At 43.5% G+C, this 57,671-nt stretch carries 45 protein-coding genes (2 of these 45 cut by a window edge); 18 read left to right on the top strand and 27 right to left on the bottom strand.

Annotated features, from left to right (window positions below; genetic code table 11):
* Together der and PQ469_RS31115 are read left to right on the top strand one after the other, a co-directional pair.
* Positions 1 to 566, top strand: partial view of a ribosome biogenesis GTPase Der gene (gene der / locus PQ469_RS31120; protein ID WP_147054794.1) — the end only. Its footprint begins 736 nt before the window's first position; 566 of the gene's 1,302 nt are visible here — the last part of the coding sequence; the start codon falls outside the window, past its left edge; it ends in the stop codon at positions 564 to 566.
* Positions 567 to 813: 247 nt separating this feature from the next.
* Positions 814 to 1,476, top strand: coding sequence for a hypothetical protein (locus PQ469_RS31115; protein WP_274211120.1), 663 nt, complete (start codon positions 814 to 816; stop codon positions 1,474 to 1,476).
* Between the two features lie 224 nt (positions 1,477 to 1,700).
* On the opposite strand, the gene PQ469_RS31110 is transcribed toward PQ469_RS31115, so the two are convergent.
* On the bottom strand, positions 1,701 to 3,284 hold the full coding sequence (locus tag PQ469_RS31110) for a S41 family peptidase (RefSeq protein WP_274211119.1): 1,584 nt from the start codon (positions 3,282 to 3,284) through the stop codon (positions 1,701 to 1,703).
* 101 nt (positions 3,285 to 3,385) lie between these two features.
* Between PQ469_RS31110 and murQ the strand changes: the two genes are divergently transcribed.
* On the top strand, positions 3,386 to 4,195 hold the full coding sequence (gene murQ / locus PQ469_RS31105; protein WP_274211118.1) for an N-acetylmuramic acid 6-phosphate etherase: 810 nt from the start codon (positions 3,386 to 3,388) through the stop codon (positions 4,193 to 4,195).
* A gap of 104 nt (positions 4,196 to 4,299) precedes the next feature.
* On the top strand, positions 4,300 to 4,866 hold the full coding sequence (locus PQ469_RS31100) for a hypothetical protein (protein ID WP_090652114.1): 567 nt from the start codon (positions 4,300 to 4,302) through the stop codon (positions 4,864 to 4,866).
* 212 nt (positions 4,867 to 5,078) lie between these two features.
* Here PQ469_RS31100 and PQ469_RS31095 read toward each other — a convergent pair whose 3' ends face one another.
* Positions 5,079 to 6,404 (bottom strand): D-alanyl-D-alanine carboxypeptidase/D-alanyl-D-alanine-endopeptidase, encoded by a 1,326-nt coding sequence (locus PQ469_RS31095; protein ID WP_274211117.1) that lies wholly within the window; start codon positions 6,402 to 6,404, stop codon positions 5,079 to 5,081.
* Between the two features lie 59 nt (positions 6,405 to 6,463).
* Between PQ469_RS31095 and PQ469_RS31090 the strand changes: the two genes are divergently transcribed.
* Both PQ469_RS31090 and PQ469_RS31085 read left to right on the top strand, forming a co-directional pair.
* Positions 6,464 to 7,711: an aspartyl protease family protein gene (locus tag PQ469_RS31090; RefSeq protein ID WP_274211116.1), complete on the top strand. Its 1,248-nt coding sequence runs from the start codon at positions 6,464 to 6,466 to the stop codon at positions 7,709 to 7,711.
* Between the two features lie 83 nt (positions 7,712 to 7,794).
* On the top strand, positions 7,795 to 10,437 hold the full coding sequence (locus PQ469_RS31085) for a zinc-dependent metalloprotease (protein WP_274211115.1): 2,643 nt from the start codon (positions 7,795 to 7,797) through the stop codon (positions 10,435 to 10,437).
* A 141-nt stretch (positions 10,438 to 10,578) separates the two neighbouring features.
* Here the strand turns inward: PQ469_RS31085 and PQ469_RS31080 are convergent, their stop codons facing one another.
* Positions 10,579 to 10,851, bottom strand: a complete 273-nt coding sequence (locus PQ469_RS31080; protein ID WP_274211114.1) for a hypothetical protein — start codon at positions 10,849 to 10,851, stop codon at positions 10,579 to 10,581.
* A gap of 205 nt (positions 10,852 to 11,056) precedes the next feature.
* Here PQ469_RS31080 and PQ469_RS31075 point away from each other — a divergent pair, with 205 nt between their 5' ends.
* Together PQ469_RS31075 and PQ469_RS31070 are read left to right on the top strand one after the other, a co-directional pair.
* Complete coding sequence (locus PQ469_RS31075; protein ID WP_090652110.1) at positions 11,057 to 11,962, top strand: collagen-like domain-containing protein; 906 nt, start codon at positions 11,057 to 11,059, stop codon at positions 11,960 to 11,962.
* A gap of 215 nt (positions 11,963 to 12,177) precedes the next feature.
* A complete protein-coding gene (locus tag PQ469_RS31070) occupies positions 12,178 to 15,120 on the top strand; it encodes a TonB-dependent receptor (protein ID WP_274211113.1) in 2,943 nt (980 codons plus the stop codon).
* Positions 15,121 to 15,197: 77 nt separating this feature from the next.
* Here the strand turns inward: PQ469_RS31070 and PQ469_RS31065 are convergent, their stop codons facing one another.
* On the bottom strand, positions 15,198 to 15,569 hold the full coding sequence (locus PQ469_RS31065; RefSeq protein WP_090652108.1) for a response regulator: 372 nt from the start codon (positions 15,567 to 15,569) through the stop codon (positions 15,198 to 15,200).
* Between the two features lie 306 nt (positions 15,570 to 15,875).
* Between PQ469_RS31065 and PQ469_RS31060 the strand changes: the two genes are divergently transcribed.
* Positions 15,876 to 17,288 carry a glycoside hydrolase family 30 protein gene (locus tag PQ469_RS31060; RefSeq protein WP_274211112.1) on the top strand — a complete coding sequence of 471 codons (1,413 nt, stop codon included), beginning with the start codon at positions 15,876 to 15,878 and terminating at the stop codon, positions 17,286 to 17,288.
* Positions 17,289 to 17,400: 112 nt separating this feature from the next.
* The gene (locus PQ469_RS31055) at positions 17,401 to 19,179 is read left to right on the top strand and encodes a cellulase family glycosylhydrolase (protein ID WP_274211111.1); all 1,779 of its coding nucleotides are present in this window, start codon (positions 17,401 to 17,403) and stop codon (positions 19,177 to 19,179) included.
* Between the two features lie 144 nt (positions 19,180 to 19,323).
* Here the strand turns inward: PQ469_RS31055 and PQ469_RS31050 are convergent, their stop codons facing one another.
* Positions 19,324 to 20,112, bottom strand: coding sequence for a hypothetical protein (locus tag PQ469_RS31050; RefSeq protein ID WP_090652106.1), 789 nt, complete (start codon positions 20,110 to 20,112; stop codon positions 19,324 to 19,326).
* Between the two features lie 35 nt (positions 20,113 to 20,147).
* Positions 20,148 to 20,888: a hypothetical protein gene (locus tag PQ469_RS31045; RefSeq protein ID WP_274211110.1), complete on the bottom strand. Its 741-nt coding sequence runs from the start codon at positions 20,886 to 20,888 to the stop codon at positions 20,148 to 20,150.
* Between the two features lie 408 nt (positions 20,889 to 21,296).
* On the opposite strand from PQ469_RS31045, the gene PQ469_RS31040 reads away from it, so the two are divergent.
* Positions 21,297 to 21,515, top strand: coding sequence for a hypothetical protein (locus tag PQ469_RS31040; protein ID WP_274211109.1), 219 nt, complete (start codon positions 21,297 to 21,299; stop codon positions 21,513 to 21,515).
* A gap of 139 nt (positions 21,516 to 21,654) precedes the next feature.
* The gene (locus PQ469_RS31035; protein WP_274211108.1) at positions 21,655 to 23,328 is read left to right on the top strand and encodes a tetratricopeptide repeat-containing sensor histidine kinase; all 1,674 of its coding nucleotides are present in this window, start codon (positions 21,655 to 21,657) and stop codon (positions 23,326 to 23,328) included.
* A gap of 110 nt (positions 23,329 to 23,438) precedes the next feature.
* Here PQ469_RS31035 and hemH read toward each other — a convergent pair whose 3' ends face one another.
* The 3 genes from hemH to PQ469_RS31020 form a co-directional block, all read right to left on the bottom strand.
* Complete coding sequence (gene hemH, locus PQ469_RS31030; protein WP_274211107.1) at positions 23,439 to 24,470, bottom strand: ferrochelatase; 1,032 nt, start codon at positions 24,468 to 24,470, stop codon at positions 23,439 to 23,441.
* A 265-nt stretch (positions 24,471 to 24,735) separates the two neighbouring features.
* The gene (locus tag PQ469_RS31025; protein ID WP_274211106.1) at positions 24,736 to 25,434 is read right to left on the bottom strand and encodes a fatty acid desaturase; all 699 of its coding nucleotides are present in this window, start codon (positions 25,432 to 25,434) and stop codon (positions 24,736 to 24,738) included.
* Positions 25,435 to 25,464: 30 nt separating this feature from the next.
* Positions 25,465 to 26,316 (bottom strand): 4-hydroxy-3-methylbut-2-enyl diphosphate reductase, encoded by an 852-nt coding sequence (locus PQ469_RS31020; protein WP_274211105.1) that lies wholly within the window; start codon positions 26,314 to 26,316, stop codon positions 25,465 to 25,467.
* Between the two features lie 166 nt (positions 26,317 to 26,482).
* Here PQ469_RS31020 and PQ469_RS31015 point away from each other — a divergent pair, with 166 nt between their 5' ends.
* Together PQ469_RS31015 and PQ469_RS31010 are read left to right on the top strand one after the other, a co-directional pair.
* The gene (locus PQ469_RS31015; RefSeq protein ID WP_274211104.1) at positions 26,483 to 27,622 is read left to right on the top strand and encodes an acyl-CoA dehydrogenase; all 1,140 of its coding nucleotides are present in this window, start codon (positions 26,483 to 26,485) and stop codon (positions 27,620 to 27,622) included.
* A gap of 58 nt (positions 27,623 to 27,680) precedes the next feature.
* Positions 27,681 to 28,940, top strand: coding sequence for a peroxiredoxin family protein (locus PQ469_RS31010; RefSeq protein WP_274211103.1), 1,260 nt, complete (start codon positions 27,681 to 27,683; stop codon positions 28,938 to 28,940).
* 200 nt (positions 28,941 to 29,140) lie between these two features.
* On the opposite strand, the gene PQ469_RS31005 is transcribed toward PQ469_RS31010, so the two are convergent.
* The 16 genes from PQ469_RS31005 to PQ469_RS30930 all read right to left on the bottom strand — a co-directional run bounded on the left by PQ469_RS31005 (position 29,141) and on the right by PQ469_RS30930 (position 51,231).
* Positions 29,141 to 29,896 (bottom strand): ABC transporter ATP-binding protein, encoded by a 756-nt coding sequence (locus PQ469_RS31005; protein WP_274211102.1) that lies wholly within the window; start codon positions 29,894 to 29,896, stop codon positions 29,141 to 29,143.
* 2 nt (positions 29,897 to 29,898) lie between these two features.
* The gene (locus tag PQ469_RS31000) at positions 29,899 to 31,374 is read right to left on the bottom strand and encodes a DUF5687 family protein (RefSeq protein ID WP_274211101.1); all 1,476 of its coding nucleotides are present in this window, start codon (positions 31,372 to 31,374) and stop codon (positions 29,899 to 29,901) included.
* Between the two features lie 93 nt (positions 31,375 to 31,467).
* Positions 31,468 to 32,748: a replication-associated recombination protein A gene (locus PQ469_RS30995; RefSeq protein WP_274211100.1), complete on the bottom strand. Its 1,281-nt coding sequence runs from the start codon at positions 32,746 to 32,748 to the stop codon at positions 31,468 to 31,470.
* A 341-nt stretch (positions 32,749 to 33,089) separates the two neighbouring features.
* Entirely contained in the window at positions 33,090 to 33,956 is an 867-nt protein-coding gene (tatC, locus tag PQ469_RS30990; protein ID WP_090652094.1) for a twin-arginine translocase subunit TatC, read from the bottom strand.
* Between the two features lie 75 nt (positions 33,957 to 34,031).
* On the bottom strand, positions 34,032 to 35,366 hold the full coding sequence (accC, locus tag PQ469_RS30985; RefSeq protein WP_274211099.1) for an acetyl-CoA carboxylase biotin carboxylase subunit: 1,335 nt from the start codon (positions 35,364 to 35,366) through the stop codon (positions 34,032 to 34,034).
* A gap of 141 nt (positions 35,367 to 35,507) precedes the next feature.
* Positions 35,508 to 35,981 carry an acetyl-CoA carboxylase biotin carboxyl carrier protein gene (gene accB, locus PQ469_RS30980; RefSeq protein ID WP_274211098.1) on the bottom strand — a complete coding sequence of 158 codons (474 nt, stop codon included), beginning with the start codon at positions 35,979 to 35,981 and terminating at the stop codon, positions 35,508 to 35,510.
* A gap of 288 nt (positions 35,982 to 36,269) precedes the next feature.
* Positions 36,270 to 37,259, bottom strand: coding sequence for a beta-ketoacyl-ACP synthase III (locus PQ469_RS30975; protein WP_090652245.1), 990 nt, complete (start codon positions 37,257 to 37,259; stop codon positions 36,270 to 36,272).
* Between the two features lie 10 nt (positions 37,260 to 37,269).
* Positions 37,270 to 38,208 carry a phosphate acyltransferase PlsX gene (gene plsX / locus PQ469_RS30970; RefSeq protein WP_274211097.1) on the bottom strand — a complete coding sequence of 313 codons (939 nt, stop codon included), beginning with the start codon at positions 38,206 to 38,208 and terminating at the stop codon, positions 37,270 to 37,272.
* A 15-nt stretch (positions 38,209 to 38,223) separates the two neighbouring features.
* Positions 38,224 to 38,415: a 50S ribosomal protein L32 gene (rpmF, locus tag PQ469_RS30965; RefSeq protein ID WP_090652090.1), complete on the bottom strand. Its 192-nt coding sequence runs from the start codon at positions 38,413 to 38,415 to the stop codon at positions 38,224 to 38,226.
* A 15-nt stretch (positions 38,416 to 38,430) separates the two neighbouring features.
* Positions 38,431 to 38,955, bottom strand: coding sequence for a YceD family protein (locus tag PQ469_RS30960; protein ID WP_274211096.1), 525 nt, complete (start codon positions 38,953 to 38,955; stop codon positions 38,431 to 38,433).
* 581 nt (positions 38,956 to 39,536) lie between these two features.
* Entirely contained in the window at positions 39,537 to 40,895 is a 1,359-nt protein-coding gene (locus tag PQ469_RS30955; RefSeq protein WP_274211095.1) for a glucoamylase family protein, read from the bottom strand.
* A gap of 21 nt (positions 40,896 to 40,916) precedes the next feature.
* A complete protein-coding gene (locus PQ469_RS30950; RefSeq protein ID WP_274211094.1) occupies positions 40,917 to 42,590 on the bottom strand; it encodes a glucoamylase family protein in 1,674 nt (557 codons plus the stop codon).
* A gap of 70 nt (positions 42,591 to 42,660) precedes the next feature.
* Positions 42,661 to 43,536, bottom strand: coding sequence for a LamG-like jellyroll fold domain-containing protein (locus PQ469_RS30945; protein WP_274211093.1), 876 nt, complete (start codon positions 43,534 to 43,536; stop codon positions 42,661 to 42,663).
* Between the two features lie 18 nt (positions 43,537 to 43,554).
* Positions 43,555 to 45,039: a RagB/SusD family nutrient uptake outer membrane protein gene (locus PQ469_RS30940; RefSeq protein ID WP_274211092.1), complete on the bottom strand. Its 1,485-nt coding sequence runs from the start codon at positions 45,037 to 45,039 to the stop codon at positions 43,555 to 43,557.
* An 11-nt stretch (positions 45,040 to 45,050) separates the two neighbouring features.
* Entirely contained in the window at positions 45,051 to 48,077 is a 3,027-nt protein-coding gene (locus tag PQ469_RS30935) for a SusC/RagA family TonB-linked outer membrane protein (protein ID WP_274211091.1), read from the bottom strand.
* Between the two features lie 259 nt (positions 48,078 to 48,336).
* Positions 48,337 to 51,231 (bottom strand): ligand-binding sensor domain-containing protein, encoded by a 2,895-nt coding sequence (locus PQ469_RS30930; protein WP_274211090.1) that lies wholly within the window; start codon positions 51,229 to 51,231, stop codon positions 48,337 to 48,339.
* A 185-nt stretch (positions 51,232 to 51,416) separates the two neighbouring features.
* Here PQ469_RS30930 and PQ469_RS30925 point away from each other — a divergent pair, with 185 nt between their 5' ends.
* Entirely contained in the window at positions 51,417 to 52,319 is a 903-nt protein-coding gene (locus tag PQ469_RS30925; protein WP_274211089.1) for an RpnC/YadD family protein, read from the top strand.
* Between the two features lie 57 nt (positions 52,320 to 52,376).
* On the opposite strand, the gene trhO is transcribed toward PQ469_RS30925, so the two are convergent.
* Positions 52,377 to 53,336 carry an oxygen-dependent tRNA uridine(34) hydroxylase TrhO gene (gene trhO / locus PQ469_RS30920; RefSeq protein ID WP_274211088.1) on the bottom strand — a complete coding sequence of 320 codons (960 nt, stop codon included), beginning with the start codon at positions 53,334 to 53,336 and terminating at the stop codon, positions 52,377 to 52,379.
* Positions 53,337 to 53,537: 201 nt separating this feature from the next.
* Complete coding sequence (locus tag PQ469_RS30915) at positions 53,538 to 56,018, bottom strand: DUF5686 family protein (protein ID WP_274211087.1); 2,481 nt, start codon at positions 56,016 to 56,018, stop codon at positions 53,538 to 53,540.
* Positions 56,019 to 56,150: 132 nt separating this feature from the next.
* Here PQ469_RS30915 and kbl point away from each other — a divergent pair, with 132 nt between their 5' ends.
* The 3 genes in view from kbl to PQ469_RS30900 are tightly spaced (at most 42 nt apart) and all read left to right on the top strand, a layout consistent with a single transcriptional unit that may run on beyond the window.
* A complete protein-coding gene (kbl, locus tag PQ469_RS30910; protein WP_274211086.1) occupies positions 56,151 to 57,341 on the top strand; it encodes a glycine C-acetyltransferase in 1,191 nt (396 codons plus the stop codon).
* A 42-nt stretch (positions 57,342 to 57,383) separates the two neighbouring features.
* Positions 57,384 to 57,668 carry a DUF6364 family protein gene (locus PQ469_RS30905; RefSeq protein WP_274211085.1) on the top strand — a complete coding sequence of 95 codons (285 nt, stop codon included), beginning with the start codon at positions 57,384 to 57,386 and terminating at the stop codon, positions 57,666 to 57,668.
* A protein-coding gene (locus PQ469_RS30900) for a type II toxin-antitoxin system VapC family toxin (protein ID WP_274211084.1) crosses the window boundary here: on the top strand, positions 57,658 to 57,671 show its start. It continues 403 nt past the right edge of the window; only the first 14 of its 417 coding nucleotides appear in the window; it begins with the start codon at positions 57,658 to 57,660; the stop codon falls past the right edge of the window. The genes PQ469_RS30905 and PQ469_RS30900 overlap by 11 nt, the downstream gene beginning before the upstream one ends.

The raw sequence follows: 57,671 nt of genomic DNA, 5'->3' as shown, positions 1-57,671 counted from the left end.
TAATGCGTACTATAAAGGCTTTGGAAGAAGCCGACGTAATTATTTTGATGATTGATGCAGTTGAAGGCATCGAATCACAGGACATAAACATCTTCCACCTGGCCGAAAAGAATAAAAAAGGCATCATGGTTGTGGTGAATAAGTGGGATTTAATCGAAAAAAATAACAAAACCGTTAAGGTTTTTGAAGAGATGATCCGCGAGAAGATTGCACCGTTTACGGATGTACCTATCGTATTTACATCCGTTACCGAAAAACAACGGGTGTTAAAGGTAATTGATGTTGCCAACCAGGTTTACCAAAACCGCGCCCGCAAAATAGCTACCTCCAAACTGAACGAGGTAATGCTGCCCATTATCGAAAACTATCCGCCGCCATCCATCAAAGGCAAATACGTAAAAATTAAATACATCACCCAAATTGCAGGCTCATCGCCCATGTTCGCCTTCTTCTGTAACTTGCCGCAGTATGTTAAAGAGCCTTACTATCGCTTTATTGAAAACAAACTAAGGGAAAACTTTGATTTCAGCGGAGCGCCGGTACAGGTGTGGTTCAGGCAGAAATAAAACTCAGATATGCAGATATACAGATGATTTTTTGATTGCATGATTGAGAAGGTTGCGACCTTTTCAGTTCATGTGCACATCCGAAATTTGCACATCTGCACATGATTGAGAAGGTTGCGACCTTGCAGTTCATATGCACATCTGAAATTTGCACATCTGCGCATTCTCTTTTCGGCACATCAAAAAATCTAAAATATTGTATCATTTGAGGTTCTGCATGCGTAATATAGCTAAACCTTAAGCTGTTATGTTTGCTAAAAAATTATCCTGCATTGTCTTGGTGGCTTTGGTCCTTGGCTCATCCTGTAAAAAATCGCCCTTAGTTGCCGTTCAGGACGATAATGGCTGTATCAGCCGCATAAAGCGCGATTACTCCGATCCTAACAAAGCCGAGCTTGCAGCAGCGCTAAAGCTTTTGCAGGATAACCACATTGCTACAGCAAACCAGGTTGTAGGTGGCGCAACATTAAACGATACCATTACTACCAATGGCCCGGTGCATGTTATGCAGCATGTATTTAACCAGCTTTATGCCAATAACCAGCCTATATTGTTTGCCCAGGTAATTTACCACTTTAACAACGGGATTTATCAATCAACAAGCGGATACCTGTATAATTCGGTGACGCTTGATACGGTGCCGCATACCAGGCTCTCGCAATTGCGTTATGTGTTTATGCAGGAGGCAAAAAATGATGGGTATGCTGTTACAAACAAAATCACCTCATCGTGCCTGGTTGCCGAGTTTGGTTATCTTGATATTAGTCCCGATTCGCACGGGCAGTTGGTTAAAGCATGGCGGGTCACTCCGCCAAATCAGTCATACCCCCTGGCTATGATACGCGACGATAACGGCCACCTGATTTATTATACCAATGGGATAATGACATTAAATAAGGCATCGCATTGATGAGCAGATTTCAGATGTGCAGATGATTGGTTTGTAAAACATGGAAAGCCATAATGAAAAAGGGGATAACGATTTGCCAATCAAACCATCATCCCCTTTCTTTTTTTCATCTGCACATTTGGAATCTGAAATCTGCACATCTGAAACGATTTGCCAATCAAACCATCATCCCCTTTCTTTTTTTCATCTGCACATTTGGAATCTGAAATCTGCACATCTGAAACCTACTGTTCCAACGCCTTTTTATAAGCCACATCATTGGTGTTCATCACTTCCTGGAAAGCGTTATCGCCCCATTTAAGTCGGGCTGCGCTTGCTTTTAGGATGTTTTTGATATAATCTTTTGATTGCAGCAATTCGCGCGAATCCATTTCCTTTAGGGTTTGAGATGAGTATAGGATAAAACCACGAAAATCATCATCACTGATGTTATAATGTTTTATAAAGTCTTCGCCATTGGCATACTTGCCCAGTAAGGGTTGCATTTTATCAATCACATAAGCCGAAAATAGCTGTTGTTCGCCAAGGTTTTGCACAACTTGTGTGTTTTGGGTAGTATCAGCAGGTACAAAAACGTCGGGCATAATGCCGCCGCCGCTGTAAACTTTGCGGCCACCTGTGGTGTGGTATGATGATCCTTTAAAAACGGAATCACTGCGGTTGCTTTGTTCAGAAAACAATTCGCCTTTTTGCATGCGCTGGGCCAGCTCATTGCGGTAACTGCTAATGCCGCCTTTATATGATTTTTGGATTGATCTGCCGGATGGGGTATAATACCTTGCCACCGTTAAATTAATAGCCGAGCCATCGCCAAACGGAAACTGCTGTTGCACCAACCCCTTGCCAAAAGATCGGCGGCCAACAATGGTAGCCCTATCCAAATCCTGTAATGCGCCGGCCAATATTTCACTTGCCGATGCCGAATATTCATCTATCAATACGGTTACTTTACCTTGTTGAAAAGTGCCCGAATCCGTGGCAAAATAATCAGTGCGGGGCTCATGGATGCCTTTGGTGTATACAATTAGTTTCCCCTTGCCCAAAAATTCGTCGGCCATTGATGTAGCTGCGCTTAGATACCCGCCGCCATTGCCCCGAAGATCAAGTACCAGTTTATTCATGCCATCAACCTTTAGCCGGTTAAGTGCCGTCCTGAAATCAACATCAGTAGTAGCAGCAAACTTGCTTATTTTGATGTAGCCTGTATTGGCCGTGGCCATGTAAGCCGCGTTTATGCTGCTGATATCAACCCGGCCGCGTTTCATGACAAATGCTTTGGTGCCTTTGCCATTAGGGTTTATCACATCCATCACAATGGTGGCATCTTTTTCGCCCCGGAAAATATCATTCACTTTATCGGCCGTTAGTTTTGTGCCCGAGAACTTTTTATGATCAACATTAACAACTTTACTCCCCACAGGTAAGCCCGCTTTATCGGCAGGCCCTCCGGCATATACCTGGGTAATTACCAGTGTATCGCGTAGTAACACGTATTCAATGCCGATGCCGTTGAAGCCCCCCTCTAAGCGTTCGTTGATGTTTTGCGCCTGTTGCGGCGGCAGGTATAGGGAATGTGGGTCGAGGTTTTGCAGCAACTCGTTAATTGATGCGCCTTCAATGCTGTCAACATTTACGCTATCCACATAATTTTCACCAACCAGGGTTAGCACTTTAGATAGTTTATCATCCCCAGAAAACGAAAAGCCAAGGTTACGGTCGCCATTATTCCTACTAATGTATAATCCAATAGTAATGCCCACCAGCAACAGGATCAGCGTCCTGAAAATTACACCCGCAGTCTTTTTCATATTCAGCAAACAAAGTTAATCAATGCGTTGCCAATAATTTTTATCGGCAGCCTTGCATTTGATGTTTTTTAACGAATTTTGTTATAAATTATTAAAAATTAATGGAACGTACCACCGAAAGGGAATCGCATTATAAAAACCTGGAGCTACAATCGGTCAGGGAAATCCTTGAAAACATAAACCGGGAAGACCAGACGGTACCTCTTGCGGTGGCCAAAGCATTGCCCCAGATTGAGGCGCTGGCCACCATAACCGCCGAAAAGATGAAGTATGGCGGCCGCCTTTTTTACATTGGTGCCGGTACCAGTGGCCGCCTTGGTGTGGTTGATGCGTCAGAGTGCCCGCCAACATTTGGTGTTCCGTTTGACATGGTAGTAGGGTTGATAGCCGGCGGCGATGGAGCAATTCGTAAGGCCGTTGAATTTGCAGAAGACAACACCGAACTTGCCTGGCACAACCTGTTGGAGTATAATGTGACAGAAAAAGATGTAGTGGTAGGTATTGCCGCATCGGGCACTACACCCTATGTAATTGGCGCCCTTAAAGCGGCCAACAGCCATAATATGGTTACCGGCTGTATAGTTTGCAATAGCGGCAGTCCGGTTGCGGCCGTTGCACAATACCCCGTTGAAGTAGTTACCGGCCCCGAGTTTTTAACCGGATCGACCCGAATGAAGGCAGGCACCGCCCAAAAACTGGTTTTAAATATGCTAAGCACCAGTGTAATGATTCAGCTGGGTAAGGTAAAAGGGAATAAAATGGTTGATATGCAATTAAGTAACGATAAGCTGATTGACCGTGGCACCCACATGGTAATGGACGAAACCGGCCTTACCGAAAGCGAAGCCGCCACCCTGTTAAAAAAATACGGCAGTGTAAGAGCTGCTGTTGATAATTATAAAACTGCTTGATGTGCAGATATGCAGATTTCAGATGTGCAAATGATGTTATTAACTTTAACATCTGCACATCTGAAATTTGAAATCTGCACATTTGAAATTTGCACATCTGAACAATGCACGAGATAGAACCATATTACCGCTGGAGGGATGATTACATAGCAGCCGAAGACGAATATTCGCCTTTTTATGCTACGGAGTATAGTGAGTTTGAGTTTGATAAGCAGGTATACAACTATCTGCTGCATCCGCAATGGGATTCGTTCGGCTCCAACACGTTATACATGAAGGTGCTGTATGCCGATTATGAAAAAGGCTATACCATTATTGAGTTTATAGGCGAGTGGAATGATGCCATTAACAACGATATCATGATGCTGAAACGCGAGATACTGGAGTTGATGATTGATAACGGTATCAATCATTTTATACTGATAGGCGAAAATATTCTCAACTTCCACTCTTCAGATGACTGTTATTACGAAGAGTGGTTTCAGGATGTTGAAGACGGATGGATAGCCGGCGTCAACTTCCGCGAGCATGTGATTGACGAATTTAAGCGTAATAATATTGATTACTACATCAACTTTGGTGGCCAGTTAGATGATCTGGGCTGGCGCAGCCTTAAGCCCATCCAGGTGTTTAAAAAAGTAGAAGAACAGATGGTGAGGAGGCTGAATTAGCCCCCTGTAAATCTCCCCAATGCTATTAAGTCAAGGAATTAAGGCCAATTTAATATCGAACACTGAATATCCAATTTCGAATAATGAATGAAAAACTTCGGTGTTGGATATTCGAACTTCAGTGTTCGATATTATTTTTTCACTTCTGTATCTCTTAACTTAATAGCATTGTAAGTCTCCCCTACCGGGAAGGATTTAGAGGGGGCTGCCGCTCAATACGTTTCATGTATCCATGTCATCACCCTCACCATTTCGCCCCTGATATCTTTAGCGGGCCGGGTAAAATTGTTATTCATGAAAGCGAAGGCCAGGTGCTTGCCCTTACGAGTTACCAGGTAACCGCTTTGATTATGATTATTGGATAACGATCCGGTTTTAGCCCAAACAAAAGCCTTCCCGTTATCTGTTTTATAGGCATTTTTAATGGTACCGGTTAGTCCCCCCGCAGGCATCAGGCTGTGCAGCAGTGTATCACTTTTAACTTCGCCGGCAATTTTGCATAGTAATTTTACCATGCTGCGCGGGGTAAACAGATTGTAACGCGACAGGCCCGATCCGTCTACCCATTGCGGCTCATCAGGTAAATCATTTAAAAAGTGCTTTTTCGAGTAATTGATTACCGAATCGGCGTTCAGCATATTAAACTTTACCGCCGAACAAACCAGCAGCAATTGTTCGGCAATAAAGTTATCGCTTGGCTGCAGCATCCGGCGATATACAGAATCGGCGTTGGTATTATAAATGGTTTTGGCCGCGCTGCCGATGGGCAGGTACGTTAGGTAAACAGGTTTTTTTAAGGTATCTTCTAACAATTCCTTTGTAAGCATATCGCTTGTTTTCCATGGTACCAGTTGGTTGAATTTTTTAGGAACGTCTGTTTGCGGGTATGCAAACCGGTTAGTTAACAGGTCGCGTTGTACTTTAAATCCGGCAGGCTTAAAATCGGGGTCGCGGGTTAAAAATCTTTTAAAGTACTGCGGCTTTACCTGCAGGTTGCCATCGGCATCGCCGTATAAAAATACTTCGTTATCTTCTATCGGGAAAGTGCTTAGTTCCTGCTGGTAATCGTCATTGTAATCATCCCATCCCCATCCGGGGCCAAAAATTTTACCCGTATAACCGGTGGCCGACCAATACAGGTTTTTACTACTGTTCTTTAAAAAATTAAAACCGTTAACTCCCTTTAGGTCGCTGTGTAAAAAGGATGGGTCGCCGGTGCCCCAAAATACCAATGAATCATTGTGCACTTCGTACTTTAATGCCGGTATCGAATCGCCCAGCATTTTAAGGCAGGTATAAAAAGTAAACAGTTTGGTGTTTGATGCAGGGGTAAAATATTTATCAGAATTTAACTCAAATACCATCTTTTTTTGATCCATATCGTACAAAGCAAAACCGGTAAAATGATCATTGGACACCTGCGATTGCTCAAACTGCTTTTTAATATTCCGTTTATTAATGGAATGGCTTTGAATACTGCAACTCCCCAATAATAAACCGTAAATTGTTATCAGAAACGTAAATGTTGTGCCCCGCATAAATATTTATTTATTTAATCAATTAATGTTGTAAATTTAATATTACCAATTATACCAAATTGTTACTTAAGCTATTTCATAAACTAAAGCATTTTCGGTCGTTGTGGCTCTTGTGGCTGCTGGCATTTTGTTTCACAACAGCCCGTGCACAGTACTTTGATTTAGATGCCCGCAAAAAAAAAGTAACCATACCTTTTAGGCTGGTGCGTAACCTTATGGTTATTAAATTAAGCATCAACAACAGGGGGCCGTTTAATTTTATTTTAGACACCGGCGTTGGCCTTATGATTATAACCGACCCTAAGTTAGCCGATTCTATCAGCATACCTAACAAACGCACCTTAAAGATACCCGGGCTTGGCGAAGGTGCCGATGCCGAAGCGTATGTAACTTCGGCCTTAAAAATAGATATCCCGGGCCTGGTAAGTTATGATGTGGCGGCGGCTATATTAAAAAAAGACCTTTTCAGCTTATCGGGTTATGCAGGCATGCCTATACACGGGCTTATAGGATACGAGTTTTTTAATAACCTGGCTGTTAAAATAGATTTTCAGGATAGCACAGTTACTGTTACGCGGCCAAAAGACCTTAAAGTTTTCAGGAAGGGTACGCAGATACCCATAACTATTGAAGATAGAAAGCCTTATGTAGTAAGTAATGTGGTGTTGCAGGGGGGGCGTGTTGTAAAAAGCAAACTAATTATTGATCTTGGAGCCGGGCACCCGATATCGCTTGAAAAGATTATACCATTATATGGGTTGCCACAAAAATTTATCGCGTCGGCCAACCTCGGGATTGGTTTAAACGGGCCTATTAATGGGTTCATTGCCCGTTTGGAATCGCTCGAGATAGGCAAGTTTAAAATTAAAGGCATTATATCATCCTTTCCCGACGACGGCAATAACCAAACCCGGCTTTCGGTACCCAGGGATGGTAACCTGGGCATTGGTGTGCTTAAGCGGTTCTCGGTTATCTTCGATTATACAGGTAATTCTATGTATCTGAAACCCAATGCCAATTTTAAACAGCCCTTTGAACATGATATGAGCGGCATTGAATACTATGCCGCGGGCGCTAATTTGGATAGGGTAATTATTAACCGCGTGGAGCCCGGCTCGGCCGGCGACGAAATAGGACTGGAGCGGGATGACGAGATAGTTGCCATTAACTTTAAGCCGGTTTCTAAAATGAGCCTTGAAGAAATTGACGAATTATTCCGCTCGAGAAATGACAGGAGCCTTTTGTTGGATGTTTTTCATGATAAAAGGCTGGATAAGGTAGTGCTTACCTTAAAACGCAGAATTTGATGGCCTCTTTTTATTTAATTAAGCCCCTGTTTTATAAAAAACGGTAAACTTTGCATAAGTTTACGTTTTAAGTAGACTAATTAATGAAGAAAAACCCTGTGGCAGGCCAGTTTATCCGCGGCACTGCGTTAATTTTAACCGTTTTGGCTGCCTCCTGCGCCACAAAAAAGCAAACGGCAAATCAAACTTTAACCCTTAAAACAACAGCCGGCCCCGGTGGTACAACTGCTACCGCTACCGTTGGCGCCCCTAAAAAAGAGGGCATCAAGAAATTCAGCGACCTGATTACGGGTAAAATGAAAGCTGATAGCGGATTGTTTAATACCTATAAGGTTGATGGCAAGTATTACTGTGAAATTCCAGATTCATTGCTAAGCCGCGAAATGCTTGTTGTAACCCGCTACGTAAAAACTCCGGCCGGTTTAAGAACATTTGGTCAGCAATACGGCGGCGAACAGCTTAACGAGCAGGTTTGGAAATGGGAGCGCCATGATAAACAGGTTTTTATTCGTGTACCCAGTTATAGTGTAAGGGCCGATAGTACATCTGATATGTATCAGTCGGTTAAAAACTCAAACCTTGATGCCGTTTTGGCTTCTTTTGATATCAAGGCTTTTAATAAAGATACAACCGGTGTTTTAATTGATGTAACAGATTTTTACAACGGCGATATTGCAGCGATAGGTTTATCTGATGATGTAAAAAAAGCCTATAAAATTTCGGGGGTTGATGGCGCACGGTCATACATCGATACCATTAAAAGCTTCCCCATTAACCTGGAGGCCCGTACATTAAAAACCTATCGTTCTGGCGAGTCGCCGACGGATAACTCAAACGGTGCGGTAACGTTCGAATTAAATACCTCAATGGTATTATTGCCAAAAACACCAATGAAACCACGCATCAGCGATGCCAGGGTCGGTTTTTTTGGTCAGCGCCAAACTGATTATGGTACCGATAAGCAAAAATCGGAGGTTACAGCCTATATACACCGCTGGAAACTGGAACCAAAAGACCCGGCAGCTTATGCCAAAGGACAACTGGTTGAACCTAAAAAGCAAATTATTTACTACATTGACCCTGCCACACCAAAAAAATGGGTGCCATACTTAATTGCCGGTATAAACGACTGGAATAAGGCGTTCGAAGCCGCGGGTTTTAAAAATGCCATAATTGGTAAAGAAGCGCCAACAAAAAAGCAGGATCCTGAATTTAGTACCGAAGATGCCCGCTACAGCGTTATCCGCTACTTTGCTTCTGATGTTGAAAATGCTTACGGCCCGCACGTATCCGACCCACGTAGCGGCGAAATCTTAGAAAGCCATGTTGGCTGGTACCATAATGTAATGAATCTGCTGCGCGATTGGTACCTGATACAAACTGCAGCCGTTAACCCGGCCGCACGCAAGGCGCAGTTTACCGACGAGCAAATGGGCGAGCTGATTCGTTTTGTATCATCTCATGAAATTGGCCATACGCTTGGGTTGCCCCATAATTTTGGTTCAAGCTATGCTTATGCTGTCGATTCGTTACGTTCAAAATCGTTTACAGACAAGCATGGTACCGCGCCATCAATTATGGATTATGCCCGTTTTAACTATATAGCCCAGCCTGGCGATAACGTAACGCACCTTTATCCGCAAATTGGCGAGTACGATCTTTGGGCTGTAAAATGGGGTTATAGCTGGTTTCCCGGCAATAAAACTGCGGATGAGGAGAAGGATATTCTGGCCGATTGGACAAACAAAAAAGCAGGTAACCCCTTGTACTATTTTGGCCGCCAGGGCACATCAATTGATCCGCGCCTGCAAAATGAAGATTTGGGCGATAATGCGATGAAGGCGAGTACGTATGGCATTGCCAACCTGAAGCGTATTTTACCAAACCTTGAAAAATGGACCTATCAAAAAAATGAAGACTATAGTGATGTAAGCGAGCTCTACAACGAGGTTTTGGGTCAGTATTACCGTTATATGGGCCATGTAACCACCAACATTGGCGGGATGAACGAAAACTTTAAAACGTATGATCAAAAAGGCCCGGTTTATGATTTTATAGGTAAAGCCTTGCAACATGATGCGGTGGTTTTTTTAAATAAACAAATATTTACCACTCCTTATTGGCTTATTGATAAAGCCGAGCTGGGCAAGTTTGATAATGGCGTAATGTACAACCGCATTAAAGGGATGCAGGTAGCTGTGCTTGGCAATGTACTAAGCCAATCAAGGCTGGCCCGTATGTATGATAATGAAGCCAAAAACGGCACCGCCGCTTATACCGTAGCCAATTTGCTGGATGACCTGCGCCCAGGCATTTTTGCAACCGGCAAGCCAGATGCATTTAAACGCAACCTGCAGCGCGGATACGTGGAAAACCTAAGGAGTTTATTGACTGATGATTTCAGGGGCTTCCCGGGCTTCCCGCCGCAGGTATTAGCCTCATTTGGATTAACACCAATCAATATGGCTTTATCGGATATCAGGCCTATGGTACGTGCCGAATTAAAGAAAATTGATGCCAGCCTGCCAAAAGGAGGCGATGCATTAACTGCTGCACATTATGCTGATTTAAAGCTGCGCATAAAAGATGCGTTAAACCCAACGAGGCCAATAGTTAATTTACCCGGTGCTGGTGTGATACGTGGCATCAATAGCGAAGAAATATTGAAAGAATATACAAGCAAGGGGTACCTTAATTGCTGGCCAAAAACAAATGTGGATAACTAATTTGTCTTTTAGGTAAAGATAGCCGAATAAAAAGCCTGCTTAATAATTTACTTAAGCAGGCTTTTTTTATGATTTTGGCATGCATTGATGCCTGGGAAAAATTCTTTTACTATTGAACAATTAGCGGCAATAAAACAGGCATTATTTAAGCTGACTTATGTTTTCAAAAAATGCAACCTGTATATCGAGCAGTGATTTTACATTTATTTTTTCGCCGTAGGCATCAAAGCAAAGAAATTGGGTGCTTTCTGGATGATTTCTCCTGGCTTTCTCAAAAAAATTGAAAGTTTCAAAAAAATAATGATTGATTGTAACATTATTTTTACCATTAGTTTGCGAGGCATTGAGCCTAAAGCCGATCGCATCCATCCAATTATGGACCTTTGCGTGTAAATTGTTGCTGATCTTGTTCATAGGTTAAATGTTTTTTAAGTATAACGAAATTGCTTGGAGTTTTGTTGCACCGTCTTTTAGACATTTGTTTAATAACTATGTGGATAATCATCACGGCTAAAATTTTAATTAATAATAAAAATAACGTTTTCTGCCGCTGTTTCGTGTAACTAATTATCCACACATCCGTACTAAAGCATACTATATACTACTAAAAATATTTGTTATGGGAAAACTACGACTTTTACTACCCGTTTTATTGCTTTGCATGATTAGCATAAATTCATGCAAAAGGGATAAAACACCCGGCCCAACCGGGGCTACAGGTGCTGATGGGGCACAGGGGCCAAAAGGAGATACAGGTGCAACAGGGCCGCAGGGGCCGCAAGGCGCAACAACGGGTATACCTGGCCCAACAGGAGCAACCGGGGCTACGGGAGCCACAGGTGCTACCGGCCCTATTGGCCCGCAAGGGCCGGCAGGGGCAACAGGTGCTACCGGGGCAACCGGAGCTACTGGCCCTATTGGGCCACAAGGACCGGCAGGTCCAATTGGTGCTACGGGAGCAACCGGCGCTACGGGAGCAACCGGTGCTACGGGAGCTACAGGTGCAACCGGCGCTACAGGTGCAGTTGGGCCAAGAGGTCCTGCAGGACCAACTGGGGCAACCGGAGCTACAGGCGCTACAGGAGCAACCGGAGCTACGGGTGCAACTGGTGCTACCGGCCCACAAGGACCGGCGGGGCCACAGGGGCCGGCAGGCGCTGATGGAACTACTAACATCAAAAGTTATATAATAACCAATCAAAATGTGAGTTCGGCTGCGGCAACCAGGCTTAATGTACCGGCAATTACTCAGGAAATTGTTAATAGCGGGCTTGTTTTAGTGTATTTAAGGGTAACTGGTACATCAAGCTTTTACGCTTTACCTTTCATCAGGATTACCAATGCCATATACCAATCGGATGTGGGCTTAGGCTTTGTAAATGTAATAGCTAATTTCAACTCGCCCGGCTATGATTTTAAAGTTGTGGTGATTCCTGGTGGCAGTGTAACTACTTTACAGGTTACCCACCCCGGCCTCAACTTTAAAAACTATAACGAAGTTGCATCGGCATTGCACTTGAATTAATTTAAAACTGACTGATCTTATAATAACACCCAAGCCCGGCAATGCCGGGCTTTTTTTTGCTCATATATGTAACAATAATATGATTGATAGGCCTTTAATAGCCGAATGTGTAACAATTATATGTTTATTATTTAATATGCCCTTTATATGTTGAACATTTGCACTTTAACTGTGTCTTTAACACAAATAAATACACTTGTAGCTCAGCATATATCATGAAACCCCTAATTTTAATTTTAAGTATTTTTTTGTTAAGCGCCTTTGGCGCATATGCCCAAACTGCACGCGATATCAGTGGTACCATTGCCGATACCGCCAAACTTAGCTTGCCCGGCAGTAGTGTAAAACTGGTTAACGATGCCGGCGATAGTTCATTAACCGTTGCCGATGCTAATGGTAAATTCAGGTTCCCTGGCGTTAAAGGCAGTAAAATAACGCTTACGATATCGTCAATTGGGTTTACAGCCATAAAAAAACACTTTGCATTGGAGGATAATACCAAGCCGGTAGATTTAGGTTTGATATTATTAAAGGCCGAAACAAATTTGCTTGGCCAGGTAAACATTGTAGGGGCCGCCAACCCCATTACCCTTAAAGAGGATACGGTAATATACAACGCTGCTGCTTACAAAGTACGCGCGAACGCGCCCACCGAAGATTTGATAAAAAAGCTTCCTGGTGTGGATGTGGATGTAAACGGCAATATTACCACGCAGGGCAAGCAGGTTACCAAAGTGCGGATAAACGGCAAGGATTATATGGGCGGCGATGTGCAGAGCGCTACCAAAAACCTGCCTGCTGATATCATCGAGAACATACAGATGATTGATGATTACGGCGATCAGGCCAATCTTACAGGTATTAAAACCGGCGACCCTACCAAAGTAATGAACATTACCATTAGGAAAGATAAAAACTATGGCTATACAGCCCAGGCTACTGCAGGCGATGGTCGCGATGCCTTGCCACAAGACCAGGGGGTACCCAATAAAAACCGCTACATAGGATCATTAAATATTTTCAATTTCCACGGCGATCAGCAAATTGCGGTGCAGGGAAGTATCAATAACACCAATGTTAACACCTTTTCGTTCGGCACTACAGGTGGCGGCGGCGGTGGTGGTTTTGGCGGTGGTGGCGGCCGTGGCAACGCGGGCCGTGGCGGTGGTGGCGGCGGAAGTCTTATTACCGCTCAAAATGGCTTAACCGATGCAAAATCAATAGGCGTAAACTTTCGCGATCAGTGGGGCAAAAATCTTGCTGTATATGGTAGTTATAGCTTTGCAGATAATACCACAAGCACCAATAACAATATTTTTCAGCAAAACACCTCGGCAGCCAACCCAAGCGAGCAGCACCAGTTAAGCCTCGAAAAAGATCAGAATATAAATCACCGGTTTAACTGGAACATGGAGTATAAGCCGGATACTGTTAATTACTTAAAGGTGGTGCCATCTTTTTCATACGGCAGCACCAATACCAATGAATCGGATAGTGTAAACCTTACCAGGGAAGGAACCCTTGCTTCGGCATACACTTCTACTACCAATGGCGATTCGCAATCGCCTAATTACGGTATTACAGCATTGTATAACCATAGATTTCCGCACCGCCGTAACCTGAGTATTTTTGCATCGGCAAGCTCGGCGCCAACCACATCATATCAAAACCCTATTTATAATTTTGTTCCGGGTACACAGCAAACCGCTCCCGAAAACCAGATTATTAATACGTATAGCCGTACCAATAGCGTTGGCGTAAACCTATCGTACCTTGAGCCATTGGGCGCACGTTCATATTTAGAGCTTAATTACGCCTTAAACCATTCGGCAACGGTAAATAATAAGGAAACTGACACGCTAAGCAATGCCCAAACCTGGAATGTGTACGATTTGCTGTCGAACAAATTTGATTATACGTTCACCACCAATAAGGTTGGCTTAAACTATCGGTTCATCGAGAAAAAGTATAACTATACTTTAGGCTTAGCCGTGCAGCCCTCAACGTTAGATGGCCACTCCGTATCAAACGATAACATCCCGGATACGCATAAAAACACCTTTAATATTATACCTACTGCCCGCTATATTTATAATTTTTCGCGCAGCAAAACATTCGCGGTTAACTATAACGGCTCAAACGCGGCACCAAGCTTTACGCAGTTGCAGCCAGTTATCGATTTTTCAAATGCGCTATACCCGGTTCAGGGTAACCCATACCTGAAACCTGCGTTTACCAACAATATATCTATCAGGTATAACAACTTTAGCTTTACAACGGGTAATGTGTTTTTTGCCAACTTTACTTACCAAAACATATCTAACCAGGTTGTAACTAATACCATTACATCAAACACCTCAAACAGGATATTTACCCAATACCTGAATGCCGATGGCTTTTATAATTTTACCGGCCGGGTTACTTACTCCAAACCATGGGCCGAGCGCAAATATTCAGTTACGCTTAATGGTACCGCCCAATATAATAATAACGTAGGCTACTTAACCAGCCTGACCGACCTTGACCCGCTGGCGGCCACGCCTGATCAGATAGCTTCTGCGCAACAAAAAAACATAGCTAAAAACCTGGTTTTTACTCCCGAAATACGGTTCAGGGTAGATTTGCCAAATATCATCGATGCGCAAATTTTAACCAACTATGCCATCAACAGGACAACCAACTCGGTAAAGAATGATATTAACGATGGTTTAACCAATATCAGAACCTGGAACATTGGCCTTAACGGGAAAAACTATTTTGGCGATTGGGTATTTAGCTACGATTATACCAAGGCAACCAATTACGGTTATGCTTCAATCATTAAAGTAACTAACCCTAATATTTTAAATATGTATGTGGAACGCCGGTTCTTAAAAAACAAGGTAGCTACCCTGCGGCTATCGGCTTTCGATTTATTTAATCAAAACACCGGTTATTCATCAACCACAACAGCCAGTTCAACTACCGTATCAAACGTAAACAGGCTTGCGCGTTATTACCTGCTTACCTTTACACTGCGCCTGCAAAAATTTGCGGGTAAAGCGCCAACCCAGGACATCAGGGGCGACAGGCCGCGCGGCGAACGGGGTGGCCGCGGCGATGGCGGTGGGCCAGGCGGTGGCGGTCCTGGCGGCGGCGGCCCGGGCGGTCCGCAATAAAAGGCATAAACTAACAAGGCCCTATCCTGAGCAGATGGGGCCTTGTTATATACTGTAGAATAAAAATTTAATGATTATTAACTAATCAGCACCTTGCTGATTACCTTTTCCAATTCTTCCAGGTCAAACGGTTTGGCAAGATAAGTTTGGGCACCGGCATTGCTGGCCAGGATCTGGATATCGCTATTGGCCGAAAAGTAAATTACCGGGATGTTTTTTAATGCTTCCGATTTCTTTAACGTTTGGGTGGCAATAATGCCACCAGCATCTGGAATCCAGTTATCCATAAGTATAACATCCGGTAAAACACCAGATACTTTTTCCGTTATATTATTGCAATCAGTGAAGGTAAAAACTTCCCAGCCTTGCTCTTCTAAAATATAACTACATATAGAAAGGATGTCTTCGTCATCATCAAAAATGATGATCTTTTTATTCGGGTCTCTCATGCGGATAGTGCAAGTGAAAATATAGCTTATTTTTAATAAAAGCAAATAAATTTAGGTTCTAATTAAATGGTGCTTTTCCGGGTCTTTAACTCGCCCTTTCAAATACACGTTTCTTGTCAGATTAACAGTTCAGACCTTTGTATCCGTGTTCTCTGAAGTCTTTGTGTACCAAATACACGTAAATTGTTGGTTACTTAATAATTTATGCCTTTATATACCAAAAACAATAATAAATTTACTCAACCAATTGCCTTCCGGCCTTTTTTCCTGTTTTGGATTATGTATAACCCGTTAAATATTTGTTTGATGAATAAGCATGTCATTTCGTTTTTATCGGCGGCAGCGCTGATGTGTACCGCTACCATAGCATCAGCTCAAAAAACAACAGCGGCCAGTGTTTGGCTTACTAAAGCCGATAGGTCGGCATTGTTTGCCAGGCAAAAAGAAACGCAGGAGTTTAAAACAGGGGGCAAGCCCAATGAAATTACCATTACGGTGAATGACAAGCAAACTTACCAGCCCATTGATGGTTTTGGCTTCGCGCTTACCGGCGGCAGCGCCATGCACATCATCCGCATGAATGCCGATAGCCGCGCCGCGCTGTTAAAAAACTTGTTTGCCTTTAATGACAACAACATTGGCGTAAGCTATTTGCGGTTGAGCATAGGCGCATCTGATTTAAATGAAAAAGTTTTCTCGTACGATGACATGCCCGCCGGCCAAACCGACCCCACATTAAAACATTTTGACCTTGGCCCCGATAAGCAGGACGTAATACCGGTGATGAAACAAATACTGGCCATTAACCCCTCAATAAAAATATTGGGTTCGCCATGGTCGCCCCCGGCATGGATGAAAACCAACAACGATACCCGCGGCGGCAGGTTAAAGCCCGAATATTGGGGTACCTATGCTAAATACCTGGTAAAATATATACAGGGGATGAAGGCGCAGGGCATAAACATAGATGCCATTACCGTACAAAACGAGCCTTTACATCCCGGCAACAATCCCAGCTTACTGCTGGTTGCCCCTGATGAAGGTGCTTTTATTAAAAACAACTTAGGCCCTGCCTTTAAGGCAGCAGGCATCAAAACAAAAATTATTTTGTACGATCATAACTGCGACCGGCCCGACTACCCAATTTCGATACTAAACGACAAAGCGGCAGCAAAATATATTGATGGCTCGGGTTTTCACTTATATGGCGGCGATATCAGCGCCCTAAGCACCGTTCACTACGCCCACCCGGAAAAGAACGTTTACTTTACCGAGCAGATGGTGGTTGAGCCCGAAAACGAATCGACCATTGATATGAGGTGGCCGCTAAAGCACCTGATTATTGGCGCAACCCGCAACTGGAGCCGCAACGTACTGGAATGGAACCTGGCCGCCGACCAGGATTATAAACCTTATACCGATAGGGGCGGATGCCCATCGTGCCAGGGCGCGGTTACCATCAACAAAAATGAGGTGAAAAAAAACGTGGCTTATTATACCATTGCGCATGCATCAAAATTTGTGAGGCCCGGTTCGGTGCGCATAGCATCAAACAACCTGGATAAATTGCCAAACGTGGCTTTTAAAACTCCCGATGGCAAAAAGGTTTTAATTGTGGCCAATACCAGCGACGCCGCACAGGATTTTGATATCAGCTACGCCGGCAAAACACTTGCCGCACATTTAGATAAAGGATCTGTTGGTACTTATACATGGTAGAATTAGAATCAAGAATTAAGACATGACAAAGAAAAAAACAGGTAACAGCCTTTTGCGCTTATCTTGACTCTTGGCTCTCTTAAAATAAACGTTTATAATAATCGCTAATAACATGTTAACAAAATCTGTTAAAAATATATTTTCTTTTAAGAGCCTGTTGGTATTGGCCGCGGCCTCTTTTATATCGGTACAAAGCCAGGCACAACAGGGTTTTTTAAAGACTGACGGTAAAAAGATAACCGACGAAAAAGGCAAAAATGTGCTGCTGCGCGGCATGGGTCTTGGCGGCTGGATGCTGCAGGAGGGTTACATGCTGCATGTAACCAAAGATAGCCGCCAATACCGCATCCGCGAGCGGCTGGAGGAGCTGATGGGCCCGGTAGAAACCAAAGAGTTTTACGATACCTGGCTGGCCAACAACACCCGCAAAATTGATGTGGATTCGATGCATCGATGGGGCTTTAACTCGGTTAGGCTGCCCATGCATTATAACCTGTATACGCTCCCTATAGAAAAAGAACCCGTTGCCGGAAAAAATACCTGGATAGACAAAGGCTTTAAAATGACCGACCACCTGCTGGCCTGGTGTAAGGCCAATCATATGTATCTGATACTTGATTTGCATGCCACACCGGGCGGCCAGGGCAATGATCTGAACATATCCGACAGGAATACCGATAACCCCTCGTTGTGGGATAGCGAGGCTAACAAGCAAAAAATGATTGCCCTTTGGCATAAACTTGCCGACAGGTATAAAAACGAGCCCAACATAGCCGGTTATGACATTATTAACGAACCCAACTTTGGCTTTGATGACCCGGCGAATGATAAAAATGGCCTGAAGGAAAAAACCAATGCTCCGCTAAGAAAATTGATGGTTGATATTACAACGGCGATACGCCAGGTTGATAAAAAGCACATTATTATTATTGAAGGTAATGGCTGGGGCAACAACTACAACGGCATTTTGCCGGCCTGGGATAAAAACATGGTGCTTAGCTTTCACAAATACTGGAACTATAACGACCAAAAATCGGTAGAACATATTGTAAAAACACGCGACCAGTACAACATACCCGTGTGGCTTGGCGAAACGGGCGAAAACTCCAACGTGTGGCTAACCGAAGCCATTGGCCTGTTAGAGAAAAATAACATTGGCTGGGCGCTTTGGCCGTTGAAAAAGATGGGGAATAATAACCCTATCGAGATACCATCGAACCCGAATTATGACGATGTTACCAACTACCTGAATACCGGCCGGAACAAGCCCAAGGAAAGCAATGTTTACAGCGGTACTTTAGAAATGGCCACTTATGCCAAACTGGAAAACGCCATTATTCACCATGATGTAATAGATGCTATTTTCAGGCAGCCCCACACCACAGCAACCAAACCGTTTAAGGCCAATAAGATTACCAATGGCACTATCATCAACGCGGTAGATTATGACCTGGGCCGCAACGGCTACGCCTATTTTGATACCGATACTGCCGACTATCACGTATCAACCGGTAAATACGGCAAAGGCAACAATGGGCACATGTATCGTAACGATGGGGTAGATATCGCTAAAGATTCTGCCGCCTACAATAGTTATTATGTAACCGATATTGAAAAAGGCGAATGGCTGCAATACACACTGAAAACCACGGCATCCGGCAGCTACACCGTAAAGCTTAAAGTAGCGGCAGCAGCCGATGATGGCAAAATAACCCTAAATGTTAATGGAGCCACTCAAGCTATCAATGTACCCGCCACAGGCGGCTTTAAAAAATGGCAGGTTATTGAGCTGAAAAATATCCGATTAAAAGCCGGTATTAATAAAGTTAGAATTTATGTGGATATGGGAGGCTTTAACCTGCATTGGATGAAGTTTGATAAGGAGAAATAATAGAGTATCAGCTTAAAATCCGGGCCAATTCTTTAATAAGAGTTGGCCCGGAACTTTTTACAAGGCAGGTAATGGCCACACTTGACAGGACATAACTGAAAAGAATAAGCACTAAAAATTTGGCGTACATACATATTGATACTTTTACTTTTTAACACTCACCTCGGTAATGGCCGTTCTGCGGGTGGCAGTATAAACAACACCGTTTACCATTTCGTACCCGGTAGAAACACTTTGCGAATAGCGTTTTAAAATAATGCCGGTGAGGTTGTCTATCAATATTGATCCGTTAATGCGGCTATTTAAATTGCCGCCTAAAACAGATGTTTTATAGGTTATTGTGGTAGTACGCCCGCTTACAGCGTAAATAGTATAACTGGTTTCGGCAGCTTTGGTGGCGTCTGTCCACGTGTAACCTTTTTTTAGTGCTGGGTTTACAGGGAAGTCGACCATAAACTGCAGGGTGCTGCCGGGTAATAACCGCTCGGGCTGGATGCCGGTGAACGACAACAGCGTATCATCTACCGATACAGGGCGTTTTAAATTCAATACTTCGCCTTTATGATTTACCGTAACCATTGGCCGGGTATTTACCATTTTTTGCAAACCTGCATGGATAATAGAATTTGGATCGCCTGGCCTGGCCGAATTATATACCAGGTTTTGATCCATCGCATTTACGGTATCAATCAACTTATCGGTTATGATGGTAACGGAGGCGTTCTTTTCGGTTGCATCTATTACTTTGTAGGTTTTTACAATGTTTGAAATCGAACCGACACGTAGCGTTTGACCGCCCCGTTGTAAAACACAATTTGATTTGGTGATAACCTGCCGTTGAAATTCATCGCCTATTTTAAATCTAATCTGCGCACAGGTAACACTGCCAATAAATGTTAGTGTTATAATTAATATATGTTTTAAATATACCATGATTGCTATCTGGCCTATTACTAAGCCAGCCTGTTTTATTTTTTAACTGATTTAGATTTAACTTTTTTTGCGCCTTTTATACTACCTGTCCTGCCTTCTTTTACGGTCGCGGTAATCAGCTTAAAATTGGCATTTTCAGGAATCCCCGGGCTGGGCCAAGGTTCTAATCCGCCCCCGTTTGCCGGCGGGTTAGGCATGGCGGGGGTAAGTACCTCGGGCATAGCCGGCATGGATATGTTTGCAGGCACTGGCTGGCCCGAAGGTATCGGCTCGGCAGGCAAAGTGGGCAATTCGGGCGATGCAGGTATCGGCAGCTCGGGAATTGATGTTACCGGTAAATCACGCAGGGATTGTTTTGGCAACCCGGGAGTTTCGGGCGCTCCGGGCATAGGAATTTCGGGCAGGTTGGCCCCAATACCCAATATAGTTGGCTGATCGGGCGTATTTACCACCGGCGACACCGTTGAAACAGCGGCCAAAACCGGCATTTGCACGGGAGGCGCCGGCGGTAACGAAACCGGAGGAATATCGCTCAGGCTAAGCGCAACGGGTTTATCCAACGGAGGCTTACCATTGGTGCCCCCTTTTACCTGGGTACCAGGATGTAAGGGTGGTGGTACAGGCGGCGGTACGTTCCAATCGGACTGATTGGTTCTGCTTTGGGCTATCACCTGGTTTAGGCAGCAGGCAATGGTTATAATAGTAAAAACCAAGGCCATCAGCATTTTGCTGCGGACTTTGATTTTCCTTGTTTTTTTGATCAGGTATGTTTCCATTAAATGACTATCTTTTTTATAAAAGCTGTTAGCTTGTTATAAAATGATTGATTATGTTTTGTTGAAATATATAATGTAAGTTGTTGGTCCTTTTATTGGTTTGCACCCAGCGTAGGCAATCCATATTAAAGTTAGCTTTTTTTAACTTATTAGCACTCAAAATCAGCAGTAACAAACGCTTTCGGAGTTACGCTGCCAAGCCGCCTTTTCTGTTTTCCTTTTCATCGTACTAATTATTTGTAAATCTACACTTTATTGACTCTCCCAAAAATACCAATTGCTTTGTATTGTGTGCTTTTTTTTAACTCTATAAAATTGTGGTATGCAAAACTTAATAAATATCGCCGGCAGTTGCAGGCTGTATTTATAGGTTGCTAAATCAATTTGTTTCACCTAAAATTAAGGGATATGACAACCATTTTAGAATATTTAGCTTATTGTACCCCAGTTGTATTTGTAGTGTTATCACGGTTATACAACCTGAAATTTAACAGGTTGCGCGGTACAGGCAAGATACCCGATATAGAGGGGGCGAAGCGAAGGCAAACACTGTTTTCGGTATTGGCCATATTATCGGCATTACTGGTAGTTATTATACAATCGCAGTTTTTTTTTCGAGGCTTATAATTACTATCTTTAACTGGGGGCATACACCCGGGATATGAAATACTTGTTTTTGCTTTTGTTTCTTTCAATTATCCTTCCGTGTTCCGGTCAGAATATTGATAGTTTAAGAAAAATAGTGGTTGGTAATTTACCAGCCACTATGCGCTTAACCGCCGCCGAAAAAACTGTGGCTTATCTGACCGCAAAAAATACAGAAGAAATTTTGCCTGTTGCCCGGATAGGGCTAAATCTTGCTATGATGCTTCATGATAAAAAAGTAACCGGTTTAATGCTAAGAAGCATAGCTGCAATTTATTTTTTTAAAGGCAATTATGATTCTACAGCCCATTATTGCGATAAGGCGGCGAATGTGTTGGCGGCCATAAACCAGCAGCATGTTTTGGCCGATGACTATATGCGGTTGGCAGAGGTGTATGCCAGGCAAAAAAATTACGATAAGGCCATTAGTCTTTACAACGCGGCGATAGACCTGGCACCCAAAACAGGCACTCGCCAAACGCTGATGTTTGCCTTAAGCGGCCTTGGCCGGCTGTATGAAGCCAGGCAAAATTACCAGGAGGCGCTAAATTATTACAAGCAATCTTTTGACATCGGCGATTCGATTGATTTTGTAAAAAAAGCGAAGGCAAATACCTCTGAAGCTTACAGCCATAGTTTTATGGGCGATGTTTTGGGGAGCATGAAACAAAAAAACATCCAGGTGCCCGACATTTTAAAAACGATAGAAACTAAAAAAGCATTAAGTGATACCCTTGCGCTTACCATTAATTATTTTAACCTGGGCCAGTTATATAAAAGCAAAAAGATGTATCCTCAGGCGCTGGATGCTTTGCAAAATTGTTTGCAATACGCAACACAGATAAATTATACCGACATGCAAAACAGTGCTGTTAACGAGATAGCCGATTTGTATGGGCAAATGGGCAATTACAAACAATCGCTTTTTTATTTAAAAAAGCATGCCGCATTAAGTACTACAAAAAACTCAAAAACCATTGATGAACTACAAACCAGGTACGAAATAACACAGCGGGAAGACCAGCTGCTGAAACAGCAGTTTGAAATAACCAAACGCAATTACTGGATGGTAGGCATCATTGTTTTTGTATTGCTGATACTTTTGATAGTTTTTATTTTTTATAAGCAAGCGCAGCTAAAGCAACGCAACGCGGCTATGCAGGCTATTATTGAAACTGAAGAAAGCGAGCGCAGGCGAATTGCGCAGGATTTGCACGATAGCGTAAGCCAAACCATGTCGGCAGCAAAAATTAACTTAACGGTTATTGGCGGCGAGCTGCCTTTTGTAAATGAAGATCAGCGAAAGCGATTTGAAAAGGCGATAAACCTGGTTGATTATGGCTTTAGGGAAGTACGAACAATATCGCACAATATGATGCCCTGGGCGCTTCATAAAACAGGCCTTGCACAGGTTGTTAAACAGTTTATTGAGAATATTGAAAACAATACTATAGCCATAAATTTTTACAGCAAAGGCTTTGATGCCCCGTTTGATGATACCATCGAAATTATTTTGTACCGGGTTTTACAGGAAAGTGTGAACAATGTAATGAAGCACGCCAATGCAAGCCGGCTTGATATTTCGTTGATAAGGGATGAGACAAATATCAGCCTTACTATTGAAGATAACGGCCTGGGCTTTGATGCTGCCAGCTCCGAAACCCCGGGTGGAATGGGGCTGAACAACCTGCGGTCGCGAATTAATTTTTTGAAGGGTAAAGTCGAACTTGATTCACAGGTAGGCAGGGGTACGCTGGTATCGGTATATGTACCGGTTACAGGTAAGCCGTTATAAGTTTACCTGGATGCTGCCACCTTAAATGCAGTTAGCCCCGGGGCAATAGTCTAAAAAAGTTCTAAACCGGCGGAAAAAGTGCTGTACTACAGAAACTGTTGATTAAGTAGCTATGCCGATATATGGTTATCCCTAACCATCTTTTCCAGTGCCGAAATCCATGTTGGTGAATCGTTCAGGCTTTCTACCAGCTGTACGCGTTCGCCGCCAAGGGCTTTAAACTCGTCGCCATACTCGGTGGTTACTTCATAAACGGTTTCCAGGCAATCGGCCACAAAGGCTGGGCAAAACACCAGCAGGCTTTTTTTGCCGGCTTTGGCCAGGTTGGCTACAATTTCGCTGGTGTATGGTTGTACCCATGGGTCGTTACCCAGGCGCGATTGAAAACAGACGGTATATTTTTCTGTGGGGATATTCAGTTTTTCGGCAATCAGTTTTGCCGTATGGTACGATTGGGCCGAATAGCAAAATTTATTGGCATCGGTAATTGTTTCGCAACATTTATCGACTTTTAGGCAGTGTTTGTGGGTATGGTCGGCTTTAATCAATTGCCTTTGCGGTAGGCCGTGAAAACTGAACAGCACATGGTCAAACTTTTCGGGTTCGTATTTGGCGCCGTTTTCGGCAAAGGTGGCAATCATCAGTTCATTGTCATGAAACGAGTTCACAAATGATATGGTAGGTTTGGTTGGCCACAGCATCAGCAATTCCATCACCTTATCATAAACAGATCCTGTACTGGCCGACGCATATTGAGGGAAAAGGGCTATCACCTGGATATCATCAACCAATGCATCCTTCAGCCTGTTCAAAGCCGATTCGATAGTTGGGTTTTGGTAACGCATTGCCAACTCAACAACATACTCGTCGCCCAGGCGTTGCTTTAAAGCTTCCTGTTGTAAAATACTGTAGTGCATCAGCGGCGACCCGGTAGTGTCGCTCCAGATAGCCCGGTATAACTTGGCTGATTTTGGCGCGCGGAACGGAACAATTATCCCACGAACCAGTAAGGTACGTAGCACAGGGTTAATATCAATAACCCGCGGATCCATCAAAAATTCATTGAGGTAGGTACGCACATCAGCTGTCGACGCGCTGTTTGGTGTACCTAAGTTGACTAATAAAACACCTTTTTTGCCCATAATTTTCAGTGTGCGAAATTAAGAATTTTTGGCCCGGCAAAGGGGTATGGGATAAATAAATTACAAAAGGGTAACAGGAAGAGAATCAAGAATCAAGAGTTACGACCGGCTACTGTTTGGCGGCGAAGCAAAAAAGGATTTAGAACTAACAACCAAGAGTCAAGGCACCTTTAGTTTTGGTGGCGAAACAAAGAAGACGTTTAAGAGCCAAGACACCTGAAAGCCTGACGCAGGGCTTGCTGGTATCAACAACATACAAGTGCAGCTATCTTGATTCTTGATTCTTAACTCCTGGCTTTACCTTCCACATCATCCACCACGGCGTTCCCGGTGAGTGATGATGCTCATAATGATAGCCAAAAAAATAGCAGCTAAAAAAGGCCAGTACGTGGTTTTTCTTTTGGCTTCGGGCAAAATATATATTATCATGTTCGCCTTTGTGGGGTTGGTAGGTGCCAAAATAGAATAACTGCAATGTGCTCATCAACGATGGCGCTACCCAAAAAAACAGCAGGTTTTGTTGGGGAATCCAAATTTTTAATAAGTTGAATAATATTGCCATTGCCACAATTTGCCATATAGAAAGATAGTTGCGGATAAACCTCACATACCAGTTCCAGAAATGGCCATTGTGGTAATCAGGATCATGATTTGTATGTACGTGGTTGTGATGCAAGTGATGCTTGGCATACAACTGTGGGTACCAGAATGCCGCGTATAAAAAAGTGCACAGGTAGCCAATTAAGTTGTTGATGCCCCGATTGGGTGATATGGTGCCATGCATGGCATCGTGCGCAGTAATAAACAAGCCGGTATATAAATGCATTTGCACCAGTACCAGGATGTAAACCAGTGGATTAGTAAAACTAAAATGCCATTGCATTAATAAAATAGCGGAAGTGGTCCAGCAACCTATTACCACCAGGGCAACCAGCAAACCAATATTGGATGGGCTTTTTTGCATGCGGATTATACAACAGCAAAAAGCGTGCTGCTAAATACTTTCAATAGCTTCTTTTACTTGTTGCATCAGCCACATAGGGGTTGATGTAGCGCCGGCAATGCCCACGGTATCATTTGGAGAAAACATAGATGGCACTAATTCGTCTGCCGACGAAATGAAATAAGTATTGGGATTATGCTTGCGGCAAACTTCAAATAGTACTTTACCGTTTGAAGATTTTTTGCCCGATACAAAAACTATCTTATCAAAACGGGCGGCAAACTTTGGCAAATCCTTATCCCGGTTTGATACCTGGCGGCAAATGGTATCATTGGCTTTAAGGTTATATCCACGGGCTATCAACTCATCCTTTACATGGTAAAACTTTTCCATGCTTTTGGTGGTCTGGCTGTACAACGTAATATTTTGCGGTAACTCCATATTGTCCAGTTCGGCAATATCCTGAAAAACCAGGGCTTCATTGTTAGTTTGCCCCTGCAGGCCAACAACCTCGGCATGGCCGTGCTTGCCAAAGATCAGGATCTTCTCGTTCGAATCATATGATGTTTTGATACGGTTTTGCAGCTTTAATACCACCGGGCACGATGCATCTATCAGGGTTATGTTGTTCTCCAAAGCGATGCGATAAGTATCCGGGGCTTCCCCGTGGGCGCGGATAAGTACTTTCTCGTTACGCAGGTTTTTCAGTTCGGCGTGCTCAATAATACGCAGGCCCTGTGCTTTCAGGCGCTCAACTTCTTCGTCGTTATGTACAATGTCGCCAAGGCAGTATAGGTAGCCATCTTCGGCCAGTATCTCTTCGGCCATATCAATGGCATAAACTACTCCGAAGCAAAAGCCCGAATCCTGATCAATAGTAACCTTTAAGTTATATGCTCCCATGGTGTTGCAAATATACCATTGATTTTGCTGATTATTTAACCGGATTTTAAAGATTAGGTTTGATTGACAGGGGTGTGGTTTTGGCGATGGACAGAACCCGGGTACCTGCGGGTTAACATATGTACAATTACATACGTAATTACTATATTTAGCTTTTTATCATACTATGCAATTTGAATTTACAGAAGAGCAACTGATGATTAAACAGGCAGCCCGTGACTTTGCCCAAACCGAATTAAAACCCGGCGTTATTGAACGGGACGAACACCAGAAATTTCCGGCCGAACAAATTAAAAAACTGGGCAAGCTTGGTTTTTTAGGAATGATGGTTGCCCCGCAATATGGCGGCAGCGGCATGGATGCCATATCATACGTGCTGGCAATTGAAGAGATCTCGAAAGTTGATGCTTCTACGGCGGTCGTCCTTTCGGTAAACAACTCGTTGGTTTGCAATGGGATCGAAAAATTTGGCAACGAGTTTCAGAAAGAAAAATATTTAGTCCCTTTGGCCAAAGGCGAAAAGATAGGTGCGTTTTGCTTATCTGAACCGGAGGCTGGCTCAGATGCTACATCGCAGCAAACTACCGCCATTGATATGGGCGACTACTATTTACTCAACGGCACCAAAAACTGGATAACTAACGGCAGTACCGCATCTACCTACCTGGTAATGGCGCAAACTAATGCCGCCAAACGGCACAATGGCATTAACGCGCTTATTGTTGAAAAAGGCATGGAGGGTTTTACCATAGGCCCCAAAGAAAATAAAATGGGAGTACGCGGTTCAGACACCCATTCTATCATGTTCAACGATGTTAAAGTACCTAAGGAAAACCGCATTGGCGACGAGGGCTTCGGATTTAAATTTGCCATGAAATTATTGGAGGGCGGCCGCATAGGTATAGCTGCGCAGGCGCTGGGAATAGCGTCTGGTGCTTACGAACTTGCTTTGCAATATTCAAAACAGCGCAAGGCCTTTGGCAAGCCCCTGGCCGACTTACAGGGCATTCAATTTAAACTTGCCGATATGGCTACCGAAATTGAAGCAGCCCGCCTGCTTTGCCTGAGGGCTGCCTGGTTAAAAGATCATAACCATCCGTACGCGCAAGCCAGTTCAATGGCCAAACTTTTTGCATCGGATATGGCCATGCGTACCACCGTTGAGGCTGTTCAAATTCATGGCGGATATGGCTTTGTAAAAGAGTACCATGTAGAGCGTATGATGCGCGATGCCAAGATAACCCAGATTTATGAAGGTACATCAGAAATTCAGCGAATTGTAATTTCGCGCGGAATATTGAAATAATCACCTGAATTTTATACTTTTGATAGTATACCAATTTTGTAGACTATTTTACATCAACATGAAAATAAAATCCATCATAGTAGCTTTATCATCTGCCCTGCTTGTGCTGACAGCAACGGCACAAACCAAACTTAAAACAGGTATATGGCGCGGGGCGCTAACAACCAAGTCGGGAAACGAAATTCCGTTCAATTTTGATGTTAAGGATACAGCGGGCAAACAACAGTTGGCTATTATTAACGGTGCCGAAAGGTTTAAGGTTACCGATGTTGATGTTGCTACAGCGGGCGATTCTGTTTTTATACATATGCCGCTTTTTAATTCAGAATTTAAACTGAAGCTGGATGGCGATAAGCTAACCGGTAACTGGATAAAGCACCTGGCGAGCCAGGATGTGTTAACGCCGTTTGCGGCTACACCCAATACTCCATGGCGTTTTTTGAAAGCGCCCGAAAAGCCGGCTTATAACGTAGGCGGCCGCTGGTCGGCCATTATTGGCGAGGGCGAAGGGGCCGATACTACCGTAGGCGAATTTAAGCAGGTTGGCGCCAAACTAACCGGAACGTTTTTAACCACCACCGGCGATTACCGCTACCTGGAAGGTATTGTGGCCGGCAATAAATTGTTCCTGTCTTGCTTTGATGGTGGCCATGCCTACACGTTTACAGCCACTATTCAGGATGATAAAACCCTTACAGATGGTAAATTTTACGCGGGCTACTCGGGTATGCAAACCTGGGCTGCTATAAAGAATGGTAATGCAAAACTCCCCGATGCATACTCATTAACCGCGCTGAAGCCAGGCTTTAAGAAAATAGATTTCGCTTTTAAAGACCTGGTAGGAAAAACAATTTCGTTGCAGGACAACCGATATAAAAACAAGGTGGTTATTGTACAGATATTAGGCTCATGGTGCCCCAACTGTATGGACGAGACCGCCTATATGGTTAACTACTACAAAAAATATCAGCCCAAAGGAGTGGAGGTTGTTGGTTTGGCCTATGAGCGCAGCAGCGATTTTGCCAAGTCGCAAAAGGCATTGCTACAGGTAAAAAATCGTTTTAATGTTCCTTACGAGTTATTAATAACCGGCTATACCAGCGATAAGGCCGAAACATCCAAAAGCCTACCCATGCTATCAAAAGTAGTGGGTTTCCCAACAACCATTATCATTGATAAAGCCGGCGATGTACGTAAAATCCACACAGGTTTTAGTGGCCCCGGTACAGGAGAGTATTATAAAGAGTTTATCAACGAGTTTGAAAAGCTGACTGACGATTTGCTGACGGAGGCCCCGGAACTCGTAAAGGGAAAGTAGCAGCAAAACAGGGCAAAAAAACTGTCATGCTGAAGAACGAAGCATCTATTCGCGAACTTTTCTATCGGTAATGCACAGCTGATAGATCCTTCGTTCCTCAAGGATGACAGGAAAATTGGAGATATCGAATATCCATCAGGGAACCTGAAACATAATGCCCGGATAGATTGACAATGGTGTGTTTGGCGATAATGTTTACGCTAATGATTCTCCTCCTCATCAATCTTATCGATAACCGAAATTGCCGCATCTTCAGCCACCCCAACTCCAAAATAGTCTTCCAGTTCTTTTAACGTTGATGAGTTGGTGGCAATATCTTTAATAATCACACCTTTTTCCATCAGCAGGATGCGGTCGCATATATCGGTGATGTGGTTAAGATCATGGCTGGATACGATAGTGGTTATACGTTGAGCCTTATTTAGCTCCTTCAGCATATTTTTTAGCCGGAATTGTGTGCTGGGGTCTATATTGGCAAAAGGTTCGTCCAACATAAGTAATTGCGGGTTTTGCAGCACGCAGGATGCAACACCTACTTTACATTGGTTGCCTTTGGATAAATCGCGGATGTACTTGCCTTTTTTGAGAATCTCGCCGTTAAAAAAATCAGATAGTTTTAGCAGGGTTTCATCAACAGTGGCTTTGCTTTGCTGGTGCAAACCGCCTATAAAGTACAGGTATTCCTCGGGGGTAAGATAATCTATCAGGAAGCCTTCATCAAGATATGATGCGGTGTAGTTTTTCCAGTTTTCATGCCCGGCTACAACTTCCCCGTTAGATAATACTTCGCCGGTTTCGGGCCGGATGAGATCCAGTATCATCCGGAACAGCGTGGTTTTGCCGGCGCCGTTATTACCTACCAGGCCAACACTTTCGCCTTTGCTGATTACCAGGTGCGGCACGTCAACTACGGTTACACCGTTATATATTTTTTTCAGGTTTTTTATTTCAATCATGGTTATTTATTTCTGAAGCCTTCGGCTATGGTATACCTTTTTTGTACAAAATCCTCTTCCAGTTTTTTGATCCAGAAGTTGCGGGTTAAAATGAATATCGCGCCTATAGCACCCAACACAGCCAGGCCCACGTTGGCGTGTTTAAACAGCGCAAAGGGCAGATAAATAATATAGGGCGTTAAAATGAGCGGGAACGATAACAACATCTGGGTTGCCCCAACCCCTTCCCAGTTAAACGAGGCACCTTTTGACAAATCAATTCGCTTGGCGTTACGGTTAGCAAAAAACAATACGATGGTTGTGTTAACACCAATGTTCCACAAATACATCACAAAATGCACCAGTAATATAGTCCACCCGAAGTAAACGTACGGCGTCGTCAGAAAAAAAGCCACGGTTGATACCAGGGTAAAAAGTAAATACTTGGCCTTCAAAAAATCGGTAAAGTTAATTTTGCTCACCAATATACCATCAAAATGCGATGCCTGCCAGCTAAACATAAACTGGCCATAATTAATGATAAAAATACCCGTCATAAACATGCCGACAAACAAGTACCAGTTTTCGCCATAATGTTTGTTGGTGTAAAAAATGAGCCCGTAAAACATAAAAAACAAGCCCATGATAAGGGCCGACCGTGGGCGTTTGTTGCGGAGGATAAGCTTTATTTCGTTGGCAGCCAAATCCCCAACCCGGCCAAAGCGCGAAAGGAACGGAATATCGGTACTGCTTTTGTATGATACCTTTTTGTGAGCGGTTAGTTCTTCCAGGTAAAGATTTTGTTTAAGATAGTGGAAGTTTAAATAATACATCACTACGGCCAGCACAAAAGGCAGCAAAGCCAGTACCGGCATGGTAATCAGGTGACCGAAGAAGGCATAGGAGATATCCCTGGTAGAGAACAGATGCCACCTGAAATCGCAGGTAATTATCAATATTAAAACGGCTGCAGCAATCAAAAACACCCAGCCGTTAAGGTTCGATTTCCGCTTGATGTACAGCGCAAGGTAATTGTTAAACACGGTAAGCCCGGCAATAGCAACAACAAAGGCAGAGCTTACCAATGCACCCGAATCGGGGCCTACTACTTTAAATACAAAAGGTAAAAACAGCACAAAAGGCCATAAATTAAAAACTGACAAAGCCGCGGTTAAGGCCAGGTAGCGCACCAGCGCGTTCCTTTTTATCGGCAGGTGTAAATAAGGCTGCACCCGTAAAGTTGGCAACTCCTGCAACTGCAGCCGCATGAGCAAATCAAACAGGAAGTAAATAAGAATGATACCGCAGAAGGCTTTAACAAGATCTTCATCCGGGAACATGCCCTCCAGCATCTTATCTAAAAGTATGCCCACTACAAGCACGTTCAAAAACAGGTAAAGGATTAAAAGCCCCATTACCACCCGGATGGCAATACTTTTCCCCGTATTTTTTGATCGCCAGAAAGCTTTTAATTCATGACCGATAAAAGTAGATACCATGTTGTGTGTTATAAGTTGTGAGTTATAATACTTAAGTCGGAAATATACGGCATTCATTCTTAAGACTCAAGACTGACAGCTTAAGACTAAAAACTAATACTTATACCTATCGCCCCAAAGTTTTTTCAACTTTTCTTTTGATTCGTTTTCGCGGGCGTTGTTACCCGGCTCATAAATTTTTGTACCCCGGATGGCATCAGGTAAAAAATCAAGGTCGGTAAAATTGCCTTCGTAACTGTGAGCGTATTTATAATCTTTACCATAGCCAATGTTTTTCATGAATTTGGTGGGTGCGTTACGCAGGTGCAGGGGTACGGGCAAATCGCCAGTTTGCTTTACCAAAGCCATAGCAGCACCGATAGCCGTTGTGGCCGAATTGCTTTTGGGCGATGTGGCCAGGTAAATTGCCGTTTGTGATAATATCAGCTGCGATTCGGGCATGCCTATTTTGTTCACCGCTTCAAAACAGCTTTGGGCCAATAACAGGGCATTAGGGTTGGCATTGCCAATATCCTCTGATGACAGGATGAGCATACGGCGGGCGATGAACAAAGGATCTTCCCCTCCTGCAATCATTCGCGCCAGCCAGTACACTGCACCGTTAGGGTCACTGCCGCGCATGGATTTAATAAAGGCCGAAATGATATCATAATGCTGCTCGCCGGTTTTATCATACAGAGCCATGTTTTGCTGTACATGCTCCAGCACAATCTCGTCGGTTAAAACTATATCAGGACTGTCAAAAGCGTTTACCAGCAGTTCGAAAATATTGAGCAGTTTGCGCGCGTCGCCGCCAGAAAGGCGCATAATAGCCTCGTGATCTTGTATGGTAATGTGCTTTTCTTTCAATACCACATCTTCCTGCATCGATTTCTCCAGCAGGTTTAGTAAATCTTCTTCGGCAAGGGGCTGTAAGATATAAACCTGGCATCGTGACAGCAAAGCCGAGATAACCTCGAAGGATGGATTCTCGGTAGTGGCGCCAATAAGCGTAACTATACCTCGCTCAACAGCGCCCAGCAATGAGTCCTGCTGCGATTTGGAAAAGCGGTGAATCTCGTCAATAAACAATATCGGCAGCGTTTGACCGCCTTGCTTTAGCAAGGATGCTTTTTCAATAACCTCCCGAACATCCTTCACCCCCGAGTTAATGGCACTGAGCGCAAAAAAAGGGCGATTTAAGGATTGTGATATGATATAAGCCAAAGTAGTTTTACCTACCCCTGGCGGCCCCCAAAACAACATGGACGGCAATGCCCCTGATTCGATGGCTTTACGCAACACCGCCCCCGGCCCAACCAGGTGTTTCTGCCCCACATAATCATCAAGCGATTTTGGGCGCATCCGTTCGGCTAATGGTGGGAGGTTGGTCATACTTTTGGATGTGCAAATTTCAGATTTCAGATGTGCAGATGATGAACTGCAAATGTTTTTGAGGATGATTATTCAAATGTGCAAAATGCTCCTGAATAAACAAAGCCCCGCCGTTTATAAACGACAGGGCTTTCATAAAGTTTTTATCTAAACAGGGATTCATCAGATTAATGGATTACCTCGATTACAGAAACGCAAGAAAATCAAAATCCGATAACTCTGACTAATCTGTTTAATCAGAGTTCAGTCAAAATCATTTTCAAATCCTCAAATTTTCAAATCCTCAAATAATTCCCTCATCTGCACATTTGAAATCTGAAATCTGCCCATCCGGCCTTAATCTACGCTAATCCGTCTTCCTGTGCGCGTTTTAGTTTCCGTTTTTCAACTACTGCTGATACCAGGATGCCAACTTCGTACAAAGCAAACAATGGGATACTTACCACGGTCATAGTCATCATATCCGGTGTTGGCGTAACTATGGCCGCAATAACCATGATGATAACTATAGCATAGCGCCTGGTTTCGCGCATAAACTTAGCAGTCAGGATACCCAGGTTTGACAGGATGTATACCAAAATTGGCAGCTCAAACACAATACCTGTTGCCAAGGTTAAGGTGGATACAGACGATAGGTACGAATCGATATCAAATAAATTCTTGATAGTTGCACTTACCGTGTAGCCCGAAAGAAAGTTAATCGACTCGGGCGTAATAACGTAGTAGCCAAATAATACACCAATGATGAATAAAGCTGTTGCATAAAACACAAAACCCGATGCAGCTTTACGCTCCTTCTCGTGCAAGGCCGGGCGGACAAAACGCCATACTTCAAACAATAAGTACGGAAAACCCAGCGTAAGGCCAATAATTAATGACGAGTTGATTTGCAGGGTAAACTGCCCGGCCATCTCGGTATTTATTAATTGGATATTTATTTTATCGATGCAAAAACCCGGGCGGTGCAAAAGGTCGCCTAATGCGCAAAGCATCCGGTACGTCCAGAAAGTTGGCTTGCTTGGCCCCATGATAATGGTGTCAAAAATCCAATCGTAAAAATAAAACACAACGCTGGTAATTACTACAATGGCTAAAGCCGATCGTATCAAATGCCATCTTAAAGCTTCCAGGTGGTCGAAGAAAGACATTTCGGCCTCCATCGTTTTACCTTTATCTTTTATGGCTTTAATTAATTTATTGTCGCTCATTGTATGTTAAATACCGCTGTATAAACGCTATTGTGCTAAGTACGTTTTATTGAATGAAGATAGTTTGAATTTAATTTACATTTCAAACGTTTCCATAAACTTGGTGGTAAAATTACCGGCCCTGAAGTTTGGATCTTTTAACAATTTTAAATGGAACGGAATGGTTGTTTTTACCCCTTCAATCACAAACTCGCTTAGGGCACGTTCCATGGTACTCAAAGCTTCGTCGCGGGTTTGGGCGCAACAAATTACTTTGGCAATCATCGAATCGTAGTTTGGCGGGATAACATAACCGGTGTATACATGAGTATCTATACGCACACCATGACCGCCTGGCGAGTGAAAGTTGGTGATTTTGCCCGGTGACGGGCGGAAGTTATTGTAAGGATCTTCGGCGTTGATACGGCACTCAATGGCATGCATGGTTGGCTCGTAATTTTTACCCGAAATCGGGATGCCCGCAGCAACCTTAATTTGCTCTTTAATCAAATCAAAGTTAATTACCTCTTCGGTAACCGGGTGCTCTACCTGTATGCGGGTATTCATCTCCATAAAGTAAAAGTTGCGGTCTTTATCAACCAAAAACTCTACGGTACCTGCACCTTCATATTTAACGGCTTTGGCTCCTTTTATAGCGGCCTCGCCCATTTTTTTACGCAGTTTCTCGGTCATGAAAGGCGAGGGCGATTCCTCAACCAGTTTCTGGTGACGGCGCTGGATAGAGCAATCGCGTTCGGACAGGTGGCAAACTTTGCCATACTGGTCGCCTACTACCTGTATTTCGATATGGCGTGGGTCCTGAACATATTTTTCAAGGTATAAGCCATCGTTACCAAAAGCAGCGCCAGATTCGGCACGGGCCGAATCCCAGGCATTTTCAAATTCTTCGTCTTTCCAAACAATGCGCATACCGCGGCCACCGCCACCGGCAGTTGCTTTTAATATTACAGGGTAACCTATTTTATTAGCTATCGCGATGCCTGACTTAATATCAGATAACAAACCATCGGAGCCAGGTACAATAGGTACGCCAGCCTTTTTCATGGTTTCTTTAGCCGAAGCTTTATCGCCCATGGAATTGATCTGATCGGCCGTAGCACCAATAAATTTGATGCCATATTCGGCGCAGATGGCCGAAAACTTGGCGTTTTCCGAAAGGAAACCATAGCCAGGATGTATCGCATCGGCATTGGTTAGCTCGGCAGCCGAAATAATGTTTGGAATATTTAAATACGAATCGCGGCTTGGTGGCGGGCCTATGCAAACGGCTTCATCAGCAAAACGTACGTGAAGGCTATCGCGGTCGGCAGTTGAATATACAGCTATGGTTTTAATACCCATCTCTTTACAGGTACGGATAATTCGCAGGGCGATCTCGCCCCGGTTAGCTATTAATATTTTTTTAAACATGGTTTCTTTGATGTGCAAATTACAAATGTGCAAATATGCAGATGAAAAATATTAATGATTGATGTTAAGTTGTGTAAACTACAAATGTGCAAATGAATTAAAAATCATCTGCACATCTGGAATCCGCACATCTGCACATCGTTATATAGGTTCTACTAAAAATAAAGGTTGGTCGTACTCTACAGGTGATGCGTTATCAACAAGTACTTTAACAATACGGCCAGATATTTCTGACTCGATTTCGTTGAAAAGCTTCATGGCTTCAATGATACAAACCACGCTGCCGGTTTTAATTTCGTCGCCAACGTTTACAAATAATGGCTTATCGGGGCTTGATGAACGGTAAAAAGTACCAATCATTGGCGATTTGATTGTCAGATACTTCGATGTATCCGGGCCTGCAGGCGGTGCTGCCGGGGCAACGGGCTCAGCTGCAACCGGTGCGGGCGGCAATGCAGCAGGGGCTGTTTGCGCCGGTATGCTGGCATGAATAACCTGCGGCTGTGTTTCGTTGGTTTTTATCGTAATCTTAAAATCCTTTTGCTCAATTGACACTTCGTTTACGCCAGATTTCGACACAAAGCGAATAAGGTCCTGAATTTGTTTAATATCCATAGTTGGGATTAATTGGTTGGGGACAAATTTTATATCTAAGTTATATTCAAATGTGCAGATTTCAGATGTGCAAATATGCGGTTTTGATGTGCAGATATGCAAATTCAAGATGTGCAGATTCTTATTTACTATTATTTATCTTATGGTAAAATTAACGTTTATTATCAGATAGATGTTTTAATTTTTTCGACTTGCTATTTCGTCGCCTACACCGTTAAAACCGGCAATTCGTTTTTTCATCTGCACATCTGAAATCTGCATATCTGCACATTTCTTTCATCTGCAAATCTAATACGCCCATCTTAAATAGATGCTGCCCCAGGTAAAGCCGCCACCAAAGGCTGCCAGTATCAGGGTATCACCTTTTTTAAATTTACTTTCCCACTCCCATAAGCATAGTGGGATGGTGCCGTTTGTTGTATTGCCGTAACGTTCAATGTTAATAATCACTTTATCATCGCTTAAGCCTGTGCGCCTTGCGGTAGCGTCGATAATACGCTTGTTGGCCTGGTGTGGTACAAGCCAGGCAACGTCCTCGCCGGTAAGGCCATTGCGTTCCATTACCTCGTGGGCCACATCGGCCATGTTGGTAACAGCAAATTTAAAAACAGCCTGCCCTTCCTGGTATGCGAAATGCTCGCGGGCATCAACTGTTTCATGCGATGCCGGTTTTACAGATCCTCCTGCCTTTTGGTGCAGGTAGGTAACCCCCGAGCCATCACTTTTTAATATAGAATCCATGATACCGTTACCTTCATCGTTTGGCTCAAGCAATACGGCGCCGCAGCCATCGCCAAAAATAATACAGGTAGCACGGTCCTGATAATTGGTTATCGACGACATTTTATCGCCACCAACCACCAATACCTTTTTGTGTTTACCACTTTCGATAAACTGTGAGCCGGTAGCCAGGCCAAAAATAAAACCCGAGCAAGCGGCAGAAAGATCATATCCCCAGGCATTTTTTGCGCCTATTTTATTAGCTAAAATATTTGCCGTAGCCGGGAAAACATAGTCTGGTGTAGTAGTACAAAAAATGATCAGGTCGAGTTCCTCGGCACCTATGCCGCGTTTTTTTAGCAGCGCCTGTACCGCCGGAACGGCCATATCAGATGTACCCAAACCTTCGCCTTTTAATATACGGCGCTCTTTAATGCCGGTACGGCTTACAATCCACTCGTCATTTGTATCAACCAATGTTTCCAGTTCCTGGTTGGTTAATACATAGTCGGGTACGTAACCATGTACAGCAGTAATAGCGGCATGAATTTTACTCATCTTTATATTTTTACTGAAAAGCTTGTTTAATTTTATCAACCAGGCCGCTCTCAACCATGTTTTTTGATAACAGCACCATGTTTTTTATGGCCTCGGGGCTTGAAATGCCATGGCCAACAACAACCGGGGCATTTACACCCAAAATGGGGCTGCCGCCATATTGCTCATAGTTAAACCTATCAAAAAACTCGTCCTTAAACTGCTTTTTACGGGTAATAACATAAAACGTCTCGGCAAGCTTTAATATTACATTACCTGTAAAACCATCGCATACAAAAACATCGGCCCCTTCGCTAAACAGGTCGCGGCCTTCAACATTACCAACAAAATTAAACAGCTTGGTTTCCTTCATTAAAGGATAGGTAGCCTGGCAAAGTATATTGCCTTTCTCTTCCTCTTCGCCTATGTTCATGAGGGCTACCCTTGGATTTTCGATAGCATATACCGATTGGGCAAATAAGCTGCCCAGTACCCCAAATTGAAGCAATACCTCGGGTTTGCAATCGGCATTGGCGCCTACATCCAACAAAATACCCAAACCTCCTTTAAGTTTGGGTACAATGGTAGTCATGGCGGGGCGCACAACGCCCGGAATAGTTTTTACACTAAACATAGAACCTACCAGCATGGCGCCGGTGTTTCCTGCCGATGAGAATGCCTGAATTTTATCTTCCTTAAGCAACTGAAAGCCAACCGAAATACTCGAATTTGGTTTTTGTACAATTGCTTTGGTAGGATGTTCGCCCATGCCAATCACTTCGGTTGTATGCACAAACTCGAAATGATCGGGGCTAACATTATTTTCCTGAAGAATAGTAACCGCAGTGTCTTTATCTCCTATCAGTACCAGTTTTTGGTCGGCAGATAAAGCCTTATAAGCTTCGATTGCTCCTAAAACAGTTGCTTTGGGAGCATAATCACCGCCCATAATATCTAAGCCAATCTTCATTTTCAGAAAATAAACTTAGGCTACTGCTGCTTTCTCAATAAGTACTTTACCGTTATAGTAAACGTTACCATCAACAGTATAAGCCCTGTGCGGTAAATGGATAGCGCCGGTAGTTTGGCAAGTGGTTAAAGTTGGAGCTTCAGCTTTGTAATGAGTTCTGCGCTTATCTCTTCTTGATTTGGATATTTTACGTTTTGGATGTGGCATGATCCTGCTATTTTATTATTTATTTATTTTTTTGAGTACATCCCACCGTGGGTCTGTATCCTCAGTTTGTTCTTCGTTTCCTGCCAGGCTGTTTAGCCTGTCAAGCATTTCTTTATCGCAATATGAGGTGTTACCCTCGTCGTTACATACCGATATAAATGGCATGGCAACGTTAATGTATTCATATATCAGCCCGGCAATATTAATCTCATGATCATTTTTGCTCAGGGTAATAATTTCGTCATCTTCATCAATCGGCTCCTCGCTAAACTTGGCAATTTGCTGTTCGGTTATATCCAGCGTTTGCGGATATTGGGCCAAACATCTATCGCAGCTTGCATCAACGGTGCCTTTAATGTCAAAGTTCAGGATAATCATTGTCTCCTGTTTATCCAGCTCAACAACGCACTGCAAGTTAGCCTTTTTAACCAGCGAATATTCAAATTCGTCAAAAAAAGCATCATCAACAGTAAAATCAAACCGGTGTTTCCCCAGTTTTAATCCCGTAAAAGGAATCGAATATGTTCTAAGCGATTTCAATGAGCAACAATTAGCCCGCAAATGTATGGAAAAATACCATAACTGGAAAGTGTTTTTGAAAAAAGGCTAAAGGCTAATGATGAAAGGTAAAGGGCCGGTAATATAATACCGAACGCCGGGTATTAACATGGATTGATGAATGGCAATGAAGCTGTAAAAATGGCCGGTCAAATTGGTCCGCCGAAAGCTTTTGATTGCGACCCCGTTATTGTTTTGGCCTCTTTGAGGGCTTCGCCATTTAAAAACTTCGGAAGTCCGGAATTTTCCAGCCTTTTCATGGGTACAAATAAAAAGGGGAATGACGTTATAAAGATGGCCGTTATGCTGAGTGGTAAAATCTCGCGATATTCTGAAGGGAGAATGAGGTACCGGCGAAAGACTTACGAAGTTTTCAAAACTTCGTAAGTCTGGGATTCTACAACATGTCATAGGTAGCTCGTCGAAGCATTGCGGGCAAAGGCTTCTCCACGCGAGTCTTCGGCAGGCTCAGATTGATAGGCCGGCCCACTTGAAAATGTAACAGGTTATAGGTAATTTATGAGTATACCACGTTAAAAATCCTGTTAATCCTGCAAAATCCTTTAATCGTGTTTTGTTATTGCCGGGCTTTCAAAACCAAGCTTTGTTAAGCCGTGTTGCACATCGGGATTGCTCATGAATAGTTTCCAGAGCAGGCCGGTACGATAGTTTTCAATCATCACCACAATAGGGCCCTGGTCAATGGCCAGGTATGATTTGCCGTACCAGTTATGCTGTTCGCTGAAGGCGTCGGTAAAGCCATATTCGCCCCAGATCTTATCGCCCAGGTCATAATAAAAATGGCGCAGGGCCTTCATGGATTGTTCCGGTGTGTACGGAAATGCGGATAGTGCCGCGGTTGGCGTTATCACCCCCAAATCGTTTGTTGGCGAGTGGGCGTTATAGCCTTCAAAATTATCGCTGGCGGTAAGTCCCCAGCAGTCGGGGCCATAGCCTTTGAATTTTTTTGGGTTATCTACGCAGTAGGCATAATTTATTAGCGTATGGTTTTTATTTTGCTCCCAATAATCGGCATACTGATCTTTTAGACCTTTAGGATTTAAACCCATAAAGGAGTATTGCGAAAAGAAAAGCGGGCCGCCGTAATCAAAACCCAAAGGCAGTTTATAACCATAAAAAGTTTTTCCGTTTTTAAAAAAATCGCTTTGCGCCCAGCCCTGGGTGTATACGTTTGCACCTACAGGGTAGCGTTGTGCCGATGCCGCCAATACGTACGTTATAAGGCACTCATTAAAGCCATGGATGGCAAAGTTCATGGCCCAGCCGTTATTGGGGCTCCAGTGCCAGTAAAGGGCGTCACGGCCATCCCGGGTATACCAGTCCCACTCCATTTCGCCCCACATCCAGCTAATCACATCGCGGATGCGCTGCTCTTTCGGGGTATTGGCAGTAAAGTATTGTTTAGCGCAAATCAGCCCCTGGAAAAGGTAAGCCGATTCCACAATGTCGCCGCCGTCATCTTTACGCCCAAAAGGTATCACCTTGCCTGTTTCGCCGTTCATCCAATGCGGAAACGCGCCGTGGAAGGAGTTGGCCTTAAACAGGAAGTTTACAATCTTCACCATCCGGTCAACAGCCTGTTCATGGCTTATCCATTTGCGGCTATCGGCCACAATAAGGGCCATTACCCCAAAACCCGAGCCGCCAGTGGTTACCACTTCGTCGCCGTAATCAAATGATTTGTTGCTGCGCTCGCGGGCGAGGCCGCTTACAGGGTGGCCAAAATCCCAAAAGTAACGGAATGTTTGGCGTTGCACCACATCAAGCAATGCGCTATCGCTTAGGTTTTTGATAATGCCTATAGGTTTAATGCCATCTTCGCCGGTTTTTTTTGCCTGTTTTTGAGCCAAAGAGCATAGGGTAAGCAGTAACAATAAAGGGGTTAATATAAATTTATTCATGTAAAATGGTATTAATCAGGGTTAAAGGTTAGGGCTGCTGAACCCTAAGTTTTTCATGCCCGCTTTTACTTCGGGCGCACTCATAAACAAATTCCACAGCAGGCCGGTGCGGTAATTTTCGGTCATTACCACAATAGGCCCCTGGTCAATGGCCAGGTACGAGCTGGCAAACCATGGGTTAGTTAAATTAAACGCATCATAAAAACCATACTGGCCCCATAATTTATCGCCCAGGGTATAGTAAAAAAACCTTAGCGCCGCCATAGATTGGGTTGGCGTATAAGGCAGCGATGCAATGGCTGCGGTAGGCGCGATAACACCAACATCATTTGTAGGCGAACTTGCTGTATAGCCGTTTTCAATATCGCTTGCGGTTAGTCCCCAGCAATCTGCGCTGTAGCCGTTGTTGCCCAACGGATTGGCCACACAATATTTATAATTGATGGTGGCATGGGCCTCATTTTGCGTTTGGTAATTGGCATAGGCATCGCTTAGGCCTTTGGGGTTGATGCCCATGAAAGAGTATTGCGCAAAAAATAACGGACCGCCCCTGTCGGGACCCAGCGGCAAGGTAACACCGTAAAAGGTATTGCCATTTTTAATGGCACCGTTTTTTGCCCAGCCCTGGTCATAAACAGTTTTGGGGATACTATGCGTTGTGGATGAAGCGCCTAAAACATAAACTATCAAGGCCTCGTCCCAGCCGGTAATTTTCATGTTGATGGCCCAGCCCAAATCGGGGCTCCAGTGCCAGTACAACACGTTTTGATCGCCCTGCCTGAACCAGTCCCATTCTACACCATTCCATAAGGTATTGATATCTGCGCGTAGTTGGGTTTCGTTGGTGTTGGATGCATTAAAATATTGGCGGGCAGTAATGAGGCCCTGCATCAGGTACGATGTCTCTACCAGATCGGCCCCGTCATCCTGTGCACTGAAGGGTACAACAGCGCCGGTAGCGCCATTCATCCAATGGGGGAAAGCACCGTGAAACTTTTGCGCTTTGGTATTTAAAAAGCTCACCATTTTTTGCATCCGGGTCAATCCATCGGCATGGCTTATGAAACCGCGGCTAACGCCTGCTATGATTGCCATAATGCCAAAACCCGAGCCGCCGGTGGTCACCACGTCGCCAGATGTATTACGCTCGCGTGCCAGCCCGCTGGTTGGATGGCCAAAATCATAAAAATATTTCAGGGTTTGCCGCTCAACCAGGTCAAGCAGCTGATCGTCAGATATGGTGCTGAACTTTGGGGTACTGTCAATAGCTGTGATCAGTTGTACGGATAAGGGCGATTGCAAACTGCCATTCTTGGCAGATTTTAAACCGGTAGTAACGTTAAGCGTATATTGGGTAATGGGCGATAAGCCCGTTGGGGTAATCACTACAGTACTATCGCCATTTTGATATGTGGTGCTAAAAGCTGCCACGGTTCCGGATTTGCTGTTCAGGCTGACGCTTGTTGCTATGGAGTTACGGTTAAGCGGGGTTGAAAACGTAATAGCGATAGCCGGTTTGCTATTTATATTGCTATAGCTAAAACCGCTTGTTTTACCATTCACCTTAAGCGCACTAAAAGTAAACGACGAAGGAGTTGGCGTAACTGGTGTGGACTTATTATTTGAACTTTTACCACAGGAAAAAAGCAATACTACAAATCCCAGCGCCAAACAATAATCTTTGATATTCCTCATTCCCGCCTTTTTTAAAAAGGTTGCCCGCCTTAAACGGCAAGGCAACCCCCAAATCAATCAAACCCAATTATTATCTTTTAGCTTTTTCAAGGTTATACAAAGCCAGTACTTGCGTGGCTGTCAAGGCTTTACTGTAAAACCTGATGTTATCCATGGTTCCTGTAACATAGCCGGCCCAATCCTGCGCGCCGGTATTGGCCGTAAGGGAAGGAGTGGTTTGAAACTGTAATGTACCAAATACCATTTTACCGGCTTTGCTCCAATCCATAGGCGCAAAACCAGCCGCCGCGTTTTTACCTACCTGTGTTCCGTTGTAGTATACGTAAATGGTTGATACTGTTTCATCAAAAGTAACCGTAACGTTTATCCATGTGTTCCATGGGTTGGCAACGGCATAGCCACCTTCCCAGCCATCTACCCCGGTTGACATGCCGGCCTTGTTAAACGCATGCACTTTAAGCACCCCCGATGATGCGGAACCACCGTTATCAAAAAATATGGCCAGGCTACCCCAGAAACCCGCACCGCCTGTTTGGTTGTTCTGGATATCCATTAAACCCACTGCCGAAGTATTTTGAGGCATTTTTACCCAAATACTGGTAGTAAAACTGGTTAGCGCTTTAATGCCGGCAGGGGTATCATAAAGCACGTATGATTTATCGGCGCCCTGTAGGCCTTTGCCGTTTAATCCGGTGGCAAAACTGGTTCCTGTTGCTACCCCGGTTGTTCCGGAAACACTATCGGCCAGGCCATTGGTGAACGGAAAATAGGCAACCAGGCTGGCCGGTTCAATGTCCTTACTGCTGCTGTAACCACCGTATGAAGGTAGCGGTTTAGATGGCGCGTATGATTTTGGATCAAAGCCTTTATGGCAGGCTGTTATGGTTAAGCTTACAGCTACACCCATTAACAGCGCAGCTTTAAGTGTATTTTTAAATGTTTTCATCGTTGCTGAATTGATAAATTAATAACCTGAATTTTGTGTTAAAGCTCCACCACTTATGTCGATCTCGTTTTGCGGTATTGGCCACACCTCGTTTTTGCCTGCTTTCCAGCCGCGCGATCCAAATACGGCCGTACCACGCCCCTGGCGTATAACATCAAAATAACGGTCAAACTCCATAGCAAATTCAACCCTGCGTTCGTTGTAAATCGCGATGCGCAAAGCACCCTGATCTGTAGTAGTAACTTTAGGCAGTATAGCGGCATTATTACCCCTTGCCCTGGCACGTACCTGTTCAAGCGGGCCTAACGCGGCAGCCGAATTCCCAAGTTCATTATTAGCTTCGGCATTCATCAGCAATACATCAGCATAGCGTATTACAATTTTATTTTGCTGGCAACCCTCGTTAAAACCAGATACATAAAGGCTAAAAGGCACATATGATTTTTGGTTGTACCGTGGGTTATCACCATCGGCAGGTATCACATCACCTTCGGGCGTTGTTTCGCCCCTGAAAATGATGGTTGCATCGCGTCGTGGGTCGCCTGTTTCATAAGCTGCTGCCAGGTCGGCAGTTGGTACGTTAAATCCCCAGCCGCCACCGGTTGAACCGCGTACACCCTGCACCTGCGAATATTGCGAGTTTGATGCATCGGGGTTATTTGGGATAAGGTTACACTGGATCTCGAAGATAGACTCCTGGTTGTTTTTGTGTGTAGTCCTGAACATTTGCTCATAATCAGGGTATAAGGAATAGCCCATACCCATTACCTGTGTGGTATAGGTCACCACATCGGTCCATTTTTTAAGGTACAAGGCTACTTTAGCATGTAAAGATAATGCTGCACCTTTGGTAATGCGGCCAATATCTGCCGAACCATAAGTTTGCGGTAAAGCCGTAGCCGCATCCGTTAAATCAGTTTCAATTGCTGCCCAAACCTGTGCTTTTGGTGTACGTGGCAGGTTATACTCGGTAGCATTTTTGGGTAGGGTTAACCGCAATGGAACATCGCCATAAGCCCTTACCAGCCTGAAATAACAATACGCCCTGATGAATTTTGCTTCGGCCAGGTACCTGGTTTTCAATGCATCGTCCATAGTAATACCAGGCACGTTGGTTATTACCTGGTTTGCAAGATTAATGGTAGCATATTGTCCTTTCCAAAACCCTTGCAGCTGACCTTCACCAGCGGTAACGGTAAAGTTATGGTAGCTGTTCATGAAGGTAGCATCGGTAGCGCTGCTGCCTTTTTCCGCATCGTCAGATCCCATGCTTTCGATAGCGATTGGCGGGAACGCGATGTTATTATACTCATGCATGTTGGCATACATGGCACTTACCGCCTTTGTGGCGTCATCCTGTGTTTTAAAAAATTGTGTTGCCGCGGTATTTTGGGCAGGATCGACATTCAGAAAGCTTTTTTTACAGCCTTGGAATGCTATAGCAAGTGCAATAAAACCTAATATAAAGGCTTTTTGCAATAAAGTTTTTTTACTGTTCTTCATCTTTATATTGATTAAAAAGTAACGTTAACACCAAAATTATAAGTTGCATATAAAGGATATACGCTGGCGTCGATACCCATACTGCCTACGCTGCCGCCAACCTCGGGCGTAAAGCCTTTATAGCCGAAAAAGTTGAGCGCGTTTTGCGCATTGGCATACAACCGTATTTTGGAGAGCCCCCATTTTTTTGACAATATAGATGGCAGGGTATAGCCCAGCTGCGCGTTACGCATCCTAAAATAGGCACCGCTTTCAACATAAAAAGAGTTTGGCGCGGCATTGGCGGTTGAGCCCACGTTTACCGATGGATAGGTATTTGAGGTACCTGCCCCATGCCAGCGATGGTCATAAAAGTCTTTGGTGAAGTTTTCGTTACCAAATCGGTAAGCAATGTTGGCATTGTAAACACTGACATCGGCTACGCCCTGGAAATCTAAAGCCAGGTCGAAACTTTTGTAGGTAAATGAGGTGTTAATGCCGTAGTTGTATTTAGGCAGCGGGCTTCCTAACACTACGCGGTCGCGGCTGTCAAGTATACCGTCTTTATTGGTATCCTGGTAAATAAAGTCGCCTGGTTGGGCACTGGTTTGTTTTGATGCAGCTACTTCGGCAGGTGTCTGGAAAATTCCGGTCACTTTGTACCCGTAAAACTCGCCAATAGGCTCGCCTACCACGGTACGGGTTGCCAAAGCGCCATTGGCAATGCCTGCGCCACCATCATAAATTGGGTTGGCACCGCTTAGTACACTTAGCACTTTGTTATTATTGATACCAAGGTTTGCGCTGATGCTATATGAGAAATCTTTTGTAGCCTGATCTTTCCAGCTTATTAAAAACTCCGTACCACGGTTGCGGATACTGGCCTGGTTACCAATCAAACTGCTGTTATTGGTACCCAATGAACCTGCAATCGGTATAGCAAATATGGCGTCCTGGGTTTCGCGATTGTAATAATCGGCTTCAAATGTTAATCTATTATCTAAAAAACCACCTTCTAAACCAAAGTCGGTAGCAACGGCTTTTTCCCAAACAATGGTTGGTGGTACAAGGCTGTTAATGCTTGCCCCCGGATATGCTGTTTGCGGATTACCGAAAATGGCGGTAAGGTAGGGATCTGAAGATACAACCTGGATAGATGGGTTAATGGGTACAACTGAGTTACCAACTTTACCCCAGCTTCCGCGAAGTTTCAGATTGCTAAACAACTTCTGATCTTTCATAAAGCCTTCGTTGGTAATTACCCATCCTGCGCCTACCGATGGGAAGTAGCCAAAAGTATGGTCGCCATAAAACTGCGAAGCACCATCCCTACGGATTGAAGCATTTAACAGGTATTTGTCTTTAAACGAGTAATTAGCTCTTGCAAATTGCGATAAGGCCCTTGTGTGCACCTGTGACCCCGGAGTTGCATAGTAAGTAACCTTTGCAGTATCGGGGAACGAGTTGTGTTGGTTACCGCTGCTGGCATAAGGTACGCCCTGCGCGTGGGCATCCAGCTGTTTATCGCGGTTGTTTTGCGCGCTGTAACCCAACAGAGCTGTAATTTTATGATCTTTTATTTTAACATCGTAGGTTAACGTATTTTCCCAAATCCAGTTGCGGGTTTCAGTATGGTTTACGTCGAGGTTTGATACCAGGCTTTTTTGCGCAAGAGTAGCCTGGTAAATTGGGGTATATCCCCTTGATTCGGCCTGACCAATATCTCCACCAAAGCTTGTTCTGAATTTAAAGTTTTTCAGAAAATTAACCTCACCGTAGCCATTGTATGTGAAGCGCAGGTTTTTTGACCTTTGATTGGTAAAGTCAAGGGTGGCTTGAGGGTTATAATTGTTGCCATCGCCAGTGTGGTAATCATTAGGATCTCCGTAGTTACCATCAGCGTATCGCACCGGCAAAGTTGGCGCTGCGCCAAATAACTGGTGGAAAATGCTGCCGTTAACGTCTTTTGATTTGCCTAACAGGCCGTTTGCTGTATAACCAAATTTTAAAGCTTTAGTCGGCTTAAAATCGTTTGAGAGTTTTACATTAAAGCGCTGGTAGTTGTTAGTTTTTGCAATACCATCCTGATCCAGATAACCGAATGAATAGTTGTAGGTATATTTATCTGTACCGCCGCTTAATGAAACCTGGTGGCTTGTTACAAAGGCATCGCGCAATACCAGTCCGTACCAATCTGTCCCTTTTCCGTAGCTTGAAGGGTTGCTGAATATTAATGGCGATTGGTTATTAGAAGTATAAAGTTCATTGATTGCGGTGGCATACTCGGTAGCATTGGCCATTTTTACCTGGTTGGTAACAGATTGCCAGCCAGCATAACCATTATAGTTAATAACCGGCTTGCCTTTTACGCCTCTTTTAGTGCCAATTAAAATAACGCCGTTTGCAGCACGGATACCGTAAATGGCTGTACTTGATGCATCTTTAAGGATACTTACGCTTTCTATATCCTGCGGATTTAAAAAGCTGATATCGCTGTACCAAACGCCATCAACAACATATAGCGGGCTAACATTTCCATACACTGTACCCAAACCACGAATGGTGATAGATGGCGAAGCGCCAGGCGAGCCGCCATTGGTAACCTGTACGCCTGCTACCTTACCTTGTAAGCCGCTAAGCGCGTTGGTTGATGCCTGTTTAGATATCTCTGCACCTTTAACGGTTGCTACCGACCCGGTAACATCAAGCTTGCGCTGAGTACCATAACCCACTACAACTACCTGGGCCAACTCATTAGCCTGGGCCTTTAACGCTACGTTGATAGTGGTTTGGCTGCCTACCAATACAGCCTGGGGGGCGTAACCTATATAAGCAAATGTTAAAGTTGCTGTACCGGTAGCGTTAATGGTAAATGTACCATTAACATCTGTCTGGGTGCCTGTGGTTGTTCCCTTTACCTGCACCGATACACCTATCAGGCTTTCGCCGGTGGTAGCATCGGTAACTTTTCCTTTAACTGTAACGTTTTGTGCAAACGCGGCGTCTATGGAAAAAAGAAACAATAGCATCAACCCTGAAATAGTAAAAATTCTTTTCATAGTGGTTAATAAATAAAAACGGATTAGAAATAATTGGTTTATTAGTTTACAAAGCTGTATAGATAATGCCAGTTAGTCAAAAAAATTAACTCAACATTAATACATCAACCTTAACATACTTTCACAAAGTTTGTGTGGTGTTATTTTATTTATTTGATAATCAGGCTATTAAACCGGGGTTTCGTATAGCGTACATACTACAACCGGGGTGTGTGGTAAATCGGTTTTATAAATGGTTATGAGAGGTAATGATGTAGTATTATAGCTCGATGAGAAACTCCACCAGGTTTTTATCGTGCTCCAGGTTGAGCTTTTTACGCAGGCGGTAGCGCCTTATTTCGACGCCACGCAGCGAGATGTTTAAAAGGGAAGCCATTTCCTTACTACTCATATTCATGCGCAGGTAGGCGCAAAGTTTAAGGTCGTTTGGCACCAGGTCGGGGTGGTCTGATTTTAGTTTTTTGAAAAAGTTTTCGTGGGCTTCGTTAAAACTTTTTTCAAAAATGTTCCAGTCGCGCTCGTCATTCATGCCTTCGTCGATAACCTTTTGAATGCGCCGCAGCTGGTCGTCGGCCAGTTTTTTGCCAGAGCCATCTTTAAGGTGTAGTATTTCTTCGCTGATTTTTTGCAGCAATTCGTTTTTGTAAACCAGGTTCATGGCCGAATTGGCCAACTCCCGGCTTTTGCTTGCCAGATCTGCCTGTAGCTGTTCATTTTTTATGCTGATGATATGCTGCTCGTTCGCAACGGCCTCTTGTTTTAAAAACTCTTCCTTTTCGCGCTGCAACTTTTCGTGAATGTGCAACTGGTGGCGTTTTAATTTCAGGCGGTAATAGTACCTCACCAGATAATAAAACAATAACAGCAACAAAGCATAAAACAGCATGGCAGGTTTGCCGGCATACCACGGCGGCAAAATAATGAAGGTTAATGAGGTGATTGAAGATACGTTTTGATCGTTTATTTTAGCGCGTACCTTAAAATGGTAGGTGCCCTGATCAAGGTTGGTAAACTCTTTTTGGCTCTGTTGTGTCCAGTCGCTCCATTGGCGCGAATAGCCTTCCAGGTAATATTGAAATTTTATTTTAGCCTGTTTATAATACGGTAGTGAGTAGGAAATGCGAATGTTGTTTTGCGCATACGGTATTTCTATGTCGTTAAGGCCGCTGCCATCTTCGCTTATTACATAAACCTTGTCGGTAATATTCTCAACCTGCCGTATGAGTACCTGCGGAATGCTGATTTTATTGGGGAGTAAAGCATCCTCATCATTAAGAATCACGAAACCATCATCAATACTAATAAGGTAAGTTGATGCATTAATACGGTTAATAGTTTCATAGTGCTGCACCATTTGCCCGTTAAGAATGCTGAAACGGTTGGTATCAATACTCAGCTTGCCCGGCACCGAAAAGTCGGCCAGGGCTACACGGCCCTGATTTATAAACCAGTATTTTTTGCCTATGGCTTTGATGATTTTGCTTGAGGTGGCAAATGTGCCCAGCTTTTTATTAAGTTGCGTGTATTTAAAAAAACGGTCGGTAATATCATCATAAACATAAAAGCCCGAATCGGAAGTAAACACAACCCGGTTATCAAGGTCAAACACATTTACATTGTAGCTGCCGGGCAGGCCATACCGGCTATCGTAATATACCTTTGAAGTTACCTTTTTCAGGTCGGCGCTTAAGGTTAGTTTATAAATGCCTTTGTAAGCATGGCTTACCCAAATTTGTCCTTTGCTATCCTGTTCAACATACCGCGATGGTTCGCCAAAACCTTCTACTTTATGGTCAAATATCCAGTTGCCCAATACATCTTTTCTCAAAATTGCCAGGCCTGTATAGTTTCCCTGGATGAGTTTATCAGCGCCAAATTTTTTGGTTGTCCAGCCGCCGGTTATAGTGGATATTTTGGTTATGGTACTGCCGTTTACCTGGTAGGTGCCATCGTTATGGCCGCAAAGCAGGCGCCCATCCTGCAGTGTAAGTTCCCAAACCTGGCCTTGCGAGCCGGGGATAAGTTTAAAATCAAACGACTGGAAAAGCTTGTTGTTGTTTTCGGGAACCCAATCACTGTAAAAAAGCCCCTGGTTTGTACCCAGGTAAATTTTATTATCAAAAATGATACTGGAGTAAACGGTGCCAAATTTGCCTGTTTTATCAAAGTAAAAGTATAATGGCGAGTTAACCTCGATGCGATCGATGCCGTTGTCGAGACCCGCCCAAAGGTTTTGTTCGCTGTCGGTATATAAACTTAAAACGGTATTGTTTTGCAAGCCACTTGCCTTGTTAATATGCTGAATAAGGTTGCCTGCGGTATCAATAACCACTACACCATTTAATATGGTACCGTAGGCTACATATTTACCGGCTATGAGCGCGCCGTTATTAAGCTGGTATGTTTTTAAAAAATCGTTGGCCTGGTTTGCCCAGGGTTTTATGGTTTGCCCGTCGTAAATGAACAAACCATTTTGGGCAGTGCCAATGATGAATTTGTTTTTTTGGAACGGCAACATTGATAACACGCCGCTTGGTCCCAATATATTGCTGCCGGGTACAAAAACCAGCTTGTTATCCTTAAGCTCAAACAGTCCAACCGAAACCTGTTCGATAAAAAAACGATTAGCAGCCTTAAACATAAACAGGTAAGGGCTGGGTGTTTTTATGACGTTGATTTTTCCTTTGGAATAAATGTATATTGACCCAAACGACTGGAAAATAATGCGCCCGCCATCAATATAGATCTTCCAGATTTCTTCATTTATGGGTTTATACTTTGCCGGGACCAGGTTTACCAGCGAGTTGTATTTTAAAATTCCCTTGTTATCATCGGCCCAGTAACCAAATTCGCCATAAGCCCCAACATAAATTTTGCCTTTGCCATCGGCCGATACCGAACGAACGATTAAGCCGTTGGGCATATGATGTTGCTGCCAGTATTTACCATCAAAGGCAAGTAAACCCTGGGCATTGCCAAAATACATAATGCCATGTTCATCACGCGTAATGCTCCAGTTTTGATTGCCAGACTGGTACATCGTCTTGGTGTAATTTTGTACATAAGGCACACCTACGCTTTTGATATCCACCGCGCGCGCAAGTAGGGGAGCAACACAAAACAACAGGAAAGTAATCAGTAACGATTTACGCATGGGTTATGAAATGGCATTCGCCTGCAAAGCAAACCAATTTTACGAAATTAAGGTTTGAGGTTGGATATAAAAAATGAGCTGAAGCGGATGGTTTAAGGAGAGACCTTTACTGCAAGAGGTAGAAGATTAAGAAAAGTAAAATATGATTTTAAAGTTATTACTTTAGTTTTTGGATATCCATTTAAATGAAACGTAACGACGATATACTTTGGAAGGGCGCCCTGGAAGACCTTTTTGATGACTTCCTTCGGTTTTTTTATGCTGATGCAGAAGAATTATTTGATTTTGAAAAGGGTTTTCAGTACCTGGATAAGGAACTTGATCAGCTGTTTCCACCCGAAGGAGGCAATTATGCACCACGGTATGTAGATAAGTTGGTCAGGTTATTTACAAGAGGTGGAACCGAAGAGTGGGTGCTCATTCATGTAGAGGTTCAAGGTTATACAGATCATGATTTTGCAAAACGGATGTTTCAGTATTATTACCGGATCCTTGATCAGTACGATAAGCCCATTACTGCTTTCGCCATTTTTGCTGATACAGGGATAAAATTCCATCCGCGATTTTATGAGCGGGAGTTTTTAGGAACCAGGGTGTTTTATAAATACAATACATTTAAGATTATTGATCAGGACAATGATGTACTTGAAGCCAGCAATAATCCTTTTGCCATGGCGTTATTATCAGCTAAATTAGCAATATCGCGAAATTTATTTAACGACCAACAGCTTTTTGACCTAGCCTATGATTTGGCTAAACCATTGTTGGGTAAAAAGATGCCTAAAGATAAGATACGTAAGGTAATGAGCTTTTTACGGTATTACTTGCGTTTTGAAAATCCGGAAATGTTTGTTAAATTTGAAGAGGAGATGGCTGTTTTAACCCAAAAAAACATTACAATGGGCATAGAAGAACTTTTATTGGATAGGGCCGAAAAGCAAGGTATTGAAAAGGGCCGTGAAGAGGAACAAACTAAAGTTGTAACAAACCTTATTGTGCAATTAGGGTTATCTGATGAACAGATTTCGGCAATTGCTGAAGTACCTGTAGATTTTGTTAAGGCAATAAGAAGAGGATTGAAGAAATAAGAAAGATTTAAATGATAAACAAAAAAAGCTTACCAATGAGGTAAGCTTTTTTTGTTATTAATCCGCCAGTTGCAGGTTATTCCTTTTATTGGTATTTACCGGTTGCGGTACCTTTACATAGTAGCCAGTACCATCATAAACCCTTTTGCGTGGATGGCTTTGGCAGGCTTCGCTGCAGCAACCTTCCAGGTTGGTGCCACATTCATCGCACTGGGTAAAATGTTCGTTGCACTCGGGGTTGGCACAATTGATCATTTTTGGGGTGATTGTACCACAATTGCGGCAGGTTGATATTACTACCGGGTTCACGCTGTTTACATCAACTGAAAGGCGGTTATCAAATACATAGCATTTGCCCTCAAAATCCTGGCCGCCGGCTTCTTTACCATATTTAATGATACCCCCATGTAGCTGGTAAACTTCGGGGAAGCCTTCATGCAGCAACAGTGCCGATGCTTTTTCGCATTTAATGCCGCCAGTGCAATAGGTCAGGATCTTTTTATCTTTGTATTTGGCCAGCTCGTTAATCATGGCCGGGAAATCCCTGAAGTTTTCGATATCAAGTGTTACCGCATTTTTGAATTTGCCTAACGAATGTTCGTAGTTTGACCGTACATCCAAAACAACCACATCATCACGGTCTTTCATCGCCATAAATTCTTTTGGCTCCAGGTGCTTGCCCGTTTGCTGCTGCGGGTTGATGACGTTAGGGTCGCGCAGGCCCGAGTAAACGATCTCGGCTTTGTAGCGGCAGTGCATTTTTACAAATGAGGGTTCGGTAACTTCGTCAACCTTAAAGTCGATACCGGCAAAGCGCTCATCGGCATGTACCGTATCCATATAGGTTTTACACGCTTCGGCGGTGCCGGATACAGTACCATTAAGCCCTTCTTCGGCTACAATAATGCGGCCGGTTAAACCTAAGCTTTTACAAAATTTTAAATGATCGGCAGCAAATTGCTCCGCATCGGCTATCGTTGAATAACAATAGTACAGTAGTGTATTATATATTGCCATAATCCATTGATACTGCTGTAAACAGTGTTAAATGAGGTGCAAAGATAGACTTTTGAGGTGAAAGGTAAAAGGGTAAAGGCGAAAGGTTTAGTCGCGGTTAGCAAATATAAATTCCGCACCAAAAAAATAAAAGGTTGATAAACATTGATTCCTTTTCCCAAGGCCTTTTACCTTTCGCCTTTACCCTTTTACCTCAAAAAACTATCTTATCCCATAAAAAATCCTGAAACCCTGGATGTATTTTTTGTTGCCCATGTAGGATACGCCATAATCAACCCTGAAAATAAGCCGTTGTACACCGACGTAAAATTCTGTGTAATCGCGATTGGCTTTGGTGGTAAGGTAGTTGGCGCCGATAATTTCTTCCAGCTTGGCCTTCCTGAGCAGTGGGATCTTATCGAAGATTGAACCGGCAAAATTGTGCTGGAAGTGGGCTTCAAGGAAAGCGCCGTTAGTACTGTAAGTATAAAAAGGTAAAAAGTGAAAACTGCCTACATAAGTAGGATCGAAGGTAGTTCCCTGGTTACCTAAAAAGTGGTTGTAATCCATGTAGTACAGGGTTTTATCATTAAAAAAACCGCCTGCAGTTAATTTAAAAGAAGAAAAGCCTGTTAGTCCCACCCGTATCTTATACTGCGATACATCAACGGATGTAAAATCATAATTAACATCGGAGCCTAATAAATTATTTATACCCTTGCGGTAGTTTAACGTTAAAGTAGGATATTTTGATGGCAGGTTAAACTTGCCGGTTGGCCTGGTTACATACTCCTGGTCAAATGTGAAAGTGGCCGAAGTCGCAAAGGTCAAAGCCTGGTTTTCAGGAAATAAAAAAGAATGATCATCGGCTGGTGCGCCCGCTGGGGCCAGCGGATTATTTGATGTAAACTCCCTGTTTTTAACATCTTTTATATGTGAGTACGATGTGTTGTAAAGCTGGCTACGGCTGGCGTATGATAAGCTGCCCGATAGTAATACACCATTGGTCACCTCTCGCTGGTAGCCGAACAATCCGTAATGAGTGCGATAATATTTTACATAGTTATTCTCGCTCAGTAAGGTGCTTAATGTATTGAAGTACAGCGATCGTGTCCCTACGTTATTCAGGTCCAGCACATCGCTGCCAAAGCCGGTAAAGAATTTAGCGTTATGGAACGGGTCATTTTTATAATCGGAATAAATATTGGCGCTAAAAACTTTGTTTGAAAAGCCATAGCGCAGGGCAGGCGTTATACTAAAGGAATGGAAATCGTCAATTTTTTTGGTATACCTAACCTTGGCGTTTATGCCAAAACCCTCTACTGTGTTGTAATAAAATGTTTGTATAAACGGATATACCCACAGCGAGTCTTTATTATTGCGGCTGCTTGCATAATATCCAAATATCAAATAACCGGGGTAGTTAATATGGTTTTTGGTATGTTGCAACGTATCCAGGTATTGTTTGGTTTGCTTATGTGCTGCTATGCTATCTTTTTTCTGATAATCCCGCGCTTCCCTTGGTGTTAACGGAACCGGTCGCACAGATGCCCAGTATTCGGCATTTTTAGCATTTGCAACAGTATCCACATTTAGCACTTCGCCGGTAAAAAAGTGATCAGGAAAGGTGGGGTTAACTTTATAGTTGTTGTATATCGCCTCATAATAACCGCCAAACTTAAAACCAAACACCTGCCCTTTAAAATTATATTGTACCGCCGCCGGCATCCAGATACTATCGGTTATAGCTACATATTGCTGGGTAATTTTTAAGGTATCTACCAGGTTAAGGTTATTTACGCCTTTTGTCAGGTACAAATCGGCACTATACAACCGCCATTCGCCATCTACTATATAAATATCACCCTGAAAATACTGGCCGTGGGCGCGGCGCGGAATAACCTGAATTTTATTTATCACCCGGCCATTTTCGTTAGATACACCAAGTAACTTATACCTGTAAAATGTTAACGCATTGGATGCCAGGGGCGATACAAAGCCACGGGCGCTTAAGCCATTAATGCTGAATACATTTTTGTAAAAATTTACCTGTAAATCAGATGCCTTATTGTAGCTGAAAGCTGTGTTTATACCCGCTATTCTGTTGGCAATGGTAACTTCCCTGATTTTATCGGGCGATTGAAAGTTATAGTTGGATAGCGATTCCTGCTGGTAAAGAATACCGCGGCCCATCGAATCGAGATCGAGCGTACGGATAACCTCTTTTGATAATAATGATTTTGGGGCGCTCAATAGTTTTTGAACTCCTTTAATATAAACTGCACAGGAATATGAAGTAGCTTCATCCAGGTAATATTTTCGTTTTTTGATAACCTGTTTCATGATGGTATCGGCAACATCGTGATTTTTGCGGTATATGGCAGCTACCCGTTCGGTACCGAAAACCTCATCGTCTAATTGTACGTTTAGGGTTTCGTCATGATCGGCTATGGTTACGCTAATCGTCTTTTCGTTAAATCCAACAAAGCGATAAGTTAAATTATAGATGCCGGGAGCAAGCTTAAACTCATATAATCCGTTTTCATTGGCTGTGGTGCCATAAGTAGAGTTGCGGATATACACCGATGTAAAAGGAATTACTTCGCTTTTGGAGTTGGTGATCCTGCCCGACAAAACATACTGCTGTGCCGACGCTGTAACGGCACATAAAACAGTAAAAATCAATAGTAAGTGTATTCTCATAGTCTATCAACAATCAAATACCGTTAACCGTTGAAATGTTTTGTTTTACACTTAATAAATAATTAAAACCGATGTTGGCCCCGTCAAATGACTGTTATTGCTTAATTTTGCAGCCTTTAACCATCAACTACTATGTACAATACATTACAACCGGTTTTACAGCAGGAATTGGAAGCTATTGAAAATGCAGGCTTATATAAAAAAGAACGGATTATTACATCGCCGCAGGGTGCGGATATTACCGTACAGGGCGGGCAGGAAGTAATAAACTTTTGTGCCAACAATTATCTTGGTTTATCCGGTAACGCTAAAGTTATCCAGGCGGCTAAGGATACAATGGATACACATGGTTACGGTTTATCATCTGTACGGTTTATTTGCGGTACCCAGGATATTCATAAAGAACTTGAAAAAAAGATAGCCGAATTTTTAGGCACCGAAGATACCATCTTATATGCCGCGGCGTTTGACGCCAACGGCGGTGTTTTTGAGCCATTGTTTAATGAGCAGGATGCTATTATATCCGACGAGTTGAACCATGCATCTATCATCGATGGTGTCCGCCTTTGCAAGGCCCAGCGTCAGCGTTATAAGCATGACGACATGGCCGACCTGGAAGAAAAGCTGAAGTCCACCGAAAGCTGCCGTCATCGTATTATTGTAACCGATGGTGCATTCAGCATGGATGGGACCATTGCACAGCTTGATAAAATTTGTGCCCTGGCCGAACAATACAATGCTTTGGTAATGATTGACGAAAGCCATTGCAGCGGTTTTATGGGAAAAACCGGTCGCGGTACGCACGAACACCACCAGGTAATGGGTAAAATAGATATTATTACGGGTACTTTGGGTAAAGCTTTGGGTGGTGCATCCGGCGGTTTTACATCGGGACGTAAAGAGATTATTGATATGTTGCGCCAGCGCTCGCGCCCATACCTGTTTTCAAACACATTGGCGCCTGCTATTACCGGCGCTTCAATAGCGGTTTTGGATATGTTGAGCGAAACTACCCAGCTACGCGACAAGCTGGAAAACAACACGCAATACTTCCGTCAAAAAATGACCGAAGCCGGTTTTGACATTAAACCGGGCGTACACCCCATTGTACCGGTTATGCTTTACGAAGCCAAGTTGGCACAGGAGTTTGCCGCCAAAATGCTGGAAGAGGGGATTTATGTGATAGGCTTTTATTACCCGGTGGTTCCGCAAGGCAAGGCTCGTATCCGGGTGCAGATTTCTGCTGCGCATGATATGCATCATTTGGATAAGGCTATTGCTGCATTTACCAAGGTGGGCAAGGAGTTGGGAGTGATTAAATAATACGTGCAGATTTTTTATATTTGTACGTATAAATGGCTTGTTATGGAAAGTACAAAGCTAACCTTGAGTGTTAAATCAGATTCTGTGCCCCGCATAAAAGAATATGCGAAACGCAAGCATACAAGTGTTTCTAAGTTGGTGCAGGAATATTTTGATAAAATAGAGGAACAAGAAAAAAAAGAAGACCCTTTAATAGAAAAATACAAAAACACAGAAATCCCCGAGTGGATTCAAAGTTTAACGGGTATTTTAAAAGGAAAATATCCCGAGGACATGGATTACAAGGATATGAAGTACGAATATTTTAAAGAAAAATATGATCTATAAACG

Origin of the sequence: Mucilaginibacter sp. KACC 22773, from assembly GCF_028736215.1 — a bacterium.
Lineage (GTDB): Bacteria > Bacteroidota > Bacteroidia > Sphingobacteriales > Sphingobacteriaceae > Mucilaginibacter.
Note: the sequence above shows the minus strand (reverse complement) of the source record. Positions and strands in the feature narration are given on the sequence as shown.

Coding starts and splice junctions, on each gene's coding strand:
- PQ469_RS30995 (WP_274211100.1), bottom strand. CDS start 32,748: ATGACCAACCTCCCACCATTAGCCGAACGGATGCGCCCAAAATCGCTT.
- PQ469_RS31095 (WP_274211117.1), bottom strand. CDS start 6,404: ATGCGGGGCACAACATTTACGTTTCTGATAACAATTTACGGTTTATTA.
- PQ469_RS31050 (WP_090652106.1), bottom strand. CDS start 20,112: ATGGTATATTTAAAACATATATTAATTATAACACTAACATTTATTGGC.
- PQ469_RS30925 (WP_274211089.1), top strand. CDS start 51,417: ATGAAACGTAACGACGATATACTTTGGAAGGGCGCCCTGGAAGACCTT.
- PQ469_RS30945 (WP_274211093.1), bottom strand. CDS start 43,536: ATGAAAACATTTAAAAATACACTTAAAGCTGCGCTGTTAATGGGTGTA.
- PQ469_RS30930 (WP_274211090.1), bottom strand. CDS start 51,231: ATGCGTAAATCGTTACTGATTACTTTCCTGTTGTTTTGTGTTGCTCCC.
- PQ469_RS31045 (WP_274211110.1), bottom strand. CDS start 20,888: ATGGAAACATACCTGATCAAAAAAACAAGGAAAATCAAAGTCCGCAGC.
- tatC (WP_090652094.1), bottom strand. CDS start 33,956: ATGAGCGACAATAAATTAATTAAAGCCATAAAAGATAAAGGTAAAACG.
- PQ469_RS31040 (WP_274211109.1), top strand. CDS start 21,297: ATGACAACCATTTTAGAATATTTAGCTTATTGTACCCCAGTTGTATTT.
- PQ469_RS30955 (WP_274211095.1), bottom strand. CDS start 40,895: ATGAATAAATTTATATTAACCCCTTTATTGTTACTGCTTACCCTATGC.
- accB (WP_274211098.1), bottom strand. CDS start 35,981: ATGGATATTAAACAAATTCAGGACCTTATTCGCTTTGTGTCGAAATCT.
- PQ469_RS31075 (WP_090652110.1), top strand. CDS start 11,057: ATGGGAAAACTACGACTTTTACTACCCGTTTTATTGCTTTGCATGATT.
- accC (WP_274211099.1), bottom strand. CDS start 35,366: ATGTTTAAAAAAATATTAATAGCTAACCGGGGCGAGATCGCCCTGCGA.
- kbl (WP_274211086.1), top strand. CDS start 56,151: ATGTACAATACATTACAACCGGTTTTACAGCAGGAATTGGAAGCTATT.
- rpmF (WP_090652090.1), bottom strand. CDS start 38,415: ATGCCACATCCAAAACGTAAAATATCCAAATCAAGAAGAGATAAGCGC.
- plsX (WP_274211097.1), bottom strand. CDS start 38,208: ATGAAGATTGGCTTAGATATTATGGGCGGTGATTATGCTCCCAAAGCA.
- PQ469_RS30905 (WP_274211085.1), top strand. CDS start 57,384: ATGGAAAGTACAAAGCTAACCTTGAGTGTTAAATCAGATTCTGTGCCC.
- PQ469_RS31065 (WP_090652108.1), bottom strand. CDS start 15,569: ATGAGAGACCCGAATAAAAAGATCATCATTTTTGATGATGACGAAGAC.
- PQ469_RS31085 (WP_274211115.1), top strand. CDS start 7,795: ATGAAGAAAAACCCTGTGGCAGGCCAGTTTATCCGCGGCACTGCGTTA.
- PQ469_RS31080 (WP_274211114.1), bottom strand. CDS start 10,851: ATGAACAAGATCAGCAACAATTTACACGCAAAGGTCCATAATTGGATG.
- PQ469_RS31015 (WP_274211104.1), top strand. CDS start 26,483: ATGCAATTTGAATTTACAGAAGAGCAACTGATGATTAAACAGGCAGCC.
- hemH (WP_274211107.1), bottom strand. CDS start 24,470: ATGGGCAAAAAAGGTGTTTTATTAGTCAACTTAGGTACACCAAACAGC.
- PQ469_RS31115 (WP_274211120.1), top strand. CDS start 814: ATGTTTGCTAAAAAATTATCCTGCATTGTCTTGGTGGCTTTGGTCCTT.
- PQ469_RS30950 (WP_274211094.1), bottom strand. CDS start 42,590: ATGAGGAATATCAAAGATTATTGTTTGGCGCTGGGATTTGTAGTATTG.
- trhO (WP_274211088.1), bottom strand. CDS start 53,336: ATGGCAATATATAATACACTACTGTACTATTGTTATTCAACGATAGCC.
- PQ469_RS31025 (WP_274211106.1), bottom strand. CDS start 25,434: ATGCAAAAAAGCCCATCCAATATTGGTTTGCTGGTTGCCCTGGTGGTA.
- PQ469_RS30915 (WP_274211087.1), bottom strand. CDS start 56,018: ATGAGAATACACTTACTATTGATTTTTACTGTTTTATGTGCCGTTACA.
- PQ469_RS31110 (WP_274211119.1), bottom strand. CDS start 3,284: ATGAAAAAGACTGCGGGTGTAATTTTCAGGACGCTGATCCTGTTGCTG.
- PQ469_RS30940 (WP_274211092.1), bottom strand. CDS start 45,039: ATGAAGAACAGTAAAAAAACTTTATTGCAAAAAGCCTTTATATTAGGT.
- PQ469_RS30975 (WP_090652245.1), bottom strand. CDS start 37,259: ATGAGTAAAATTCATGCCGCTATTACTGCTGTACATGGTTACGTACCC.
- PQ469_RS31100 (WP_090652114.1), top strand. CDS start 4,300: ATGCACGAGATAGAACCATATTACCGCTGGAGGGATGATTACATAGCA.
- PQ469_RS31000 (WP_274211101.1), bottom strand. CDS start 31,374: ATGGTATCTACTTTTATCGGTCATGAATTAAAAGCTTTCTGGCGATCA.
- PQ469_RS31035 (WP_274211108.1), top strand. CDS start 21,655: ATGCGCTTAACCGCCGCCGAAAAAACTGTGGCTTATCTGACCGCAAAA.
- PQ469_RS31010 (WP_274211103.1), top strand. CDS start 27,681: ATGAAAATAAAATCCATCATAGTAGCTTTATCATCTGCCCTGCTTGTG.
- PQ469_RS31070 (WP_274211113.1), top strand. CDS start 12,178: ATGAAACCCCTAATTTTAATTTTAAGTATTTTTTTGTTAAGCGCCTTT.
- PQ469_RS30935 (WP_274211091.1), bottom strand. CDS start 48,077: ATGAAAAGAATTTTTACTATTTCAGGGTTGATGCTATTGTTTCTTTTT.
- murQ (WP_274211118.1), top strand. CDS start 3,386: ATGGAACGTACCACCGAAAGGGAATCGCATTATAAAAACCTGGAGCTA.
- PQ469_RS31020 (WP_274211105.1), bottom strand. CDS start 26,316: ATGGGAGCATATAACTTAAAGGTTACTATTGATCAGGATTCGGGCTTT.
- PQ469_RS31005 (WP_274211102.1), bottom strand. CDS start 29,896: ATGATTGAAATAAAAAACCTGAAAAAAATATATAACGGTGTAACCGTA.
- PQ469_RS31060 (WP_274211112.1), top strand. CDS start 15,876: ATGAATAAGCATGTCATTTCGTTTTTATCGGCGGCAGCGCTGATGTGT.
- PQ469_RS31055 (WP_274211111.1), top strand. CDS start 17,401: ATGTTAACAAAATCTGTTAAAAATATATTTTCTTTTAAGAGCCTGTTG.